Here is a 57,433-nt window from a genome sequence, read left to right on the forward strand (position 1 = left end):
ACAACCGGATTTATTTTTTTTCTGTGAATGCTAGGTGAACAGGCAAGATGCCTGTTCCACAACCGGATTGAGTTTTTGTGGGGAGTAGGGGTTGGACAGGCGAACCCCTAAAAGAATCAATCCTTGGGAACGAAATTAAGAGCAGCAGAATTCATGCAGTAACGCTGACCGGTAGGTTTGGGCCCGTCGTTAAATACGTGACCGAGATGAGCGTCGCAAACAGCGCACAGTACCTCTGTTCGGCGCATGAACAAGGTGTTATCGGACTCACACTTGACATTTTCTTCGCTAACGGGAGCGTAGAAACTCGGCCAACCGGTACCGGAATCGTACTTTGTTTCTGATTTAAATAGCTCAGTGCCGCAGCAAATACACTTATAAAGTCCGGTTTTTTTGTTGTCGTGATATTCGCCGCTAAAAGCTCTTTCCGTTCCTTTTTTGCGGGTGACTTTAAACTGTTCGGGCGTGAGTTGTTGTTGCCATTCGGCGTCGGTTTTTTGAACTTTTTCAGTCATGATTTGATGTTTGGTTGAGATGTATTTAGCTGTTGAGTTTTGAGTGTTGACGGTGGGAGCATCTCAGTTTGGCATTTACAGTGCGAGCGTCCCCGCTCGCGTATTGTACAATACGCGAGCGGGGACGCTCGCACTACAATAAAAAAAATGCTTTTTACAAAACTGAGATGCTCCCATTGACGGTTAACGGTATATTGCTAGTTAACTCAGGCTTCCATTAATATTAACCTAATTGGCTCGATATGAACATACCAGGGAAAAGGATTGTCCTTAATAGCCCTCCACTTTTCCTTGAAAACTTCGGCTTGCAAGTGATAATCTTGGGAATCATGGGGAGGCGAGTGCAATTTGAGATATAATGTCACCCGGTGCGGAGTTTCCACAGTCGAGGCGATCCAACAAGGAAAAGTATTTTCACGATCGCACCCGCTAACAAAACTCAGTTGATGAGCCCGAATTCCCACAGAAACTAGAGAGTTGGGAATTGGTTCGACTACAGTCAGAGTACATCCCCAGTCGATCGCCTCCACGAGAGTTACGGAGATCGGTTTAGCTGTTGAGAAATTCTTACAGCCCGTCAACTGGGCGACGGTGAAATTCCCAGGGCGATCGAAAATGTTCTCTTTGGTATCAAAGGCGATCGGCTTTCCCTCGGCCAAAACCAACAGATTTTTGCACACCCGGTAAACTTCCTCTAAATTGTGGCTGACAAACAAAGTAATTCCCCGATAATTAGCCAGAGTCTGCATTAACTCGCGTTCCAGTTGACTGCGTAAGTGAGTATCCAAAGCAGAAAACGGTTCGTCTAACAGCAGCAATTCTGGAGAAGGGGCGATCGCCCTCGCCAAAGCCACCCGCTGCTGTTGGCCCCCCGAAAGTTCGTGCGGGTAGCGGTTTTCCAGTCCCGACATTTGCACCGAAATTAGCTGTTCTTTTACCCGAAGTTTTTGCTCGCTTTCAGATAAATGCTGCAAGCCAAACGCAATATTTTGAGCAACACTCAGGTGAGGAAATAAAGCATAGTTTTGAAACAAAAAACCGATGCGGCGGTCTTTAGAAGGTATATTAATGCCCTGTGCTGAGTCAAATAAAACCTTGCCGTTGACTGCAATTTTACCGCTGCTGGGAGTTTCCAAACCAGCGATGCAGCGCAGAGTCATGCTTTTGCCGGAACCCGACGCCCCCAAAATTCCCAGCACTTCCGGGCCGATATCGAAGCCGACATCCAAGGCAAAGCCGGAGAGAGGTTTAAAAATGTTTAAACAAAGTCCGCTTTTGGGTTGTTGTTGGGGTTTTGTGGTAAAAGTAGACGCGAATTTAGGAAGATTTGATTGCAGTCTTTGGCTCGAATTCGGTTTGAGCGAGCTCCTTTGTAAATTTGTCCAAAAATTAACAGCAGTTAGCACGCTCAAAGAAATACTCAGAATAATCAAAACCCAAATACCAGCTTGCCTCATATCCCCTGCTTCCACAGCAAAATAAATTGCCATCGGGATAGTTTGAGTTTGTCCGGGAATATTCCCCGCTAACATCAACGTCGCGCCGAATTCACCCAAAGCGCGGGCAAATGCGAGAATAGTTCCTGCTAAAATTCCCGGCCATGCTAGCGGCAACATAATTCGCCAAAAGACTTGCCACTCCGAGGCTCCCAAAGTGCGGGCTGCGTTGAGAAGATTGGCATCAATTTGCTCAAAAGCTCCCAAAGCAGTTTTGTACATGAGGGGAAATGAGACAACGGTGGCAGTAATGGCGGCCGCTTGCCAAGTGAAAATTATAGTTAAGTCGAATTGTAGCAATAATTGACCGATCGCCCCATTTCTCCCAAACAGCAGCAGCAGCAAAAATCCCACTACTGTCGGCGGCAAAACTAAGGGAGAAATGAAAATGCCTTCAATCAAAGCTTTACCTCTGATGCGAGTTGAAAGCATCCACCGCGCGGCGGCTATTCCCATGAAAAAGGTAAAGAAAGTGGCGATGGCTGATGATTTCAGAGATATCCAGAGCGGAGAAATATCAAATTCCATAAATCGTAGGGACGGGTTTCACCAACAATAATTGCCTCAAACACATAATTTCCTAAACCCCCCCACCCAAAGATAAATCAAAATGTATAATTTTGGGATTCGCTCGTAGGGGCGGGTTTTACCAACAATCTTCGGCTAATACCAATAATCTCGTAAACCCGCCCCCACCCAAGGGCAAATCGAAATGTACCTCTTTGAATACACAAGGTTATCTGTTGTGTGAGGGCGGGTTTATATAGATTGTTGGCGGGAATTAGATATTGTTGGTGAACCCGCCCCTACAAAATTTGGTTGTATGAGACTAATTGGCGAACTATGCCAAATCCGTATTTCTGAAATACTATTTTAGCCCGATCGCCCGCCAAAAAGTCAACAAACGCTGGTAGGGGCGGGTTTTACCAACAATCTTCGGCTAATACCAATAATCTCGTAAACCCGCCCCCACCCAAGGGCAAATCGAAATGTACCTCTTTGAATACACAAGGTTATCTGTTGTGTGGGGGCGGGTTTATATAGATTGTTGGCGGGAATTAGATATTGTTTGTAAAACCCGCCCCTACAAAATTTGGTTGTATCTCACATCTTGCACCATTCTCAAGAACAGGCTTTTCGGCCTGTTCCACAAAGAGTGAATTTTCTTGTGGAACAGGCCGAAAAGCCTGTTGCTAAACAAGTAATTGAGAATGGTGCAACATCTCAGTTGTATGAGACTAATTGGTGAGCCATCCCAAATCCGTATTTCTGAAATACTATTTTAGCCCGATCGCCCGCCAAAAAGTCAACAAACGCTTTCGCAGCAGCCGGATTGCGGCTGTTTCTGATAACTGCCAGCGGATAAACAATGGGCGAATGCAAATTTTCGGCAGCCGTTAGCCGCACAGTTACTTTGTCTGAGGCTGTGGCGTCAGTTGCATAAACTATACCAGCATCAACGTTACCGCTTTCGACGAATGTCAGCACTTGGCGGACGTTATTTCCTAGCACTAATTTTGGCTGTATTTGCCCCCACAATCCAAGTTTATTTAGCATTTCCTGAGCGTATTGGCCCACAGGTACGCTTTTCGGTTCGCCGATCGCAATTTTCTTGATTCGGGCATCTGCCAACTGTTTGAAATCGCTCAAAACTACGCCATTTTTAGGAGTAATCAAAACCAGGCGATTTGTCAGCAAATTGCGGCGCGTGTCGTTAATTAGTAGGTTAGATTGCTGCAAAGCATCCATTGGGTTGGTGGCGGCGCTGAAAAATACATCTACCGGTGCTCCCTGCTGAATTTGCTGTGCGAGGGCGCCGGAAGCACCAAAATTATAAGTAATAGTAAAATTCGGATTACTGCTTTGATAAACAGTTTTGATTTCCCCTAAAGCTTTCGAGAGGCTGATAGCAGCGGATAGGGTTAAGGACGTTTGCTTCTGTGTTGTTGTTGGGGAAACGCTTTTAAACAAGTTCCAAGCAATCAGCAGTGTCAGCGCTACAGCGGCTGCGACGATCGAGTTGAAAATGCGTTTTCTTTCCACAAGGCTGTATTATAATTTGCCCTAGGGCGATCTACACTATCTGTAGTAGTAAGGTGCGCCGTGCACACCTTACAAGTAGATTCTGTTTGTCCAGGATTATCATCTTCTAATGACTGATGACTGCTGACTAATGACTACGATCGCCATTTGACGGAACAGCCTATCGCCTCTGTAGTTGAAGGCTCAACGGGTTGACTGTTGAGCAATTGGTCGATCGCACTTCGCAGATAAGAAACCTGCACCGCCGCCGGATCGTCACCGTTGTCGTCAATTAAACCTTTATAGCGCAGTTTGCCGTCTTGGTCTAACAAAAAAACCTCCGGCGTTTTAGAAGCCCCAAAACTTTCAGCCACATCTTGAGCAACATCCCGGATGTACGGGAAGTTGAGTTGATTGTTGGCGGCAAAAATTTTCATATTCTCAAAACTGTCGTCGGGATACTGGTTTGCATCATTAGCATTAATCCCGATTAAAGTAACATCTCGAGCTTGAAAATCTGCTTGAAGTTCTTTCATACGATTGAGATACAACTGCACGTAAGGGCAATGATTGCACATAAATATCACCGCGATCGCCCGAAATTTTTCTAAATATCGAGCTAAATGGTGAACTTCGTCGTCAACTCCCGGCAGTTCAAAATCGGGAGCGTAGCCGTTAATGGGAGTACCCGTTGTATCCATTAGTAAACTCATGTTTTCAGGAGGTGAAGAGCAGTATTTGCCAGCATGAAAGATGAAACAATCAGCACGAATAAAATTGGCTGTTGTTTAGCTTTAGCTTAATTCTAGCCTTGCCAACAGCCTATTGTGATTCGTGCTTCGCGATTTATCCCTCGTCTGGCTTTAGCCAACCTTGAGCCAGAGCTTGGTATCCAATAAGTTTGTATGCTAATTTGGCGGCGGTAAATTCTGAGACTACAGAATCTACAATAGGTGCTAATTCCATAATGTCACACCCGATTACTTCGTAGGACTCGAAGATGCGGCGCAAAAATGCGGTGAGGGAATACCAATTTAACCCGCCCGGTTCGGGTGTTCCCACCCCTGGAATTAAAGTCGGATCGATGCCGTCTAAGTCGATCGTCAAAAATACTCGCTTAGTTGTTATGCTGGCAATTGCCCGATCTGCCCAATCCGGTTGAGTAGCGATTTCTCTGGCTCGAATCACGTTTAGCTGTTTTGCTTTAATCAAGTCTGCTTCTTCCTTGCAGATAGCGCGAATCCCGATTTGCAGTGTCGGTAAGCCCATATCTACAACACGTCGCATCACGCAGGCGTGGTTGTGAATCGATCCTTCGTACTCGTGCCGCAAGTCGCCGTGGGCATCGATTTGCACGACTGTGAAAGGTTCATCCGGGTATGCTTGGCGATAACCTTCGACAACGCCGGCAGTGATGCTGTGTTCGCCTCCGAGGGAGATCACAAATTTATTTTCGGTAACTAGCTGGTAGACTGCTGCTTGGGTGACTTGCAGCATTTCTGAGGATGAAACCCGTTGACTGTTGCGAGTATCGGCGATCGGCTCTTGTGTATAAATTCCGACATCGTAGCAAACTTCGGAATCCAATTCTTCGTCGTAGCACTCGAGTTGATGAGAAGCTTCTAGAAGTTTAGCGGGCCCGTTTTCGCACCCCCGGCGGTAAGTGGTGGTAGCTTCGTAAGGAATTGGTAAGATAACTACTTTAGCAGTGTCGTAGTCGGGTACAATTTCGGAACCGAGAAACGGCACGACGGAAGTTGGGGCGATCGTTGGCATAGGGGAAATTTCAATAAGGCAAAAAATTCAGCACTTTTAATGGTGGCATAATAGCGGCTCTAACTGCAAAGAAGAAGGAAGAGGATTTAACCGCAGAGGGCGCAGAGGGCGCAGAGGGAGGAGGGAATGAAGGTTTGCGATTTATGTCTCCGTGGTTGCCTCGAATTGCGATACGGTTTGTAGTAATGACGGAAGTCCTTCCAACTCTTAAATTTTCACTTTTTTACCTATATGACTTCTTCTACGTTAACTGCTGCCCGGCCTCAAACTTGGCTGTGGAAAGGCTTTCCGATTTGCTACCAGGCTGCAGGTTCCCAGGGGCCTGCGGTGGTGTTTGTTCACGGTTTCGGTGCGTCTTGGGGCCACTGGCGCAAGAATTTGCCGGCGCTGGCTGCTGATTGTCGGTGTTATGCGATCGACCTCATCGGTTTTGGCGCTTCTGCTAAACCCGCGCCCAAGCTTGAAATTGACTATACTTTTGAAACTTGGGGACAGCTAATTGCTGATTTTTGTCGGGAAGTTGCGGGCGGGCCGGCTTTTTTGGTGGGAAATTCGATCGGCTGTGTGGCAATTATGCAAGCAGCAGTGGATTTTCCCGATATTGCTGAGGGCGTAATTTTACTCAATTGTTCCCTGCGCTTGCTGCACGATCGCAAACGCGCCGAATTGCCTTGGTATCGCAGTTTCGGAGCGCCAATTGCACAAAAAGTTTTAAATGTCAAGTGGATAAGTCAATTATTTTTTAAACAATTAGCAACGCCAAAAACAGTAAAAAAAGTGCTTTTGCAAGCATATCGCCGTCCTGAATCTGTCACCGACGAACTGGTAAATATGCTGCTGGAACCTGCTAAAGACAGCGGCGCAGTGGAAGTATTTGTAGCATTTATCAGTTATTCTCAAGGCCCGCTACCGGAGGATTTGTTGCCGCGTTTAAGCTGTCCTGCTTTGATTTTGTGGGGGACAGATGACCCTTGGGAGCCGATCGCATTGGGGCGAGAATTGGCAAAGTTTCCGGCTGTTGAAAAGTTTATTCCTTTGGAAGGCGTAGGTCATTGTCCCCAGGATGAAGCGCCGGAATTGGTCAATCCTATTTTACTCGATTGGATTAAAGAGCGATCGAGATTTGCCGAAAATCGGCCCCTTTAATCAACAAAAAAATAGGCACTTTAGCTAAGCGATCGGGTTAACTTAGAATTGAGAGTTTTTAGGAGTTGAAGTGGGAGCTATATTTCCGCGATCGCGCCATAGCAACAACGGAATGCTTAACGTTCCTAAAATCATTACAACTCCAGTTAGAATCCAAACTAGCACACGATTTGGGCGATAATCACCTCGCTCAATTTGCCAGAAAACTCGATTATAACGCCATGCTGCTAAGGCAATCACCGCAATGCCAAAAACTACCAGACTCAGCCCTAAAGTTTCTGAGTTGAAGAAGGGAGGGGAGGAAACTTCTTGCTGAGTCACTGTAGCTTGAAATTGACGGAGAAATAAACTGAACCGACTGATTGCAAACCCAAAACCAATTAAAGCCAGTGAAGTTCGCAACCATGCAAGAAACGTGCGTTCATTTGCTTGATGTTCCCGCTGTCGGTCTATTTTAGGACCGTTGTTCATCAACCCTACCTTTATAAAATATTTTAAGCTTTCCCTCGTTGATTATTGTTTCAGTTCAGGTTGCGGAGGGAAGTATCGGTATTGCGATCGTGATTCATCATCACTCAAAAATATAGTATCAGTAAATCGACAAAAAAGCGATCGCCTCCATCTCTACCAACAGAAAAGAAGAGGACACAGCATTGCTGTGTCCCTACAAATACCCTAGTTAAAATCCAGTTTAAAAAGACTTAGCCGCACTGCCGGACTGAGCCTTTTGCTCCAACCAATCCTTACCCAATCTAATTGTCACGTCGGACTGCAAAGAACCGGTACTCTCAACCAGCACATCTCCAAAACCCAAAAACTGGCGAATCGCTTGAGCACCTTTAAGATCGCCTTGTTGAGCTACTAGAGTAGTTACCTCCAGCGGTTCGGGCCAAGCTTTATAAACCTGAACATTCCGATAACCCGCTTGAGTCAAATTATTGACAAAAGCTTCAACAGCCGATGGATCGCCGGTACTATCTTGAATCGCCACTTTCAGAAAAGTCGAATCAGCATTCTCAATTGTCCAAGTATTTTGGCCGAAGTCAAAATGTTCCGCCACCATAGTTTCGATGGCATATTGGTCTGGCAACCAAAAACTTGCCTTGTAGTCCTTAGAATCGCTAAATTTGCCGGGAACCATCAACATCTGCACGCCAGCGCGATCGGTTTGAGTAGCAAAACCAGCCAAAGCCACCAATTCTTCTATACTCAAATTCGTGTCAAGGTGAGACTGAATCACCGATAAAATCTTCGGTAGTCGAGACAGCAAACCTACATTTACTTCCTGTTCCACAAAAGCCCGCATCAACAATTGTTGGCGCTGCACCCGCCCGATGTCACCCAAATCGTCGTGCCGGTAAAGCAAATATTGCACGATTTGTTCGCCGTTTAGTTTCTGCTTGCCAGCCTTTAAATCTATATATAAATGCTGACTGTGATCGGTATACTTCATGTCTTTAGGGACATTAATAGTAATGCCACCCAGGGCATCGACCAAACTTTTTATGCCATGAATATTAACTGTGACATAGCGGTCAATTCCCACACCGCCCAGGAGTCCGCTGACTGACTTCGCTGCCGAAGCCGGGCCCCCGTGGTAATTAGCTTCGTTTATTTTCACCTCCCCTCTACCTTCAACATAGGTGCGGGTGTCTCGCGGAATGGAAAGCACGCTTAACTTTTTATTTTGAGGGTCAAACCTAACCAACAGCATGGTATCGGTTAAGCCCTTAAATGAGTTTTCCCAAACCTCGTGTCCGACATCTTTGTTGACACTTCCTTCGATGTCAGAGGTCAGAACTTTAAGTCCTAAAACTAAAATATTAACTGGGCGAGTCAGCTCTGGCATCTTCATGTTGAGCTTTGCCATGTCGCCTTGAGAAAATACTGCCGCTTCTTCAGGGCTCAACTTTTGTTGCTGAAGCGGCGTTGTGGAAAGGGAGACGGCTAGCAATGCTCCGGCTGTGGCTGAGAGCATGGCTACTCCAGCCAAACCAAAACCAAAACCCAGCCAGCGGCCTCGATGGGGCTGGGAAGCTTTTTTGGTTGCAGGTTGAGCAGTTGATTGTTGGATAGGGTCTTGATTAGGAATTTTTTGAGCTGGCACTGGCTTCCTCACACACAACAAAAATAAAAAAGATAATGGCAATATGTAGTATCAAGCTGAAGACGCACTCAATCAATAGGGTAGGGGCTTAAAAGAACCCTAAATTATGATAAATGTTTGCCTACTACTTGCTCGGCTACGCGGCTAATTCCGGGCAACCATAGCGGTTGACGCTTCCAGAGGCGAACCATCAGTCCCAGAGCAACGATGAAATAGCTGGTTGTTAGCAGGCTACTCATTAATAACATGGGAAGTGTCCGAGATTCCGCAGAAATCGCTCCAGCTTCTAAAAGAATATGTCCTAAGAGCCAACTAAAAGCAAGGGCAATTGCCAAGCGGCTGATGGCTTTGCGTTCGGGACTACCCTGGCGGCGGTAAAGAGTCCACAGGGCGGGGAAAAAGCCGATGACTGGGATCATTAATACAAACAGACTGGCACGATCGAGTTCAGGATTTTCTAAGGGATCTGTTTTTTTCATAATTTCGGTACTCAAAATTTGCAGAAGGTCGGATTTTGCACACAAGTTATTTGTTAGAGGGAAAATTTATATCCTAAACCAAAATTCCGATAGCAGGGCTGGTGCGATCGCAAAACTTGTCTATCACAGGCAAAATTTTTCGGTGCTAGGGATCTGGCGATCGATCGTTGGCAACTTTTCGACCCGGAGACCCGTATTTTGATAAACTGGATACAGCACAGCAGTCAGGAGAACAGACTTAGCCATGACCCAATCCCAAAAACCCATCGTTATTGCTCCATCCATATTATCAGCCGATTTTAGCCGTCTTGGAGAAGAGATTCAGGCTGTCGATCGAGCTGGGGCTGACTGGATTCACGTAGATGTGATGGACGGTCGCTTTGTTCCTAATATTACTATCGGGCCGCTGATTGTTGAGGCAATTCGCCCTGTTACTACCAAGGTGATCGATGTCCACTTGATGATTGTGGAGCCGGAGAAGTACGTGGAGGACTTCGCTAAGGCTGGTGCTGACATTATTTCGGTTCACGCCGAGCATAATGCTTCGCCTCACTTGCACCGCACCCTCGGCCAAATTCGGGAATTGGGCAAGCAAGCTGGTGTGGTTCTGAATCCTTCGACGCCGCTGGAGTTGATCGAGTACGTGCTGGAACTTTGCGATTTGGTGCTGATTATGAGCGTCAATCCGGGCTTTGGCGGTCAAAGTTTTATCCCGGCTGTTTTGCCGAAAATTCGCCAGTTGCGTAAAATGTGCGACGACAAGGGCCTCGATCCTTGGATTGAGGTAGATGGCGGTTTGAAGGGGAACAATACTTGGCAGGTTTTGGAAGCCGGCGCAAATGCGATCGTCGCTGGTTCTGCTGTGTTTAAGGCGAATGATTACGCAGGCGCGATCGAGGGTATCCGCCACAGCAAGCGCCCGACTCCTGAGTTGGCTGCTGTTTAATCAAAGATTTTTCGAGTTTTTCGGGTTTTTCTCGTTCCCAGCCAAAGCAGGCTGGGAACGCATTTTTAGACTCGGTTTCCAAGACTCAGGAATTACTTATTTCGAGACAGAGGCGAGAATGCTTTCCATCTCAGAAAGCTCGACCGCCCCGGAGAAAGTTTGACCGTTCATAATAAAGAAGGGAGTGCCTTGAATGCCCAGTTGTTGAGCGAGTTGCACGTCTTTCTCAATGGCGGCTTCGGCGGCGGGGCTGTTGCGATCGGTGTTGAATTTATCTAATTTTAGATTGAGCTTTTGGGCGATCGATCCGTACAATGGTTCGCCTAACTGTTTCTGCCCCTCAAACAAAGCGCTGTAATATTCCCAGAATTTGCCCTGCTGTTGGGCCGCCCAAGCTGCTTTAGCTGCTGGCAGCGCTTGAGGGTGAATAGAAGTCAAGGGTAAATGCTTGTAAGCTAAAGTAACTTTGGCCTGGTGTTTTGCCATAAACTGCTTGACAGTATCGTGAGCGCGCGCGCAAAAGGGACATTCAAAGTCAGAGAATTCTAAAAGTACAATCTGCTGCGAAGCTGAACCCGTGCTGGGAGAATCCCCGATCGAAGATTTGGGATTAGTTTTCATCTCCTGCAAAAATGATTGCTGCGCTGCTTTGAGAGACTGCTGCTGCTGTTGCTGGTACGCTTGTACCGAATCTAAAATTGCTTGCGGGTTTTCGCGGATAATCTGCAAAACTTGCTCTTTTAACTTGGGATCGACTGAATTGCCAGCCGCTGACTGGGCGGGGGAACAACCGATAAATAGGAGGCAACCTGCCAGGAGTGCAGCCAAGCAGAAGGCTTGCTGGCTGCGGATTCTTCGCCAAATAGTAGATATGTTCATCTTTTTCGATCATTCACCAAATAACGAGACGGAAGCCCCGGGCTTTAGACCTGGGGAGGAAGTCGCCAGCGGTTTCAACCGCCTTCAATATTTTACATAACTAATTGAAAGGTTGTGTTAGAATTAAATTGTAAGTAAGAACAATCATCTACGTGTTGAAACACTCTAGTATCGGAGAAATCCCGGCACAGTGAGCCACCACTACGATCGTAGTAAGCCTGTATAACTGACAAGTAACGGCAGAGTGTGAAGCGTACCTATCTGGCGAAAGTGATGGACTCCGAAAGCAAGCAAATACAATTTAAAAGTAAGCGCAATTGCAATACCTTTTGTACTGGTAGTTGTTTTGAGCGTCTAGAGGTGATTTGATGACGCCTTTGAGAGTCCCTTTGTGGAATACGTCAAGAATCCTCGTGGCTTCAGCCCTGGGGAGTATCAAGGCAACACTTAATCCTACATTTAATTTTGCCGAGTGTCAGGTGTGCCGCTGTTGACTGCTGTGCAGCTATTTTTATATGTGACGAATAATTAGTAATATCAATTCCGGTGGCATCGGAATTAATCTTACCCGAAATCAGGACACGGCAGTGCCGTCTCCCTACAATTAATCGCGGTAGGGAAACGGCACTGCCGTGTCTTCTATATCATTCCGACACCACCGGAATTGATCTAATTGCAATCAAAAAGATTGGCAGTCAAGAGTGAAAGTGTTTGCTCGATTATTTGCGGTTGTTGAGCCATTTAGCGGCAACTATTCCCAAAATACCAGCAACAACTGGATTTCCCAAAAACTTCATCAAACTCGGCTGTTCTGCCAGCACTTCTTGGAAAATATCCGGGTGATTGTGATAGGTGAAGGAGGCCAGCTTGGTAACATCGTCAGCATTCATGCGGCTGGCGTGGTGGGTAGAAAGTCCTAGCTGCTTTTCCAATTGGCGATCGTCCAATCCTCTCTTGCCCAAATGCTTGAAGAATTCCCGCGCTACATCGTCGCGTTCGTTTGGCTTAATTTGGGCGATCGCCTTTTGCAATTCTGGTTCCAACTGAGCCGGCGGGAGCGAGTCGTGATTCAGCGAACGCCCAAATAATTGTTTGCGCTGAGCCGGCGAAGTTCTCTGAGCAAAATCGTCAAAATTTTCGTAATCTTCACCAGTTGTCTCCGGCATCATTTCTCGATCGCCCTGGGCCAAATCTTTCATGATTTGACTCTTGTAATTATCGCTGCTACTCATGGTAACTCTCTTCCAATCTACACAACATTTCAGTCTTAAATTGAGATTGTTTCGCCTTCAAAAAACTGCGGAATATTAAACCGCCACGCGGCTATCATTTAAGCTTGCTAACCGGTCAAGATTTGTATTCAATCTGATTTGATTGCTGGTCGTACTTAGCAGTCAAAATCAGTTTTTTGTCAGGAGCGTAAACCAAAACACTTACATCCTGATTTGGGAAATTCCGGTGAAAACCTTGTGCTAAAGATTTCGCCAAATCTTTCACTTCAGTCGGGCGGACTTGCGGGGTAATTACAACTCCCAATTTGTTATTGTCGCGGACGTAAGCATCCTGAACCAAGCCCTGAGCCGTCTTTGTTACCCATTGACCAAAATCTTGACCTGCGGCGGTATTGCCACGTTCTAGCTGGGCGTAATAACCCTGACTGCCACCAATTGCTACAGGTACATCAGTCGGTTTTTGGGCTGAAACGCTGGGCGCGCACGCAGTAGTAACTGCCAGCATTAAAACCAAGAGTAAGCCCGCAATCATTTTGCGACTCTGCTGCAATAAACTCACCTTTTTTCCTCCCTTCTGAAAACAACTTGAATACTTGAAAGGGTCAGGTTGCTCGACCCTCTCAATTAGTATTAGGCTTAGTCTAGTTTCTTTTTGAGCTCATCTTTTACATCTTCGATCGCGTGACCCGCTTCAGCTTTTGCCTGCTTGGCTTTGCCTTCTGCTTTATCCTTCGGGTCGCCAGTAACATTACCTAGGGCTTCTTGAGCTTTGCCTGCGATGTTGTCGCCAGTTGCATTTGCTCTATCTTTAGTGCTCATGGGTTTCTCCCTATCTGTATCTCAGACATTTTTTACTTAATAAACTCATCATAGGTAACTAGGGGCTGCGTTGCACTCTACCTCTAGGAAGAAAGAATAAATAACAAATGGAATATGGAATATGGAATATGGCATAGGGAACAGTTATTTGCAGTCTTGAACTAACTGCGACTTTCATACTTAATTATTGTTTTTTTACCGTTTCTGCTGGCTGCAATCAAGTATTTTTGTAAAAAACTGCTGGATGGTCGCCCGTGCGTCCAAGACTATTTTTTTAAACCCAAAAGAATTTATACTTTTAAAATTTTATTTAATTCGGTCTTAAAAAGGCGGGTGTGGGCAAGACCCCATCTTACCCACACCAGAAAAAAAACCTATTAGTTTTAATTTACCTTGTGATGACATTCTTCATCTATTTTGTGCTGAAGTTCTTCTTTCAACTGTTCGACAGCGCGCATAGTTTGAGCATTTTCTTGTTTTTGCTGACCGAGGGCTTTTTCTGTTTCCTCGCCGAGCAATGTTTCCTTTGATTTTGGTAGCGTTACTTGATTTTCGCTGCCAGTGTGGGTCGCATTTTCTTCAATATTCATTTGTCTTGACCCTATTGTTTGCAAAATTTATTTTTAACCAGGCTAGTTACAAGTTAACCTTATATTTATAATAAGGGAAATCATGAAGGCTTCCCTCTGTCTGAAGGGAGATAGGGGCTGGTGAAGAGTTTTGAGTTTTGAGTTTTATAGTTAAGATAAATTACGGAAAGTTCCATGAGCCCGAAAGGAGATAGGGGAAGGGGAATAGTGCGTGAGATTGCTTGGTGAGTCGCAAGGCGCGGGCCGTGAATGAGTAGGGGAGAGGTATGAGGGCAGGGCTGTTTCATTGTTAGGAAAACCAGCCTTTTGACTCTTGTCGTGCGCTGAATGCCGACCCGATCCATCCACGATTTGTTAGGGATTTGGTGGGATTGGGGCTCTTCACGAGGGGATTGGGGCAGCCACGGGGGGATTGCCCCTACAAGAGAATGAAACAGCCTTGGGGAGGAGGGGGGGACAATTTTTCTGCGGCGCGCGCGATGGCATTAAGTGTCGAATGTTGTTGGATGAGGCTCTTTGGACATCGGTAAAAGATGAAGAGAGAAATAGGCGACAGATTTAATGCAGACTTAAGTCAGATGTAGAGCAGTTTGACGGTTAAAATCAACAGGGGGCCGCAATTGGCAAGTTTGGTGCCGATCGGGTTAAATAATCTGCTAAACAAGAGTGAGCGTCAAGGCTAACCTCCAGCAGGATCGAACTAAAATTTCTGTTATTAGTAAAAAAAAATATCTAAAACCCTATGGGAGCAAGGAGCAGTAACCCCCTCGAAGCAGCCGGCCCGACTCGTGAGCCGATCAAAATAGGCGTGTTGCATTCGCTGACGGGCACGATGTCCATCAGCGAAATTTCAGTTAAAGATGCGACGCTGTTGGCTGTTGAGGAAATTAATGCGGCGGGAGGGGTGCTCGGACGCCCCTTGGAAGCGGTTATAGAAGATGGAGCCAGCGATTTGCAGACTTTTGCTCAAAAAGCTAAGCAATTGCTCCTAGAAGCGCAGGTGGCGGTGGTATTTGGCTGTTGGACTTCGGCGAGCCGCAAAGCTGTACAGCCGGCTTTCGAGCACGGCAGCGGGTTGCTGTTCTATCCGGTTCAGTATGAAGGGCTAGAACAGTGTCAGAATATTTTCTACACTGGTGCTGCCCCGAACCAACAGATTGTGCCTGGGGTGAATTACTTGCTGGCACAGGGGAAGCGGAAAATTTTCCTGTTGGGTTCGGATTATATCTTTCCCCGCACGGCAAATCTGATTGTGAAAGCTCAACTGGCGGCACTGGGGGGAGAGTTGGCGGGGGAAGTTTATCTGCCGCTGGGTTCGAGGGAAGTGGGCGAGGCGATCGCACATATCTTAGCAGTGAAACCCGATGCTATTCTCAACACTCTCAACGGCGATAGCAATGTGGCTTTTTTCCAAAAGTTGCGGGAAGTTGGCGTGAAACCCGATGATTTGCCGGTGATGTCGGTCAGCGTAGCAGAAGAGGAAGTGCGGGCGATCGGGCCGTCCAATATTGCGGGACACTTGGTGGTTTGGAACTATTTTCAAACGGTGGATACATCAGAAAATCGTAAATTTGTCAAGGCTTATAAAGCCCGATACGGGGAAAATCGAGTCACGGATGACCCGATCGAAGCGGCTTATTTGGGCGTTTACCTGTGGAAGCAAGCAGTAGAAAAAGCTGGTTCCACAAATGTGGTTAAAGTCAGGGCGGCTGCTAAAAATATTGAGTTTGCAGCGCCTTCGGGCAAGGTAAAAATAGATGCCCAAACTCAGCATACCTGGAAAACAGTGCGGATTGGTAAGGTGAGGTTGGACGGTCAAATTGAGGAGATTTGGAATTCCGGCGCACCGGTTGCGCCAGATCCTTTTCTCAAAGCCTATCCTTGGGCGGCGGCATTTGCTCCGAGGCAGATTTCTTTGGGAACTCGGGCTTCTTTGAGCGGGCTGTTTGTCATCTTGGTACTGATAACTTGGATGGCGGTGGGAGTCGGGTGGATGGGTTCTGTGGATATGAAGAACTATTTGCTGGCAATAAAAGCTGCCTCAGCTCCGGGGGCGGGGGTTTCTGAGACAGCAATGGGGGTGCTGGTGCAGCAAACTCTCTTTGTGGCGAGCCGCACTCAGCACTGGCTGCTGGGGGCTTTGGTTTTGAGTTCGATCGCGGGGATAGTGGCTTTTGTGTCTGTGTCGGCAATTATTCGGAATCTCGGCTTGCTGCGGCAAACTGCCGAACAGATGGCAAGCGGTGATTTGACGGCTCGATCGCCTGTGGTTTCTAATGACGCGATCGGGGTGCTATCTTCTACTCTCAATACAATGGCTCAGCAAATTAGCAGTTTGCTCAACGGTTTGGAAGTGCGGCAGCGGCAGCTAGAGGAACGATCGGAGGAATTGGAAGTCGCGAAGAATGCTGCCGAAGCTGCCAACCGGGCGAAAAGCACTTTTTTGGCAAATATGACTCACGAGTTGCGGACGCCCTTGAATGCGATTATCGGCTACAGCGAGCTGCTACAAGAAGAGGCTCTGGAACTTGGCGAAGAAGAGTTTGTGATGGATTTGGCAAGCATTAATATGGCAGGCAAGCAGTTGCTCAACATTATTAGTGACATCCTGGATATTTCTAAAATTGAAGCAGGAAAGATGACTCTTTTCTTGGAGACTTTTGAGGTGTTGGATTTGATCGAGCAGGTTGTCACTACTGTTCAACCGACGCTAGGGAAAAATGGCAATACTTTGATCGTCAATTGCGATCGCAATATTGGCACGATCTACTCCGATTCGTCGAAGCTGCGGCAAGCGCTGTTAAATTTGGTGAGCAATGCTGCTAAGTTTACCGATCGAGGCAAAATTACGATTAATGTTTGTAAGGAAGAAGGGGAGGTTTTGCCGCGCGGCAATTCCAAAGAACTCTCGGCAGATCCTTCTCGCTGTCAACAGCCTTCGATCGTGTTTCAAGTAACCGATACCGGCATCGGCATGACTGAGGATCAGGTGTCGAGGCTGTTCGGAGCTTTCGCTCAAGCGGACGATTCTACTACCCGCAAATACGGCGGCACGGGTTTGGGGCTGACAATTAGCCGGAAGTTTTGCCAGATGATGGGCGGAGACATTACGGTTGAGAGCGAGTTTGATTGCGGTTCTAGTTTTACGATCCGGTTGCCGATTGCGGTTGCAAGCCCGAAAGAAGTGCAGGAAGATCGAGAAATCCCAGAAATTCAGACAGAGTATTCCGAGGAGTTAGAAGCGAAGCCACCAGAAGTGCGATCGCAACCGCTGGATCTGCCCGATGCTGCTACTGTCCTAGTGATTGATGACGATCCAGATGCGCGGGATTTGATGACTCGCTGCTTGTCGAAACAGGGATTTCGGGTGCGATCGTCGGCTAGCGGTCAAGGGGGGCTGCTGTTGGCTAAGGAGCTGCTGCCGGACGCGATTCTTCTGGACGTGATGATGCCAAGTATGGACGGCTGGGCGGTGCTGTCGGCATTGAAAGCCGATCCAGATTTGGTTGATATTCCAGTGATTATGATAACTTTTTTGGACGACAAAAATCAGGGTTTGGAATTGGGAGCGGCGGAGTATTTGAGGAAGCCTGTGGATTACAAGCGCTTTGCTGCTTTATTGAGTAAATATCAGAGTCTGGGGAAGTAGTTAGTTGACTGTTTGCTGTTGACTGTTGACTGTAATTATTACAGTTCTGGACGCCACAAATTGTTATATCTGCTATTGATAAGGGTAAGGTGCGTCGCCCGGAAAAATCTGCAAGTTTCATTTCTCATCTGAGGGCGACGCACCCTACAGATTAGCATTTCACTTCAAGAGAAAACCGCTATACATCCTTCTCAATTACCAATTACCAGACGTACCTCATTAAACCCAGAAGTGCTATGGTTATTGCTTATTAGTAGCAGGTAACAAATAAGAAATAACAACAGTCAACAGTCAACTGACAACGGTCAACTGACAACAGTCAACTAACAACTAACAACTGACTAATTAATCTAAGAAGCCCATTAATGTCGAGCTATCGTCAATTTCGTTTGAGGCAATAGGGCGGTTTCCTCCCATTGTGGAGTAAACTTCATCAATGTGAAGAGTGCTGATGGCAATAGGGCGAGCACCGGACATACTGAACATTTCGCTGACTTGCATGGCGCTAGAGCCGATCGGGCGATTGCCGAGTGTAGCAACCACTTCAAAATCGCTGGATTCCACCGGGCGATTGCCTACAATGCCGTAGGTTTCGCTGAGGTGCAGGGTGCTAATGCCGATCGGGCGGTTCCCCGACATCGAGACGGTCTCGCTGATGGTAAAATCGTCTGGGCCGACGGGGCGGTTGTCATGCATGAGTTGCGGCCGATAAAGTTGGATTCCTGTTGCTTTGGCATCCGTGGGTTCTGTCGGTTGGCTTTTGGAACTGCCTTTGCCGCGGCGGGCGAGTGCTTTGCCTTTGCCTGTACCTGTGCTCCTCGTATCCATAATTCTTTTCCTCGCTTATTACTGTTGATTGCTGGGTTCGGACAACTGCTTTTGTGGGCTTTCTGCTTTCTATTTGGGCCGATGATTAAAATAATATTACCAAAAACTTGGGTTTAAAGCCCCGTCCTTATAGGACGGCTTTGTGTTAGACTTTTAACGTAGCGAGTTCTCACGTAAGATGTTCGTTTTAGAATTCAAGGCTAAAGGCAAACCAAATCAGTACGCAGCAATAGACGAGGCAATCAAAACTGCTCAATTCGTTCGGAACAAGTGCATCCGATTTTGGATAGACAACCGAGGAGTAGGGCAAAAAGACTTGTATCGGCACAGCACTGCGCTCAGAGAAGAGTTTGCCTTTGTCAAAGATTTGAATTCTAGTGCTTGCCAAGCTTCTGTGGAAAGGGCTTATTCTGCGATTGCTCGGTTCTACGACAACTGCAAGAAAGCCGTTCCCGGAAAGAAATGCTATCCGACTTTCAAGAAAAACAGTCGGTCTGTTGAGTACAAAGTCAGCGGTTGGAAACTTTCAGAAACTCGGAAGCAAATCACATTCACTGACAAAAAGGGAATTGGCAAGCTCAAACTAAAAGGGACGTGGGATCTTAACTTCTACCAAATCGATCAGATCAAGCGAGTTCGCTTAATATGTCGTGCTGACGGCTACTACGTTCAGTTGGCAATCAGTGCTGATCACAATGTAGATACAACGCCAGCAGGTAAAACAGTTGGATTGGACGTGGGCTTGAAAGAGTTTTATACAGACTCCGACGGTCATACTGAACCAAATCCCAAGTTTTACCGAACAAGCGAGAAACGGTTGAAGTTTCGACAGCGACGTGTTTCTCGCACAAAGAAAGGCTCTGCCAACCGAAAGAAAGCAATTAATCGATTAGGGCGAGTACACCTCAAAATAAGCAGGCAACGTGAAGAACACGCTAAGAGACTAGCGCGTTGCGTAATCCAATCTAACGATTTGGTCGCCTACGAAGATTTGAGGGTTAAGAATCTTGCAAAGAATCACTGTCTGGCTAAATCGATTAACGATGCTGGTTGGTATCAATTCAGGAAGTGGTTGGAATATTTTGGCGTAAAGTTTGGCAGGGTAACGGTTGCTGTCAATCCTGCTTATACTTCGCAAAAATGTTCTAACTGCGGTGCAATCGTCAAAAAATCCCTATCCGTAAGAACCCACGTTTGTGAATGTGGATTTGTTATGGATAGGGATTGGAACGCCGCGATTAACATTCTGAAATTAGCCTTGAGTACGGTAGGGCATACCGGAACTTGGGTCAAAGACCCGAACGCTTTGGGAGATTCGACCTCTACTTTGGCTGGAGAAATCCAGTCGCAAGCAAGTTGAGTCTGTGAACAAAGAATCCCCTCGCCTTGATAGCTGGGGAGTGTCAAAAAGTCTAACTATTTTCTTAGAGAAATTGCAGAATATCTGCATTTTTGTTAAGATTTATGGGTAATAGCTACATTTTCCTATGGTAACTGCGGCAGCATCTTTTCAATTGCAAGCGCCCTTCCAGCCCACAGGCGACCAACCGCTAGCGATCGAGCAACTTGTCAAAGGCATCGAAGCTGGCGATCGATTTCAAACCTTACTCGGCGCCACAGGTACGGGTAAAACCTTCTCCATTGCCTCGGTGATTGAAAAAATCGGCAGACCCACCTTAGTTCTAGCACACAACAAAACCCTGGCAGCTCAACTGTGCAACGAACTGCGAAATTTTTTTCCGAACAATGCAGTCGAATACTTTGTCAGTTATTACGACTACTACCAACCTGAAGCATACATTGCCGTCACCGATACTTTCATTGAGAAAACGGCAGCAATTAACGACGAGATAGATATGTTGCGGCACTCAGCCACGCGATCGCTCTTTGAACGCCGCGACGTAATTGTAGTTGCTTCAATTAGCTGCATCTACGGTTTGGGAATGCCTGCAGAATACCTGAAAGCGGCTATTCCTTTGCAAGTAGGAATGGAAGTCAACCAGCGGCAAGTTTTGCGAGATTTAGTTAACGTCCAATACAGCCGCAACGATATAGATTTAGGCAGAGGCAAATTTCGCGTCAAAGGCGATGTTTTGGAAATCGGCCCCGCTTACGAAGATAGAATTATTCGCGTTGAATTCTTCGGTGACGAAATCGATGCCATTCGCTACGTTGACCCCGTAACAGGTAAAATCCTGCAAAGTACAACGGCTTTAAATATCTATCCAGCGCGCCACTTTGTCACGGCAGAAGATAAATTAGAGGCAGCTTGTCAAGGAATAGAACTCGAATTAGAAGACCGACTGGCAGAGTTTGAAAAACAGGGTAAACTATTAGAAGCTCAGCGGTTGGAACAGCGCACGCGCTACGATTTGGAAATGCTGCGCGAGGTAGGATACTGCAACGGAGTCGAGAATTATTCGCGGCATTTAGCAGGGAGAAATGCGGGGGAACCGCCAGAATGTTTGATTGATTATTTCCCGAAAGATTGGATGTTGGTGATAGATGAATCTCACGTCACAGTGCCGCAAATTCGGGGGATGTACAACGGCGACCAAGCGCGGAAAAAAGTATTAATTGAACACGGTTTCCGCTTGCCCAGCGCGGCAGATAACCGCCCTTTAAAAGCAGAGGAATTCTGGGCAAAAGAGAATCAGTGCATCTTTGTTTCTGCTACGCCTGGGGATTGGGAAATGGAAATATCTGAAGGCCGAGTTGCAGAGCAAGTAATTCGCCCTACCGGAGTAATAGATCCGACAATTTTCGTGCGCCCGACGGAAGGACAAATTGATGATTTGTTGGGGGAAATCAAGGAGAGAGTAAGTCGGGATGAGCGAGTTTTGGTGACGACTTTAACCAAGCGGATGGCGGAAGATTTAACTGAATATTTGCAGGAAAGGGGAATTAGAGTGCGGTATTTGCACTCGGAAATTCAGTCGATTCAACGCATCGAAATTATCCAAGATTTGCAGGATGGTAAGTTTGATGTATTGATTGGTGTTAACTTGCTGCGTGAAGGTTTGGATTTGCCGGAAGTTTCGCTGGTGGTAATTTTGGATGCGGATAAAGAGGGGTTTTTGCGATCGGGACGTTCGTTGATTCAAACGATTGGAAGGGCGGCGCGGCACGTTCAGGGACAGGCTATTCTGTACGCGGATAATTTGACGGATAGTATGGTTAAGGCGATCGACGAAACGGATCGACGCCGGGGGATTCAGCTAGCGTACAATAAGATGCACGGGATTACGCCGCAGCCGATCGCCAAAAAGCGATCGAGTAATGCGATTTTGGCGTTTTTGGACGTGTCGCGCAAGCTGAATTCTCAGCAGTTGGAGGAGGTTTACGAACAGGTAAACGAGTTATCTTTGGATGAGATTCCTCAGTTAATCGGGCGGTTGGAAGCGCAGATGAAGGCGGCGGCTAAGAAGTTGGAGTTTGAGGAGGCGGGTAAATTGCGCGATCGGATTAAGCATTTGCGGGATAAGCTATTGGGACATTAAGGAAGAGTGGGAGGATATGATGTTCGATCGCATTACCTTCGATCCAAAAATTATGGGAGGAAGAGCTTGCATTCGAGGAATGCGAATTACTGTTTCTTTGGTAGTGAGTTTAGTGGCAAATGGGATGAGTGTAGAGGAAATTTTGGCAGCTTATCCCTATTTGGAAGCAGAGGATATTAAAGCTAGTCTCCAGTATCAACTCTCAACGTCAATGCTATGAATGCACCCACTCGTTTAGAGTTTCCCATTGCTAAGGCGCAATATCTCTTCAGCAGTGCCACGGAAGCAGGAGTAGGCGGAGATAAGCAGAAATTCTGGCGGGAGGTGATGGGGTTTGAGTCACCGGAGGCGATTCGAGACGCAATTATAGCCCAAATCTCGCTAGAATTGTTACAGCCAGTCGGACAGAATGACTATGGAGAACGCTACCAAGCTATTATTTTACTTACAGGGCGATCGGGAGTATCTTGGCAAATCCGTACAGGTTGGATTGTTTTATTTGGTGAAGATATTGCTAGATTTGTTACCGCATTTCCTCAACGCTTTGGGAGACAGCAATGAGCAAATTTCAGTTATTGGATGCAGTGACTTTAACCGAAGCAGTCGCCCTCGCTGATGGCGAGATTGCACCGCCACAAACAGCCGGGACAATTGTTGAGGTTTTCAAGAACGGTGAAGCTTATTTAGTAGAATTATTTGGGGGATGGGTGAAAGCAGAAGTTGGCGGGGATTTTGTGCCTGCAACTCAGGATGAACCGGGCGCATTTATGGAAACGATTGGTGTTGAAACAGTTTATCCGCATCAGTTGCAATTAGTAAAATCTGCCGATGAAATGATGGGGATTCGAGAGCATTTACTGTCGGTTTTAAATAATTTACCTGACGAGTTAGTGGCTGAAGTCTGCGACTTTGCGGAGTTTTTGCAGGAAAAACAGCAAAAAGTGCGATCGTATTAAGCATTTAGGTGAAGTGCGATCGCCTTTTTCCATTCTCCTATTTTTAGGGATGAAAAGGGCGATCGGACTTTTGATGAATTTACCTACATCCCTGTTTAATATTCCTCGTCCGAAGAGTCTTCAATCGAAAGACAATCTGGCGAATAGGGATCTACTCGTTGTCGCAGTTCAAGGTTCTCCTCCTCCAATGAATCTACCTTGTGTTGTAGTTCCTGGTTTTCATCTTGTAAGTAATCTACCTTGTGTTGTAGTTCTAGATTTTCCTTGCATTTTTGTTGATTCTCAATTTGAAGCAATTCGATAGTTTTGTCCTTTGTTTCGATTTTTGTAAGCAGAGTGCGGAACAAGTTTGCTATAGCAGAGAGTGCTATTTCAAATAGCTCACTGAGTTGTCTGTTTTCAGCAATTTGGATGTTAGCCATTAGCTTCTTTGACTAAGTGTTGGGTGGATTGATACTCGCAATTGCAACAAGTAGATTAGATACAGCTAAGCCAGCCAGTAAGCTGACTGGCTGCTGTCTAGGCTATTTTGTTCTCAGTTAATTTCCTGGTTGGGAGAGTGCTGATCAATCCACCCGAGAATGTCCTTATTAGCCATACCTTTGAAGTACGGTTTGTGTTTTATACCTTGACGCTCGGCTAGCTTCAAGGCCCTCGCAACAAGCCGACGCTCTGGCGGTGTCTTCCTTTGACTATCTTGATGAAGCTGATTAACCAGATGGGCTAACTCTTTAGCTTGAGGATGAGGAAGCAGTGCTATTACTAGCACTAGCGAATCTTTGTGTGCTATCATTTTCTTAGTTATTAAACAACAACGTGACGCATTTGTAATAAGGCGTCATCTTTTTTAGATTATAGCTACTAAAAATTAACATGACAAGTGTTTCTACTCCTAATTTTCAAATTAAATTTGATGTCAAAGTCGTTGACATTGTTTTAGGAGTAGGGTATAATATGTAATTTTTTTATCTAACCGTTTTCAACAAAATCTAACCGTAATTAATGATTAAGCCGAATAAATCCTATAATATGAAAAATTGCCGCACAGTGTCAAGTGCTTTTATCCGAAAAATCCCAGCGCTGGGATTTTTGACTTGAAAAATTGTTGAGTTCGGGATTCTATGGCCACGATCGCTCCTCTCTCCCATTTCCTCTGCGTCAATAGCGATCGCCCAAAACATCCTCTTTCATTGTGGTACGGGCGAGACGCCCGTACATGATTTGTGGTACGGGCGTCTCGCCCGTACATCATCTGCGGTTAAAATATTCATTGACAACAAAAAGTGCGATCGCCTATTCCCAGCGCTGGGAATAGTGCGATCGCCAATCCCAGCGCTGGGATTAGATTTTAAACAAGGCTAAAATATTCATTAACCACAAAAAGACCGATCGCCCAAAACACCACCCAAACCAACTACTTGCCTAATACCGCAGCATCCGTACTGCTAGCAAAAGCCGGACTAATAAACTCCTCCTTCTCTTCCAACGTGATGTAACCCTTATCTACAGCTAGCTGCATCACTTCCTCAAGAAAACCTCTCAGCACATCTAATACGTGAGTGCGATCGAATTCAAAATGCTTTTCCCAGCAGGAAGTTCCAAACTTGCTCAAAGTACAGCTAATGCGATCGTCCGTGGGAAGCAACCTAATCATGAACCAACTCTCAGGAAAATCTATTGATATTTTTTGACCTTGCGATAGCTTAGCAATTTCCTGTGGAAAGTTATTCTCTATCATCATGGAAATGTCTAAATCTAAAAATGCCTCTATTTTCTCATCACCTATTTCTATTAAAACTTTATGGTCGCATTCAAAGCAGAAAAGTCGCCATCCCATTTCAAAATGAGAAAGCTCTCCCAATGGATCTTCAGGAGGCTCTGCGTAGTTTTCTAAGAAACGCTCGGCTAATTTAAAATTAAATTTTGGACTGCTATTCATCGCTGCTACTCCTATTTAATTGCCGCAGACTGACACCATCAGCTATAGATAACCACTATTGAGAGTTCCATCAAAATTCCTTTGGATAAAAGCGCCAGTGACATTTTGAGTTATCCCTAGAGCGGGAGGGTAAACTCTACCTATAGCACGATGAAAATCAATTAAGTTGGGTTTCGTTACCTCAACCCAACCTACTAATAACAAATCCGGGTGAAACACTTTTCCGATTTCTTAGTCCCCTCTGCTAGGAATTTGTTTGTATAAAAGCGGTTTTAACCGCCTCCTTCATAAAGGGGATAATTAACTACACAGAATTAGACGATATCCTTACGCTTCTGAACCACTAAAGTGAGACCCAACAAAGCCAAATTTTGCAAGCAAAGGATAGCCCAATACTGCCTAACATTAACCTTGAACATTGAGCCGTATTTATTATAAAAGTTCTCTAAGAGAGCTTCTCCGCCTTTAATCGTTCCCTCGTATTTCCCTTTCCACTCGCTGTAGTCTGTTTGCCAAGAGTCAATCTCCGCTTTGTAGCTATCAACTTTTTCCTGATAAGTACCGAACTCAGCGGGATTGTCCGGCGCTTTCCCAGGATCTTGTGGCTTCGCGGGTTCGGTTTGGTCGATTACAGGATCATATTTACCCTTGATTCCGGGAAACTTGCAAGTCTTGAATAGTTTTTCTCCCAGACACTCGCAGCGGTTTTTCTTGTCAGTTTGCGACAATTTATTGCGATCGTCCTTGCTTAACTGCCAGCATGGATCGTCAACAATGTTACTCCCCAGATTACTCTGGGTCAACAGCGACTCAAAAGACCATTTGGTAATGGTGATTTGGTTGACGAGGCGGCCAGGAGCCCCAAGAGCGTCGATGGATAGCATCCCGCCACCAAAGGTAATTTGCGGGACGAGAAAGATGATAGTCAGCAGCGGTGCGATATTTTGGTTCGGTGAAAGAGCTGATACAAATAGGCCCATCATCATGCCTGCGATCGAGGCGAGGAATAGGGTGACGTACATCCCTGTTAACGCTTCCGTCCCCCCTGGCAAGTCGATCGCCAAGTTTTTAAACAGCAAAAAGACAGCAGCTTGATACAAAGCCAAGAGAATGCCTACCCAAACTTTCGACAAAATGTAAGGGATGATTTGCAGCCCGATCATCCGTTCCCGGCGGTAGATGTCGTTTTCTTTGACAATTTCCCGCATGGTGGCGAGGCTGCCTACCATCACAGCAATGAGAGCTGTGACAAAGAGCATAGTAATTGCCTGACCTGCATCTCCTGTTTCGAGGCTAAATAAGTCGCGCTTCCAAGTAACAAAATCTAGCAGCCCTAGAGTAGGAGCAACGGCCAGCATTAAAAATAAACCGGCTTTGTCCTGTATTAATATTGCTAGATTTCTTTGGGACAAAATGGCAAACTCTCTGATCGCCGAAACCCGCTTAGCTCGATGAGCTAACGGTTGTTTAGCAGGGGGGGGGTGCAATTCGCCAGCGACTGCTGGTGGTCGCGATAGCTGCCGCTCTACTACATATTTTTGATAATGGGAAGACTGCAGGTAGCGCTGTTGCCAGTAGTCCGGTGACTCTTCCCGCTCTACTTTTCGGTAAATTTCATTGAATTTCTGCACGCCAAAGTAGGTAGTGGCGTCTTGTGGTGGGCCGCAGTAAGCTACTCTGCCACCTGCTGCCATGAAGATTACCAAGTCGCAGAGGGTGACATTTTCCGTGGCGTGGGTGATCAGCAAGACGGTGCGGCCTTGGTCTGCCAGTTGTCGCAAGAGCTGCATGATTTCGAACTCAGTGCCGGGGTCTAGTCCAGAGGTGGCTTCATCAAGGAAGAACAAGCTGGGTTTGGTGAGCAGTTCCACGCCGATCGATACTCGCTTGACCTGACCTCCGCTGAGGGCCTTGACTTGCACGTCTTTGCGATGAGTCAGCCCCAAATCTTCCAACACTTCTTTGACGCGCTGCTTCCGTTCCGCCGGCCGGGTGTCCGCAGGCATCCGCAGTTGGGCGGCGTAGTCGAGGGCTTGCTCAACTGTCAATTCCAGGTGGATGATGTCTTTCTGGGGAACGTAGCCGAGTTCGTTGCGGTAGGCGTTGAAGTTCTTGTACAGGTCAACCCCGTTGACAAGGACGGAGCCGCTGGTAGCGGGCCGGAAGCCGTTGAGGGCATCGAGGAGGGTGGACTTGCCACCGCCGCTGACGCCGGCTATCACCACAAATTCCCGCGCCTTAATGCTCAAGGAAATATCATTCAGCAGTTTCGTGCCTTTCCCCACAACTTTAGTCAGGTGGACAGCATCAAGCCGCAGGTTGCCTTCTTCGTTATAAGTGGCGAAAGTTTCATCGAAATTGAAGACAAAACGGCACGGGCCGATGCGGATGCTGTCATTGACTTTCAGTACCCTTTCTTCTTTAACGGCTCGGCCGTTGACATAGGTGCCGTTCGTCGAGTTCAAATCTTTGATGATGACCGAGCCGCTTTGCCGTTGCAAGCGAGCGTGGAAACGAGAAACGGATGGGTGTCCTATCGCCGTGTCGTTTTGCGAATCCCGCCCTATTGTCAGGCTTTGGCGGCCGCGCATATCGATCTGGCTGACGAAGACTGTTTCATTGCCAAGCAGGTGTTTGGCGGCAACTGTGACCTGTTCATCTAAAGGTTTTTGAACTGCAACAGCCGTGGGTTCTGGAGCGTTTGCCTGAACGATCAAGCGCAATTCGCTATTGCCAATGCTGATGGTGTCGCCGTTTGCTAGGAAGTGAGGAATGTTCGGTTGGAGCAGGATGTTGTTGACGCGAGTGCCGTCAGTGCTGCCGAGGTCTGTAATTTGATAGCGATCGCCTTTTCTACTGATTTGAGCGTGTTGGCGTGACACCAGGGGGTCATTAATGACTAAATCGCTGTTGGTAGCACGCCCGATAGTTACGACTTCAGTATTAACTGAGTATTCCCAGACAGGCTCGCTACCCTTGTGAATTTTTAAAATTGCTGGCGATACAAGCATAGAGAGCTATTTCCATGAATCTTATATCTTTTATCTCACACTGCCACTGACTTTTGTCAAAGATGTTTCTCTTCTTAACTATCCGGCGCTGTTTAAGAAAAATTAATATTTTTAATCTAAAAAGTGGTAAAAAATGTAACATACAGCTTAGCTACGGTAGCTAGAACTTGTGAGTGTGAGGAGCGAGCATGAAAGCAAAATATTTATTATTGTACAGCATCTGGGGAATCCTGTTGGCATCGCCTGCGGCAATTGCCGAAACTTCTGAGGATCTACCTTCGTTAGAGTCGCAAGGAAACGTTGCCGAAGAAGCAGCGCCACAGGTTCTTGCTGCAAGCCAAGAGCAGCTTGCGGGGGCTGCTCCAAGCAGTTTAGAACCGCTTAGGGGAGATCGGGAAGTCAGGAAGCAAAAATCGAGCAGTCCTCCTAAATTTGCCGATCGCGCCTCGGCGACACCGCGATCAGCAAACCTGATGAGCGGAGAACATATTGGCAGCGACGATCGCCCTGTCGAGTCACCGCAAATCCTTGAAGCAGGAGGGAATAGCAACCGGGCCCGATCGCCTGCCGATCGGGCTTTAGAACCAACCGACGAGATCAAGCCAGCCCTAGAATCATTAATATCGGAGCCTAAAGTCGCTGTTACTGGCAATAACCAATTACAATTGTCTCCAACAATACCAAACACTTCATCCAATACGACCGCTATTACGGTTAATAACCAAGCGGATCAGGATTTAGAAACAACCGAGAGAAATCCAGACATAGAATCAGTAATATCAGAGCCTAAAATTGCTATTACGGGCAATAACCAATTACAATTGTCTCCAACAATACCAAACACTTCATCCAATACGATCGCTATTACGGGCAATAACCAATTACAATTGTCTCCAACAATACCAAACACTTCATCCAATACGTCCGCTGCAAAACCTTCGGACTCCCGGAAAAATCAACAACCCAAATTTCAAACAAGTGCAGCAGCAACAGCTATTGCTCAATCCTTAAATGATGCCCCGCTCGGTACGCCGAGACCTGTCAATGAGGTAGTTCAAGAAACAGAAAACAATTCAGCCTCCAACTTAATGAGGCAAGTAACATCTGTTTCCCAACTCTCAGACGTAAAGCCAACAGACTGGGCTTTTGGCGCCCTGCAATCGCTGGTTGAGCGTTACGGCTGCATTGCGGGCTACCCCGACGGTACTTTCCGAGGCAATCGAGCACTAACTCGCTACGAATTTGCTGCTGGCTTGAATGCTTGCTTAGACCAAATTAGAAGCAAAATTGGAGGCAACACAGCGGATTACCTCACCAAAGAAGACTTAAGCATCGTCCAACGGCTGCAAGAAGAATTTGCAGCGGAACTAGCAACCCTGCGCGGCCGAGTTGACTTGCTAGAAGCGCGGACGACAGAATTAGAAGCAAATCGTTTTACCCGCACCACGACAATTTTTGGCGGGGAAGCGATCTTCGGGCTGTCTCAAGCGTGGGGTGGGAACCCTCCGGGCGAAGGCAAATCCAACCTCGCCTTCACAAACTTGGTGCGGCTGCAAACTGTCACTACCTTTACAGGAAAAGACAGGCTGCGAATCGAACTGCAATCAGGGAATTTCCGAGGCCGAGGCTTTGCCGAACCTAGCGCCCTCAACACCTTTACTTCCCTGCTATCCTTTCAGTCTGATACCGCCAACCAAATCCAGCTCTCAATGGTAGAGTACCGCTTTCCAGTCTTGAACGATCGCATTGTTCTCACCCTCCGCCCCGCAGGTTTTAACCTCAGCAGCGTCCTCACCGCCAACTCGCCCTTCTATGACAGCGGCCGAGGAGCCATTTCCCGCTTCGGAGAAGCCAACCCCATCTTAAAAATCGGCGACTTAGATACAGGCGTAGGGATGGACTGGCTGATCGGACGGCGCTTCCGCTTGCAGTTAGCTTACGGCGCGAGAAATGGTAGCAGTCCCAGCCAGGGAGCGGTATTTGGCAAAGACAACTGGGTGGCCGGAGCGCAATTTTTATTCCTGTTAGGCAATAGCGCCCAAACTGGTTTGACCGCCATCTACGGTTCATCCCCCAACGGCCGCTTGGGAACCTTTACAGGCAGTGGCGCGGCTGACGCTTCTGGATTCATCAACCAGCGCTCAAATATCGGTGCTGTCGGCGGCAGTTTTCAATGGCGCGTTACCCCTCGCTTCACCTTCGCCACTTGGGGCGGTGTTATGGGCGCCTATGCCTCCAAAACTGAATCGGCCGCTGCCAGCACGACCTTTGCCGTTGCTTTAGGATTTCCTGACCTGGTTCAGCAGGGAGACTTGCTGGGGATCGTAGTCGGCCAGCCGCCCAGTTTGGTGCAGTACGAGGATTTTTCCGTATCCACTGGGTTGCCGGGAGGCAAAGATTTTTCACTGCACGTTGAAGCTTTCTACCGCTTCAACCTCAGTGATTCTGTTTCGGTCACGCCCGGTTTCTTCTTAGTGACAAACCCTGGCAATTTTGCCAGCAACAACACGATCTATATCGGCACAATCCGCACGACTTTCAGATTCTAACTGTTACTGTAGTAGTTAGCTGCTAACTCGCAAAAGAGGAAAATTTAATGGCAACTCAACAAAAAATTACGCGCATTTTAGCTGGTGGCCGCCTCTGGGTGTTGCCTGCTGCTTTTAGCTTCCTCAGTTTAAGTTGGGTAGCACCAGCAAATGCGGTCGAAACTGCACCGCCAAAGGCAACCAGCTTTTTAATTTCACAAGCAACCCAAACTAAACCTGCTGCATCTCGCCCTCGGCCGAAGCCTGCATTTTTTGAAGAAGAGAGGAGGCCGAGGTTTGGGTTTGGGGACTTCCTGAACTCTGCCTTGGATGGGGTAGACAATTCCTTCTCTGGCGATGCCGTGCAAAAGTCTTCGATTACTCTGGATCCTGTGTCTGGAGTTTTCACGACAGGCATTAATGGCACCCTCACAGTGGGTATTAATGATAATCGCCGGACAACTAGCGACCCGATAAATAATCCTGCTTTCTTGAACGGATCTTTTATCAGCACTGACGGCACTAACCTGCAATTTTCTAATGTCATTTCGGGTTCTGGTCCCCAAAGAGGAACTTTGAACGTAAATGGTACGATATTGATCAATGGCATACCAAGTCCTGTCATCGGCGTTCGGGAATACAGCGCCAGCGGTAACGAAAATAATGGTTTTGTCAGCGCAACGGTGCAGTTAGTCGATCCGAATAACCCGTCGCAAGCGATTTTTATCCAAGTGCCAGCGAGTCGAAATTCAGGCGATAGAAATACGGCAAGGGGCCCTGCTAACCTGTCAATCGGCCGCCCAATTGACCGCTAAGCGGATCGAGAAAATAGAGCCGGGAAAATGCCTTTGCAGTAGCATCGGCATGATTCCAGGCTAGTAATCTAAAAAACATTTAGTTTGTAGTTTGTAGGGTGCGTCAGACGAAGTTATACAACGACTATCGAGGATGGATGGTTCTGATGCACCCTGCTTTATATGCCAGTTGCGTAAGTTTTAAATGAGCTAACTTAATGAGGAAATGTGAATATGTTGTCGATCAAACTGATGGTGGGACAACTTTTGGCTGGCCTCGTCATAGGATTGCAAGCAATGCCTGCTGTGGCGGAACTCTCCCCACAGGAAATCAATTCCATCGCCCGACAGACAACGGTGCTGATCGCGCCCGGACTCACCCCGGAGTTGCGCCGGGACTTGGAGGAGAACCGCAATAACCCGTTAGAAAATAGACAAGTCTGGAACCCCGGTTCAGGGGCAATAGTAGCTCGTGAAGGCAATAAATATTACGTTTTAACAGTCGCTCACAACTTCTTGCAGAGGTACTTAGATAATCCAGAGTTCTGGCAAAACTCTGGTGGGACTCCCTTCTACGGCATCCGCACTTGGGATGGGGAAGTTCACAAAATCGAAGGTGTCAATGACGGCAGGGGTTGCCCGCTTAGAGGCATCGCCGAGGCGCGAGCGCTGATCCGATTCGGCTGTCGCGATCGCTTCCTCCCCGGTACAGAAACCGTAGATCGCAATGAGGGCCAAGATAACGTCAAAGGCATCGACTTAGCCATCATCAGTTTTACCAGCCCCAAAGACTACGCCGTTGCTTCTCTAGGAGATGCCAGGACAGTCAAAATCGGCGATCGGGTTTACATTTCCGGCTGGCCAGATCCCGAACTCGAGCAAGCTCAAGCTGGCCAAAGCGTCCGCCCGGTTTCCCGCAGGCAGAGGCGTTTAGCATGGGGATCTGTGGGGGCGAAACTCTCGCCTGATGCCAGCAACCAAGGCTACAGCATCTTTTACACTGACTGCACTCGCGCTGGAATGAGTGGCGGGCCTGTTTTTGACAAAGATGGCCGTCTTGTCGGCAATCACGGCCTGGGCAGCAGCAACAAGCAATCCTGTGGCAGCGAGGGCAGCGCTAACAGCTTCCTGGAATCGAGGGAGCGCCCGGATGCGCCCGGACAGATGCCTGACGCCAACAGCTTGAGGCAGAGGTTTAGCGGTTCGCAGCAAGTCAATCAGGCGATCGACTTGACACAGCAGAGCAGACTGCGTTTACCCTTCAACTTGCAGATGCCTACTGCTGAGTTGATTAATAGAGGGTTGGCTGGTCAAGCCGTTCAAGTCCCTTTTGGCAGCAGCGGCCGCCTCGAGTTTGACATTGCCGCCGATCGCACTTCAGGCGCATTTGACGATCCCAGCGATGTCATCCCCGACATTTACAAGGAATATTCCTCCTTTTCTGGACTGGGTAGCCGGGTGAGAGATGACCCCTCCGGCGGGTGCGGCACTATTTTGCTAGGAGAACCGTGCCCGTGAGGAAGGTAGCAGGAGGAAACTTAAAACTTCTGCTCTCTCCCTTACCGCCAATCCCTTGCCTGCTACCAAACCAAACCGCCAGCCGGCGAGGCGTTGGGGGCAGGAGCGTCGGGACTGGCTGCTGCACCAACACCTTCAACCACCGTGCTATTCAGGAATTGCTTGAAGTCAATGTAAACAGCGCTGGGTTCGTCTTGGCTTTCATAGAGAGGGCCGCTCGCGCCAGCGCGGATGTTGAACAAGCGCTGTACCGTTTCCCCAGCATTCGACCCCGGTTTGAGGGTAAATAGTACATTAGCGCCACTACATGGACGCCCGCTAGCCTGTACCGCGCACACCACCGCTTGCCCGTTGACGTAACCGCTGGTGATGAAGTTGAGTTGCCCGGAGTTGTAAAAATTCTGGAAGCGTGCAGAAACCTCCTGGCAACGCTTTTCCGGGGTGAACCCTCCTGAGCTGAAATAGTCAGAGAACCAGCGGATCACAGGAACTTTGCCTCGTGTCGTGACAGCATAAGTTGTGGGCAAACCGTTAGCGCCAGAAGCGCAAATAAAGCTTGTCCGTTGTACTGGGGCGGGCAGCGTCACAACAGTTTCTTCTGGGTCGATCGGCGGGCTGCTGGAAGTAGCGCCCAGGGGAATCAGGCCCGGCGGCAGGAGTACCCTGTCAATCCTGACAATCACCCCATTTTTGGCTAACAGTGGCAATTCTCTAGCAGTAGCGTCGTTGAGAATTAGTTGAGTGGCGCTAGAGCTAGGACTAACTTTGACTGTGGTGCCGTCTAGGGTTTTCAGTTCTCCACTTAGGAGGTCGCTCTCACTGATTTCGCCAGGAATCACGTGATACCTGACAATTTTTTGTAGCAGTTCTCGGTTTTCTGGCCGCAATAATTTTTCCAACATCCCTGGCGGCAAGGCAGCAAACGCTTCCTCTGTCGGTGCGAGAATGGTAAGCTGATTATTTCCTGACAGCAGGGGGATTAAGTTCGCTTTCTGCAAGACGGCAGTAAAAGTTTTTAGATTGCGGTTTTTGCTTAGCCCCTCAACTAAAGTGGGATTATCCTGTGATTCGTAGGAAGCGCCCCGGTTGAAAAAGCGATAATAAGGGTAAAACCGCTGGGCAAATGCGGCTGAGAAACTATCGAGTGCGATCGCCCCGGAGAGTCCGACAATGACTGCTAACCTTTTAAGCTGGCCTGTACGCTTTAGCCTATTCATAAACATATTCTCCCTTTAATAATTAAAATTTGATAAAGCCTTGCCTGACTGTATTGCTTTAATTTCTCTCATTCACGTGTCGTTATTCACGTGCCGTTAGTGGCAAGTGGAGTTTTTTTTTTGACAGGTTCTATCTCATATAATATCTTTAGTAGGTAATAGATCGCAAGGGGCACCAAAAGTTATCCTTGCTGCCAAAGTACACCTCTTGGCGCTCTGGACTAAATGCTCAAGCTCAAATAGAAACTCGCTTAGGTCAAACACCATGCAGGGCACAATACTAGGTGGACGCTACAAAATTATCAGGCGGTTGGGAGGCGGGGGCTTCGGTGAGGCTTATCTGGCTGTTGACACGCAGTTACCGGGAACCCCCCAATGCGTCGTCAAACAGCTCAAGCCTCAAACTGCCGACTTAGCCACAGCGCGGCGTCTATTTGACCGAGAAGCGACAACTCTGCACAAGTTAGGGCAAGGCCACGACCAGATACCGCGCCTGTTTGCCCACTTTGAAGAAAATGAAGAATTTTATTTGGTTGAGGACTATTATGAAGGCGAGACGCTAGGCGAAGAAATCCAGCGTTTGCAGCGTTTCAGGGAACCGCAGGCGATCGCTCTGTTGCAAGATATCCTGTCAGTCCTTCAGTACGTCCACAGCCACAACGTTATCCACCGAGACATTAAACCCTCGAACATCATCCGGCGCAAAAGAGACGGAAAGCTAGCCCTGATTGACTTTGGCGTTGTCAAACTAATTAACAGTTCCAACCGGCCAGCGCTCGATACCAACGCTCAAACTGTTGCCGTCAGCACTTATGGCTATACGCCTCCGGAACAACAAAACGGCCATCCCCGCCTGAACAGCGATATCTACGCCTTGGGCGTCACAGCAATTAAAGCTTTGACGGGAAAAGACATAAGGGATTTGCAGATTAATTTGCACAACTGGCGGGAGCAGGTGCAGGTGAGCGACGAGTTGGCAGCGATTTTGGATAAAATGGTGCGCTTGGACTTTCAGCACCGCTACCAGAGCGTTGAGGATGTGCTCGACGACTTAGAGGCGATGGTAGCGGAATTCAACCAGCCCACGCAAGTGCGGGAAACCCAGGCGCGGGAAACCCAGGCGCGGCCAACTCAGGCGCGGCCAACAGCGATCCGCCCCGCTCCGACTCCAGCACCTGCGCCGATCGCCCCAACTAAGGGGTTTGCTTTTAAAACCTGGCACTTAGTGGCGATCGCAGGTGTCGTTACTGCTGCGTTATTGGGCGGGTGGAAGCTCTACGAACCCAATTTCTACTTGCAACAAGCTAAGCAACAGCTAGATAAGTACCAACCAGAAAAAGCCTTAGACACTTTTCAGAAACTCATTGACAGCAAACCGAATGACCCCCAAGCTTGGAAGGGCAGGGGAGATGCGCTCCTAGCTCTAGCTCGGTATGAAAGATCCCTCAGTGCCTATGACAAAGCGCTGCAACTCCAGCCGAACGATGCCAAAACATTAAACAAAAAAGGCGAAACGCTTTATGAATTGCAGCGCTACCAAGAAGCGCTAGATACTCACGAGCAAGCGCTCAAAGCTGCTGACAACGACCCCGAAGCGTGGTATGGCAAAGGCAGGGCTTTCATTGGCTTGAAGCGCTACGAAGATGCTCTTACTGCCTTTGACAAAGCGCGGGAAATTAAGCCTCAGTCCCCCTCAGTTTGGTACAGCAAAGGTATCGCCTTAGAGTATTTGAATCGGCGGCCAGAAGCGCTCAAAATTTATGAGGAGGCAGTGGGAACTTACGACGAACAGCTTAAAGCGAACCCTAATAATTTGAAAGGCTGGGTCGAACGGGGTGCTGTGCTCAGCAAGTTGGGGCGATTCAACAATGTACTCGAATCTGCAGAAAAAGCGCTGAAAGTTAACCCGGACTTCTATCCGGCACAGGTACTCAAAGGCAATGCGCTGCGGGTTACAGGCAAGGCAGATGAAGCGCTACAAGCTTATAACAAAGCCCTGGACATCCGCCCGGCAGATTATTTGACGCTGCACAACCGAGGAACGTTACTAGCAGAAAAAGGAGATTTTGTACAAGCTATTAAATCCTTTGATAAAGCCCTAGAAATTCGGTCAAGCTTCTCTCCGGCTTGGGTCGATCGCGGCATAGCTTTCAGCCAAAATAACCAACAAAAAGAAGCAATTGAATCTTTTGACAAAGCGCTCAGCTATGCACCAAAAGATGCTCAAGCGCTAGTTGGCAAGGGAATTTCGCTGAGTGCGCTGAACCGAAATGAGGAAGCGCTAGCTGCTTTTGAACAAGCCAAAGAAATCGATCCCAATGACCCCTTTGTTTGGGCGAACCGAGCTGCTGTTCTAGAGAATTTAAAACGGAATGACGAAGCACTAAAATCCTATGACGAAGCAATTCGGCTGAAGCCTGACTTTCAAGCGGCGATCGAGGAGCGGCAAAAGTTGCGGCAGAAAATCAACTGATATTATGTCGATTACAACTCAGTGAACGATAGCTTAAAAATATCTATCTGACCTCTGAGTTGAATGTGCGAACCCAGTCATTCAAACCAGAGGTCATTCGATTTTAGATTTTAGATTTTAGATTTTAGATTGACACCAGGGATAAATCCGGGGGCTTGAGGATGCAAGGATTTGGATTTTGGATTGATTCCACGGATAAATCACGTGGCGGGTACCATCAAGAAATTATTGGTCAAACTACCAAATCCAAGTCCCAGCCGAGAGAGACTGCCAATTTTATAGCCAATTTAAGATACAAGAAGATACAAGAGATGAATAGCTAATTGAGCAATAATTAGCTTTCACCACAACAGTCCATTTTCTGAGGCGCTATCTCCGTACTCACCTTGCGGTTGAGGATAAGAAAGTACTGGAGGTGAGAGAGAATAAGGGGCTCTTCTGGGTGTGTCGCCTGCCGATTTATGGCCTAGTTGTACAAATGTCTCAATCGGAATTGCCCAACTAGATTCGATCATTAAATCCCTTGGCAAATTCGGCTTAGAACCATCTTTAAATACATAAGGATCGCCCCACAAAGGATAGGCGTGCATTCCATTGATTCCCACAACTTCCCCCCTGCTATTGAGCAGCGGCCCGCCACTCATTCCCTTTTCAACAGGATTGCTATAGCCAATCTGATACCCTCCAACTAATGCTTTTGGAGACAGAAAGGAAACAGTCCCTAACAAAAATTCAAACCCTCTTTTTTCAGAACCCTCTTGACCGGGAAACCCGCTAGCAAAGACTTCATCTCCTACTTCGACAGGTGATGAAGCTAACCGCGCTACTGAATATTCCCTCGTACTTCTGAACTGCAATAGAACTAGATCGTTGCCGTCAAAAGAGCGATTTTTGAGCAATTCACCGTGATATATTTTCCCATCTGGAGTTTGAATGCGGTGGCTTTCGCCAACAGCTAAAACATGATTGTTGGTAAGAATTGTGTAGGTCTGGCCTTGCTTTTTAATCAATATTCCTGAACCTGCACCGTATCCAGATAGCACTTTAACTGCGATCGCCCGTGCCTCATTTTTGATTTGGGCGACTGTCAGTTCTTGAGCGTTTTCTCGCCGGCCATTTACCTCGATCAAGCGCGATTCGCTGACAGGTAAGGACTGTACTGGCTGTTGAGTATACCAACAGCCAATACAGGCGATCAAGAAATAGCTGAAACGGAGTTTATACCGCAAGCTATGCCAATTCATGCTGCATTCCTCGGTGATTTTCAATTAAACATGCCGCCACCACCGTTACTCGGCTCAACGTTGGGCCGAGGGCGAGTGGGAACAACGGCGGGTTGAGAATTGAGATCGGGATTAGGAGCTGAACCAGCGGTTTGAACGACGGGCGCTTGTTCGAGAAATTGTTTCAAATTGACGGTAGATGAATCGCGACTTTCAAGCAGGGGAGCGTTAGACGCACCAGTACCAATATAAAATATCTGTTGGATGCGAGCGGCTGCATCTGACCCTGGTTTGAGGGTGAAAAGCAATTTTTCCGAAGTGCATGGAGGGCTGCTATTTCCTGCACAAATAGCTGGCTGCCCGTTAAGATATCCAGCGGTGAGGAAGTTCAGTTGGCTGCGGAGCCTTTGGAAGCGACTAGATACTTCTTGGCAGCGGCGCTCTGGGCTGTATCCTGAATCGCTAAAAAAATCAGAAGTCCACTTCACCACTTGAACTGTTCCTCGGCTGGTATTGGCAAAGGTTGTTGGTATACCGTCGCTACTTACGCCACAAAAGAAGGTGGCGCCTTGAGCGTAGCTGGGTTGATTGAAGGCGGTGACAGTGCCGATCGCGATCGCGCCCCATGTCACTGCAGCAGTTAGTGATTGCCATTTAGTCATTTTGAGTTAACCTATTGGATTATTGGATAAAATTAATTGAACTCAAACTTTCTTTGAGTTATCTTGAGTAATAACAGCGATTATACAACTTGCCACAGCAATATAGCTAACTTTTATCGGAAAATTAGCATGATTCCCAACTGCAGGCTATGCTAATACAGCCACTTAACTTTTCAAGTCCTCAAAGCAGCGATGCACTTAATGAATCTGGTCTAAAGTGTTGAGTGATATCTCTTTCATCTTTTCTAACATAACGCTCTGAGGAAAGTCAAGATCATTCCAGGGGAATTTGAACTAATCTTGACTTTCCCCCTTAACTGTAGACTAAAGCCCGTGGCAGATGGTCACTCCGGCTCACGCCCTCATATCGTTTGCGGTTGCTTAAATCCTCCCTCTATCTCTTAGTCTGCGAAGGCGGACTTGGTGTGACAAGAAGCGGTTTAAACCGCCGAGATTTCTTACGGTGTCGGATTCGGATACTTAGCGTGTACCGCATTGATTTCCGCTACGATCTCCTTATCCAAATTCACCTCCAAACTACCGATATTTTCCTCCAACTGTTCGAGACTGGTTGCACCGATAATTGTGCTAGTTACAAACCAGCGCGATCGCACATACGCCAAAGCCATCTGCGCCGGACTTATCCCATGTTTCCCCGCAATCTCAACATACGCTTTCACCGCATCATTCAGATTAGTTTTATCGTAACGCTGACCGAATCCAGCGAATAAAGCCAACCTAGAATTTTCGGGAATTCCATTCAAGTATTTACCCGTTAACAGCCCAAATCCCAAAGGACTATAAGCCATCAATCCCACATTCTTAAAACGGCAAGTTTCTGCTAAATTTAGGTGAAATGTCCGATTGCTCAAACTGAAAGCATTCTGAATCGAAACAACTTTCGGCAAGCCGTGTTTGTCCGCCAACGTGCAAAACTCGCAAACTCCCCAAGGCGTCTCGTTACTCAAACCCAAATAGCGGATTTTTCCAGCTTTAATTAAGTCAGCAAATACCTCTAACTGTTCCAAAATTGGTACAGTTTCGTGTTCTTGGGCGATGTCGTAATCCGGCGCACCAAATAAGGGCACGTAGCGATCGGGCCAGTGGATCTGATAGAGGTCGATGTAGTCAGTTTGCAAGCGCTTCAGGCTGTCATTCAGGGCTTTTTCGACATTTGGGCGATCGATCTGATTTTTCCCTTCCCGAATCCACTTTAAGCGAGTGCTTCTGCCCGCCACTTTAGTCGCTATAATGACTTTATCCCGCTGCTGTTTCGCCAACCATTCCCCGATATATTCCTCGGTTTTTCCCTGAGTTTCCGCCTTTCCAGGGACAGGATACATTTCTGCCGTATCGATAAAGTTGATGCCTTTGGCGATCGCAAAATCGAGCTGTTCGGCCGCTTCTGCAACGGTGTTCTGCTGGCCATAAGTCATCGTACCCAAACAGATTTCAGATACTGATAAGTCACTGTCGCCTAGTTTTTTGTATTCCATGAGTTTGATTGCTGGAAAATTATCTGATTCTATATTACAGAAAAACTTTGATTTAATTGACAGCTCCAGAAAAGTGCGCGAGGCTTTCTCCTCTCTTCCTCTTTTCCTCTGCGCTCTCTGCGCCCTCTGCGGTAAAAAAAATAAAAGATATCCGCACTTAAATGTTAATATAAATAATTAGTATTCCTCTGATGTATGAGTAGTCGCCCGCCAAAAGTTCCATTTGTCAACCTCTCCCTCCAACACCAACCAATCCAATCTCAAATAACAGAAACCCTTGGAAAAATTATCGAGCAAGGAGATTTTATTTTAGGTCAAGCCCTCGCCGAATTTGAAACAGCATTTGCAGCAGCTTCAGGAGTAAAATACGGCGTAGGAGTGGCTTGCGGAACAGATGCGATCGCTCTGGGACTCCAAGCTTGCGGCATTAATCCGGGCGACGAAATTATCATACCCGCTAACACTTTTATCGCCACCGCGATCGCCGTCCTCCAAGCCAAAGCTATACCTATTCTTGTAGATTGCGACCCGGAAACCGCCCTGATTGACCTCACAGCAGCCGAAACAGCAGTTACCTCGAAAACTAAAGCAATTATCCCCGTACACCTCTACGGTCAAATGGTATCGCCCCGGCAGCTTTTAGATTTTGCGAATCGCCACGATTTAATCATATTTGAAGATGCCGCCCAAGCGCACTTAGCCGAGAGAGAAGGATACCGCGCGGGTTCCATTGGTAAAGCAGCAGCATTCAGCTTTTATCCCAGCAAAAACCTCGGTTCTTTTGGCGATGGCGGGATGTTAATTACTAACGATGCAGAACTCGCAGACAAAATGCGAACTCTCCGCAATTACGGAGCACCCAGCAAATATTTGCACACAGAAATCGGTACAAACAGCCGCCTCGACAATTTGCAAGCCGCCGTGCTCAACGTTAAATTGCCTTACTTAGAAAAATGGAATCGCGATCGCGCCGAGGCCGCCCAGCACTACAATACTCTACTAGCACCATTGAAACACAAAGGCATTGTACCGATCGCCAACCACAGCAGCAGCGGTCACATTTATCACCTCTATGTTATCAAAATTACTGAGAAAAGCTCGTTAGCGAAGCCCTCGAAGAGGATCGACCGCAACACCCTCCAGGAAAAACTCGCCCAACACGGCATTGAAACAGGTATACACTATCCCGTACCTTGTCACCTGCAACCCGCCTACCAAAACTTAGGCAATCCGGGCGACTTCCCCCACGCAGAAACCCTGTGCCAACAAATTTTATCATTGCCAATGTATCCCGGATTGAGCAATACTCAGATCGAGCAAGTTGTTCGGGCGATCGTACTATCATTGAATTACTAAGAGGGCTATTTCATTCTCTTGTAGGGGCTGCCCCCCGTGGCTGCCCCAATCCCACCAAATGCCTAACAAATCGTGGATGGGTCGGGTCGCCATTCAGGGCACGACAAGAGTCAAAAGGCTGGTTTTCCTGAGAATGAAACAGCCCTGGAATTACTAATTGTTCATAAAACTTATGCTACAGGTGTTTCAAGCAGTAGGGTGCGGTTTTCAAAGCGTTTCTGTGGCGAATTAACAAATCTTTAACTCACAGTTTAAAACCCCAAAGCGTTGCGACTCCTGCGCGGCAATCTTAAAACTTCTCAAACCATGCACATCCAGCGCAAAATTCGCATTGTTTTCAAGCGATACCTCCTGGGGGAAGGTATCACGGTGCTCCTAGTGCTGCTGTACGCCCCCCTGCTAGTACATTGGTACGACGGCTGGTTGAACAAAAGCATCAGCATCGAACACGAATATTTCAGCCACGGACTAATTGGTTTGCCCTACGCAGCTTATATTGCTTGGATGAACCGAAAGTCCTGGCGCAGCTTGCCCAACTCACCGCATCCTTTGGGAGGCTTTTTGCTGGTACTAGCAACGCTTTTTTATCTGAGTCGCTTGAGCGATTTAGTAAATTTATCCCTGCCCGTAATGCTGGCCAGCATTTGCTTATCTTTAAAAGGAATTCCCGGCTTGCAATTGCAGGCGATGCCGCTTTTATTCGTATTTCTGGCCTCGCCAAACCACATTCCTTACCTTATAGAACCCTACGCCTTGCCATTACAGCAATTCATTGCTGAAGCATCAGGCTGGATATTAATTAAGGTTGGTATCAACGTGAGAGTGGAAGAAATTTATCTGTACGTAAACGAGCGCATTGTAGAAGTTGCTCCGCACTGTGCAGGCTTAAAAATGCTGTTTACCAGTCTTTACGTCAGCTTAATTCTGCTGGATTGGACGGGAGTTTGGAACTCTCGCAAAAAAAGCCTTTTGTTTTTAGTGAGTACATCCATTATTAGCATCACTTCCAACATTTTTCGCAATACTTTGCTAACCTACTTTCACGGAACCGAGAGAGAGGCGCTTTTTACTTGGCTGCACGCCGGATGGGGCGGAGATTTGTATTCTGCTTGTATACTAGGGTTATTGGTACTTGTCCTCAACGGGATGGAAAAGTATTTCCCAAGTCAGTCTGGCAATTAATGAAACAGATGATTTCAGCACAGAAACTACTGCGGCGGTATCAATTATCTAAAATTATGGTACTGGTGTTTTTGCTGGTATTAGTTGGGGCAGTAGCAATTCCCGGCTACGCGACGGGAAGATGGCCTTGGACAAACCCGCCAACCCTTGCCAACCTCAAGCAATTAAGAAGTGTCCGCCAAAACGGGATAAAAATTCCTGGGTGGCAGGTTATAGCCGTTCAGAATAACGTCCAAATTGGCGCTCACAGATGGTTAGTTCAAGAAATTAAAAATGATCGAACAATTGCCCTTTTATTGCTGTTGCCTCAAAATTACGCCAAAAACCAGCCCCAAGTGGAATGGCTAGATATCGATGGATTTCACCGGTGGCAAACCGATTCTCATCGCACTTTGAGGTTTACAGTTAAATTAGCACCAATACCCGGCCAGCCACCGCCTAATGTCGAGGCGAGGTTTTTCCGAAGCAGGACTCCCCAACAAACTTTTGCTGTCGTGCAGTGGTACGCTTGGCCTAACGGGGGTTCTCCAACAACCAGCCGCTGGTTTTGGGAAGACAGCATTGCTAGACTGTCGAACCGCCGCGCCTCTTGGGTTGCTGTCAGTATCATCCTTCCCATTCAACCGCAGGGCGACATTAAGATAGCTCAACCATTGCTGGAATCTCTTGCCGAAAGTGTCCAGGCTAAATTAATTACAGAAACTTTTCGGTTTCAGTAAGCACGTAGGTGCAAATAAATCGGCCTAGGGGGTGGGCGAGTTTTGCCACAATCAACTGCTTCCTAGTAAATATCCGGGTTCAACCCGCCCGAAAATATCTTATTGTTTTTTCTCCTCGCTATATTTAGATGAAACTTAAAAGTCAGACCCTTATTCAAAATATTACTTTGTTAAATCCTCGGAAAATGCGGGAAAAATCCACTATTAAAAATCGCCTCGCTTTTGGCTTGGCAGGTCTGCATTCAACTGCTTGGACTCTATCTTTTGCTGCTGTATTCTGGGGTTTTAATAGCAAAAATTTTTCGGAAACGGCTTTAGCTCAACCTGTTGTTCCAAGAGACGAGCGACTCGTGGCGCCACCGCCATTGCGTGTACCGCCACCGCCGCCTGCCAATTTCAACCGGGATATTAACCCAGCTTTTCGGAATCGGCCCTACCGCCTGGGCCCGGGAGACCAGATTTCTGTTCAAGTTCAGCGCTTCCCAGAGCTAGGTTTTACAGGTGCAATCAGCCCTGAAGGGGTAATTGTACTGCCGCTAATCGGAACAGTAAATGTGCGTGGTCTTACTGTCGAAGAATCACAGCAGCGCCTCCGCGAGCGCTTTGGCCAATTTATCAAAAATCCTCAAGTCTCGGCTGCTTTGCTGGTTCAGCGCCCCGTAGTGGTGACGGTGACGGGGGAAGTGGCCAGACCGGGTTTTTATCCGCTGCAAACCCCCCAGCTTCCTGCGGCTTTGGCTGCTGCTGCTGGGACTAATCCTACGGCCCAACTGCGAGGGGTGCGGGTGCGGCGGACTCTGCCGTCCGGTGATGTCGCGGAGCAAGTTGTTGATATTTTGACACCGTTGCAAACTGGTATTGCTCCACCGGATTTGCGTTTGGAAGATGGAGATGCGATCGTCGTACCGTATAAACAGGTTACGCCCGATCGCAAATCGGATCAAGATTTAGCATCCAGGTACAGCCTCGCTGCTGCTGCTGTCCCCGTCCAAGTCACTGTCACCGGAGAAGTCAGCAAACCGGGTTTTTACACGCTTCCGGCGGGTTCTGGTCGAATTTCGGCTGCTTTGGTGACTGCGGGGGGAGTCACGGGAAAAGCCGATTTGCGGGAGGTGCGAGTGCGGCGGACGCTGATGGACGGCTCGTCTGTGGAGGAACCAATCGACCTCTACACTCCCCTCGCAAACGGTAACGATTTGTTCGATTTTCCTTTGGCATCGGGAGATGTGATTGTCATCCCGGAATTGGACGCTAGTACCAAAAACCTAGACTACGACAAAGCTCTGGTTTCGCGGTCTACTCTGATTAAGCCCAGGATCTACGTTCGAGTTTTGAGTTACGCTAGTGGTGGTTTGACCTCGTTCTACGTTGAAAATGGCAGCAGGTTTTTGGATGCTCTCAACAACTTGCCTGTTAATCTTGCTGACTTGCGGAAAATAGCCCTGATTCGGTTCGACGAAAAGCAAGGTAGAACAATCAACCGTTCGATAGATGCTAAAGCTGCTTTGGAGGGCAATGTTTCTCAGAACCCGATGCTCGAAGATAATGATGTGATTGTTATTGGTAGGAATTTGGTAGAGCGCATTGGTTATGTACTAAACACTTTTACTCGACCATTCCGCGATACTTTGGGATTTATTCTGTTCTTTGAGCAGTTGAGAAATGGAGTAACAGATTTGTTCGGCCCGTCACGTAATGATAGGTAGTCATACTATTTTTGATTTTCGATTTTCGATTTTCGATTTGAGATGGGGAATGACTTATGCAATATGGGTTTAGCTCGCAGACCGAAAGTTCTAAGGTTTTTGGGGGATTTGTAGAATTAGTCAGCAATCATTAGTTATCGTTAACAATTAGCAATCTAAAATCTAAAATCTAAAATCTAAAATCGTCATGACTTTATCCGTTGTTAAACGTTATTTAATTGCTTTCGACCAATACAAGTGGGTGGGACTGGCTACTCTCGCGGTGACTGTGGGGGTGTCGGGAGTAGTTGCTTTGCAGCCAACTCCGCGGCCCGTTTACGTTGCTGTAGGTACGCTGGGCTACGACAGGCCGAAGGTGATTTTTTCATCGACTACTACTAAAATTCAACAGGAAGGACAAGAAATAACTAAAGATATGCTGCTGGATAGAAGGGTGGTTGAAGCAGCAGCAGAAAAACTCATCAAACCCGAAGAAAAATTAAACAAAAAAGAAGCGAAAGAAAAAATACAAGCTTTGGCTGAAAAGCTGGGGAAAGACGTGCAGATAAAGATGCCAAGTAAGAATAATGACCCCAGCGCTTTGATTCAAGTATTGTACAAAAATGCCGATCGCAAAAAAGCAGAAGTGGTACTAGAGGCGCTGATGATCGAAATGGTGGCTCGCAGCAAAACTATTAATACTTCTAGACTGCGTGAGACGATCGCCCAAATTAACGAGCGTTTGCCGAAAGTAACTCAGGAACTTAGAGAGACGGAAGCAAAACTTGAAGCCTACGAAAAACGAGAAGGAACTTCAATTTTAGCAGCTCAGAGCGGTGCTTTGCCGCTAGCGATTACCAACAGCCAACAGCAGCAGCGGCAACTCCGCGTGCAGTTGGGAGGAATAGAAGCTCAAATTAACAGTTTGCAGGATCGCTTGGGATTGAATGTGGAGCAAGCTTACGTCGCTCAAGCACTCTCTGCCGATCCAATTATTGCCCAACTGCGAGTGCAATTGTTTTCGATCGAATCTCAGCTCAAAATTCTCCGCAGCGACTTGCAGGAGGAACACCCGAAAATAGTAGAATTGCTCAAACAAAAACAAGCTTTTGAGCAGCAGTTGCAGCAGCGGCAATCTGAGGTACTCGGCGGTAACGGGGTGGCGGCTCCGCTCAGAAGTGCCGCTCGAATTCGGGTAGACTCTTCTTTAGATCCGGCCAGACAGCAGTTAGCTCAAAGTTTGATTGCTTTGCAAACGCAGCGGGATACTGTGCAACAGCAACTCCAAGGAATCGAGAAAACTGAACAAGAATTGCGTCGGGAACACGCGACAATCCCCAACAAGCAGTTAGAACAAGCGCGGTTAGCCCAGCAAGTGGCGTTCAAAAAAGCTCTCTACGATAAGATGCAGTCGGCTTTGGTAGATGCTGAGGCGGCGGTAGCTGAGACAACGGGGAGTTTGACAATCGCCCACCCTCCCAAAACTGATGACGTTGAGTCAAACAAGAGAGGTTTGCCCGTGATGCTGGCGGTGGGCGGATTTGTGGGATTGCTGCTGGGCGGGGGGTTGATATTTTTGTTGGGGATGCTCAACGGCAAGTTTTACAGTTGGGAAGAAGTGCGGGCGGCTTTGGTGGAAAAAGAGGTGCCGATACTGGGAGTTTTGCCTGAAGTGACGGTGTTTGATTCCTACGCCGATGAAATGCCTTTGGCCCTGGAGGCCAATTCTCCCTATTTGGAATTTTACGAGCGGTTGCGTACTAATTTGCGCCGGATTGGGGACAAACCGGTGAAGGTGGTGTTGTTGACTTCGGCGGCGCCTTTGGAGGGGAAAAGTTTTAGTGCTTACAATTTGGCAATTGCATCGGCTCGATCGGGTAAACGGACTTTGCTAATTGAAGCAGATTTGCGATCGCCTTCTAACGTTGAATCTTTGAAAATTTCTGCTGATCCTTTGGCGGCGGTGGAACCTTTGCACTATTACGGCAATATTAGCGAGTGCGTCCTTTTGGTTCCAGAGGTAGAGAACCTATACGTCGTGCCGAGTCCCGGCTTTTTGCGACAAGCCTCCGCCGTACTAGAATCAAGCGAAATGCGGAGATTGTTTGAGGATGTTCGCAACCGCTTTGATTTTGTGGTTGTGGATTCTCCGGCTTTGAGCGAGTGCAACGACGCGCTGACGCTGGAACCGTACACGGACGGTATGATTTTGGTGGCGAGGCCTGGTTACACTTTGTCTAGTATGTTGTCTGAGGCTGCGGATCAGTTGCTGGAATCTGAGGAGGACGAGTCGCATAAATCTGGGCCGCGGCTGTTGGGAGCGATTATTAACGGTGCTGATATTGCGGTGAAGTTCCGCAATGATATTGATATTGATGAATGGGAGTTGCCTTTGAGTGCGATCGGCGATCGCGCGATCGAAGTGCGATCGAGGCAATTACCGCAGCACTCAAAGCCTAAAAATAAGGCTATTAATAGTAAATTGAGATAATTTATCTGGCTTGATTCTTGTAAAGCAATCCTCAAGAAAATGTGAATGTTTTTTAGGTGCAACCTAAGCAGGTTAAGCCGAAAGCACCGTTAACAGCCCGTCGATTTTAGATTGGGAATTGATATAAATTCTGGTTGCTTTGGAATGATTAAACCGCAGAGGACACAGAGAACACAGAGTCAGAGAACAGAGAGATGAATCATTTCTATGCTATTAGATTTTAGATTTTAGATTTTAGATTGATATCAATTCTGGTTGCTTTGGCCTGATTAAACCGCAGAGAACACAGAGAACACAGAGTCAGAGAACAGAGAGATGAATAATTCCTAGGCTACCGAATTTGACATTAAAAATTGACTCCACAGATTCATCTGGGAGCGTAAACATTAATCTAAAATTTTACACTTGTCAACAGTCAACAGTCAACAGTCAACACTCATTACTTGAAAATGTGTCATCGCACTATTGATTGGATTCCGGGCGTTTGGAGTGTTTACTCTGGATAAACTGTTCCAAATCGGCGATCGCATCTTCAAAATCCGACAAATTAATTTTCGCAGGTCTAGTCTTCTTCGGCAAACTCGAAGACTGACTCGAAGACTTAGCCGGAGGCGGTGGAGATTTAGGTTGTGCAGCTTGAGTGCTGTTCGATTCTATAGAATCGAACAATTCATCCAGGGACTCAAAAAATGATTGAGCCGAGGCCCGGCGTAAATCTTTCTGGTCGTCGTCATCCGTCATAAGCCACTCCATAGGGTCTAAAATTTGCCAACAAAGTCTGTCCGCCCCGGCGCGTGCAGATATTAGACATGAAAACCGACTAAAACAAGCAGGAGGACAGAATTTAACCGGGCGATGGGAATGCCTGTGGCTGAACTTGCTGCCCCATATAAAACCTGCTGCGGGCATTGTCAGCCTTCAAACTATATTTAACTCTACACCCGCCTACTGAGTGATTTGAGACTTTGTGTAGACCCAGCTCAAAATCATCGACCCTGAAAAAATCTCAGTTAGGGCTCTTTCGTTGTCTAATTAACCCTAGTCTAGTCGAGAATAAGGAAACAGGACTTATGCAACTATTACCGCTGTTCAAGGGTTGCGATGGGAACGCGCCAGCTCGAAAGGACGGAAATACGGTGTTTTTTGCTTGAGTCCTAAGATTTCAAAGGCATTAGGAGATTTTAAGGTGACTCAGGGATTTGATTACGATTTAGCAATTATCGGCGCGGGCGTGGGCGGACACGGCGCGGCCATACACGCGGTTAGCTGCGGGCTGAAAGTGGCAATTATCGAAGCAGGGGACATGGGGGGGACTTGCGTCAACCGCGGCTGCATTCCCTCGAAGGCGCTGTTGGCGGCTTCCGGGCGGGTGCGAGATTTGCGGAATGCCCACCACCTGAAGACTTTGGGCATTCAGTTGGGGAGTGTGGATTTCGATCGCGGGGCGATCGCCAATCACGCTAATACTATTGTTAGCAAACTTCGTGGCGACTTGACCAACAGCCTCAAACGTTTGAACGTGGATGTCATCCAAGGTTGGGGCAAAATTGCCAGTGCTCAAAAAATTACCGTGGAAACCGATAAAGGCGAGAAAACTATTACCGCCAAGGATATTATTCTCGCTCCCGGTTCGATTCCCTTCGTCCCCCCTGGGATAGAAATTGATGGCAAAACTGTTTTTACCAGCGATGATGCTGTCAGGTTGGAATCGCTGCCGAAGTGGATTGCAATTATTGGCAGCGGTTATATCGGTTTGGAGTTTTCGGATATTTACACAGCCCTGGGCTGCGAAATTACGATGATTGAAGCTTTAGACCAATTGATGCCGACTTTTGACCCGGATATTGCTAAGTTAGCAGAACGAGTCTTAATTGCACCCCGCGATATTGAAACAAAAGTAGGTGTTTTGGCGAAGAAGATTACTCCGGGTTCGCCGGTCATTATTGAATTAGCTGATTTCAAAACTAAGGAAGTTGTCGAAGTTTTGGAAGTAGATGCTTGTTTGGTAGCAACTGGCCGAGTTCCGGTGAGCAAGAATTTGGGGTTAGAAACTGTTGGCGTGGAAACGATGCGCGGTTATATCCCAGTTAACGATAAGATGCAGGTTTTGGCGGCGGGAGAACCGGTGCAAAATTTGTGGGCGATCGGCGATGTTAATGGCAAGATGATGTTAGCGCATTCTGCGTCTGCTCAGGGAATTGCCGCAGTGGAAAATATTTGTGGCCGTGCCCGCGAAGTTGACTATTTGAGTATCCCGGCGGCGGCGTTTACTCACCCGGAAATTAGCTATGTGGGGATGACTGAACCTGCGGCCAAAGAGTTAGGAAAAACTGAAGGGTTTGAGGTCGGTTCTGTCAAGAGTTATTTTAAGGGAAATTCTAAGGCTATTGCGGAGGGTGAAACCGACGGTATGGCTAAGGTGATTTACCGGAAGGATACTGGGGAGTTGTTGGGAGTTCACATTTTCGGTTTGCACGCTGCGGATTTAATTCAGGAGGCGGCAAATGCGATCGCCCAGCGCGATTCTGTGAACACTTTAGCATTCCGCGTTCACACTCACCCGACGCTTTCGGAAGTGTTGGATGAGGCTTTCAAACGGGCTGCTGGAGCGGGTAGTCATTAATCTGTAGGGGCAGTGTCTCGATTAGTGTCAACTTAAGTCTAAACCCTTGAGAAAACTCGTTTGCATTCCAGTCTAGATCCCCCTAAATTCCCCTTAAGAAGGGGAGTAGGGGTTGACTTTGAAATCCATTTCACCCCTTTTTAAAAGGGGCTTGAATGCTCTTATCCCCCCCTTGTTAAGGGGGGCTAGGGGGGATCGAAAGCCTATCGGAGCAACAAAAGACTGGTACTATGTTTGACGTGTTTGTTGACACCAATGTGCGATCGTGGCCGCCCGTTTTTGAGAATTGTGTTTAAATGGAACTGAATCAACGCAAAGAATTATTTAGCAAGGCTTATGTCCGTGCTGTGGCGGCAGTGGCCGGCTGTTCTGTAGATCAACCTGAGAATGATTATGATAGCGTGGATCTCTGTATCAAGGCGATCGGCAGCGATCCAATGCAACCGCACCGCCTCGAATTGCAGTTAAAATGTACTTCAAGAGATGTACTCGATGCTGAATCTGTGCGATATCCGCTCAATGTCAAAAATTACAACGACTTGAGAGTCACTGCCTTTATTCCCCGCCTGCTGGTTGTCGTTTTAGTACCGGAAAATATAGGGGAATGGATACAACAGTCAGAACAGGAAATGTTGCTTAGACATTGTGCCTATTGGGTATCGCTGCGGGGAATGCCTGAAACTAGAAATATAAATCGCATTACTGTTGAATTGCCCCGCCGGAATCACTTTACTCCACAGGCTCTTGAGTCAATTATGCAGCGTATTAGCAAAGGAGGTTTCCCATGAAAGTAACTGTACGGGATTTGGAAGTTTTCAAAAGTTTAGATGTGAATGTAATTATAGCATATTTACAAAAAAAAGGCTGGCACGAACAAAGCCGAATTTACGACAATAAAGGAGCGATTTGGGTCAAAAAAAATGATGCAGGAGATGTGTTTGATATCGGGCTACCTTTGACGCGGGAGTTTGCGGATTATCCCGCTAGGATGGGAGATGCTATCAAGACGCTGGAAGTGTCAGAAAATAGTTCTCAGTTAGAGATTTTAAGCGATTTAATTACTTCGTTAGACAATACTGAGATTCAGGGATTTGTTGTGAAAGTCGATCGGGAAGAAGGGGAGAAATTTGGTAAGGTTGCGATGATGGGATTTGTTGTGGGTAAGTTGCAGAAAATCTATCTCGAATTGAAAGAAAATGATTTCAATTTGGCACGGGAAGCTTATCAGGAAAGAATTCCCGTCACTTGCGGCGGCGATTTTGTCAAAGAGGGCGGATACTTTGCTGTGAAAAATCTGCGGGAGTTTGCTTTGATGGTGGAGGAAGCTAAAGGAGATGAAATTGCGAGCGCAGTTATTTAGACTGGCGGTAGAGTGCCGATCGCATTTTGGGCTAATTCTAGAAATTGCTCGCCGCAGTTAATTTGCTCCGCAGCTTGCTCGACAGTGACAGTATCAAGTCCCCCGTAATCCCCACTATTTCGCAAGTCTTGAGCATCGATTAAGAATCGGTGAAACTCAGCAGGAACTCTTCCTGTCCGGGCAAATTCTCGGCCAAAAGCTCCAATTACTGCGGCATGACTGGAAAATGACATTCCTTCGCCATCTAAAAATGCTTCAGCAATGTAAAACATGGCATAATAAGCGCGAGATGCTGCATAGTCTGGGAAACCATTATTTAGTAATAGCTTTGCCGCCGATAGACTTTGACGAGCTTTCAGGAGCAAGTCTAATTGTTCTGGTTTCATAAAGCTATTCCCTCTTTACGAATATTCCTCAACAAAGGCCCATTGTAGTGTAGAAATCGCTGTTCGTCCATAAACAGACAGCTAATAACTTCATCATTTTGGAGTGACAAATCGGCTCGAATGTGGCTAGTTCTTTTGATTTCTTCGCCGGGATTGACTTGTCCTTTGAGGACGACTAAAACATCAATGTCAGAGTCTGGGCGTGCGTCGCCTCGCGCTTGGGAACCGTAGAGCACCATTTGGGTGAGGCGATCGCCGTAAAGTTGCTCGAAGTGCGATCGTAACTGAGTTAGGATGGTCTTGAGTTTATCGTTAATACTCATATTTGTGATAAATTATTTAAGGTCGATATATCCTCTGTGCTAAAATTGCTGTCTAGGAACAGGATTAAGCATAAACCAGGTGCGAGGTGATTTCAAGTCAAGATTGGACATTTCCAGAAGCAGCTAGCCAGAAAATACCCGAATCCTGGGGCGATGCACAGCCAAACAAAAAGAAACCAGGTTGGCGGTGGCGAGATCCAACAAATCAGGGAAATGGTGTAAGGATTGACAAAGGGGATGCAGATAGCAGTTTTCCTTCTCAGCAGGTAGACCACGTTATTCTTAGAAAAGACGGTCAAGTTATCGGTAAAAATGGTCAACCCATTGCAGGTAGCATCAAAAACAATCCCACAGAAGCTCACATCCCTTTAGATGAATGGTTGCAGTGGCAAACATGGTACGCACCTTAGTAAAGGAGAAAATTGTATGGTAAAGTATCCGAAAATGAGAGAGGAGTTATTAGAAACTCTCCGAAGTTTGGCATATAGAGAATATCAACATAAAGTTTGGCTAGAAAACGATTATCCGCCCGGTATTGAGTGCGACAGTTTTGATGAGGCGGTTCATTTTCTTTACGACGATACTGTGTTGGCCGAAAACCCTGATGCGGCGATCGGAGTAATTATTGAAGATGAAAAAGAAGCCCGTTTGATCTCAGCAGTTTGTCAGGCTATAGACTTAGTTTTTGAGGCGTTGGGGACAGAAGCTTCTGATGAGGAGTATATTAAATGTTATGAGTGGACAAGCGTAGTTGAGGCGGCATCGAGAGCGTTGCAGGCGATGGAAATTAAATCGCCGACAGCGGTTAAGATTTAAGTGAAAGTGCGATTCCCGACGGGATAGCTACCCTTCACGCACTTTAGGCAGAATGGCTGCAAATCTGGCTGAATTTTGGCAACCACAAAAGGGGATTCGATATCGAGCGACCAGTTTTCATCAATAATTTTGAGATTGGCATCTAAAATCAGAGTCAGTTCGCCAATTTCATCATCGCCATCATCGCTAACCAGGTTGTTTTCAACCGCAGATAAATCGGCTTTGAGTAAAAATTTAAGTTTAATCCAGTGAGAAGTGGAATGCTTGTTGATGATATTCGTGCCGATCGATCGACCGATTAACTCAGCATAGATTGGATGAATGAAAGCTATTTCTTCATAAAACTTATTATTGCTATCCCAGTAACCTCTTATTTTGTAATTACAGGATTCTAAATGTTGGGTGGCGAGGCGATTTATATCAATAGGTGCTAAGATTTTAGCGATTTCATCCCAATTATGGGGTAGAGATTCCATTGGGTTGTGTGCGATCGGGATTCTTTGATTATACCAAAGAGCAATCGCACTTCAATCCCTTTTAGCTCTTTTCAGCATTTCGTTTTCCAGCATTTCTCTGATTGAGAGGCATCTTCATTCATTTAGTGTTCCGACCCTATAATTTAATCTCTCTTGCCTTTCGGCTTTATTGATGGAATCAGAGTTTGTCCACAATGGTTCTGGCTGTAAGTCGGGAATCTTATCAAACCGCCTAAAAACTGATTCGTCACCTGTAATTTCATAAATTATTTTAGCTATCCCTTTGCAGCAACTTTCAGGATAAAGAAATACCTGTCTTTCGCTAAAACGAATTACATACCAGTCACGCTTTTGAAAAAAGTAGTTACGGTTATCGTCTTGACCTATACAATGAGTTGGTATCAACGGATAATTCCTAGGATATTGGCGTGGGGTGTATGGTTCATCTATTTCAATATCTATTGAAAACCAGTTGTTTTCAGGATCAACATAGGCAAAATCTGGTGTGTAAGACACTACCATTTTTAAGATGAATATTTTATCATCACCAAAATAGTTTCTGAGCAGGTTAGGAAATCGACAATTATCAGGGTATTCTGTGAATCCTCTTCTGTCTTCTGCTGGTTCTATGTCAAACTTTTGGGGTTTAAGTGATAAAAATGCTTGTTGACAAGCCTCCATCCTCCAATCACTGACTTTTTGGGGATTTCGTAAGTTTTCAACTTCCTGTTGGTAGATTCTTTCTAAGTCTTGCTTTTGACGTTCCCCTTCAGCAAGCAACTTCTTATGTTTAATTTTCTCTTGATGTATGGATTGTTCCCAGTCTTTAATAATTTTAGGATAACTCTTTCGTTTTTCCTGGTAAGCTGCTAGTTCTTCCCGATATTGGCTAAGTCTGATAGGATAGCTTTCAACCTGGGTATAACCAAACCAAAACACTCCTAATGTTAACATTATAAAAAAAGTCCATCCGGCTCCAAGGCTATTACTAGCACTACCAACTAAGGCACTGATTATAGATACTCCTAGTTCAGAAAGAAATAATGGAATTAATTTTATCCTGACAGGAGGTGATTCAATAAAAACTTCTGGTTCTTCTGGCTTAGGTAGTAGTTGAAGTATTGGCGGAGGAAAAACTTTTGGTGGTTCTGGTACTGGAGGTAAGCTTACCAAAGCTTTCTCAATAGAAAGTGGATACAAAATCACTGGGTAAGTATTCATAAATGTTAGAAATTTAACTAAACTAAAGCGATAGCCATCATCTGAAGCAAGATTATTTATGTTGAAATAAACTTAATGAATGCCTGATGTAAATATTATTTTTTCGTAATTCTTCCGTTTTGTACAGTCGGTAAAAGTCGGAACAAGTAGGGGATTTGAATATTTCTTTTAGCTTATTAAGTCGGATAAAGCCGGATAAAGTAGGTCAGACCAGAAAAAGTCGGATAAAGTAGGATATAGTAGGTAAAACTCCTACACCACCGACCTATGGACGTTCAAGAAGTCTTAAAACTTGCCGACGACCTAGTTTTTATCAATACGGGAAAACACTTAGACAATCTGCAAGAGGTGATACTGCGGGGAACTTTACAAGGTCAGAAATACTCAAAAATAGCCGATCAATTTCACTGTAGTGAAGGTCACATTAAAGATATTGCCTCTGAATTATGGAAGCTACTATCAGAAGTATTAGGCGAAGAAGTCAATAAGGCAAATTTTAGAGTCAGATTGGAGCAAGTAAAATTCTCAAATCTCTGGAACTTTAATAAAGATATTGTACAAATTGGTGAAGTCAACTTCTGTGAAAATAGTTCACATTCTCCAAAAGCCTCATCACCAATTGATGAAGAAGTTCTCAATAAAGACAACACTGAACCCAAAGTGCGTCAATTCTTAGCTGAAATGCCTAAGTCTGGCATTTTCTACGATCGCACATCCGAACTCACCACCCTCAAAGAGTGGATTCTACAAGAAAACACCCGCCTACTCGCCATACTAGGCATAGTCGGCATTGGCAAAACCGCACTCGCCGTACACCTAGTAGAACAAATCAAACATGAATTTGATTTCATCATCTGGCGAAGTCTCGCCACATCTCCACCCCTGTCAATACTTCAAAAAAATATAATTCAATTCTTCTGTAGGGGCGGCGCCCCCGTGCCCGCCCCAAACGCCGACGGCGTGCCCGCCTTCGGTAGGGGCGGCGCCCCCGTGCCCGCCCCCTCCCCAGAAGAAGGGGCAACCACGGGGGGTTTGCCCCTACTGAACTACTTGCAAAAATACCGCTGTCTGCTGATACTCGATGACGTACAAATTGTAAATAGCAGCGGACAACTCGCTGGCAATTACCAACCTGGATATGAAGATTACGGCACACTCTTCAGACAGGTAGGAGAATTATCTCACAACAGTTGCTTAATCCTGATAGGTTCGGAAAAACCCAGAGAAATCGCCGCATTAGAAGGCAAAAACCAGCCCATTCGCTCATTACAACTCAATGGTTTAGGTGCTGAAGCGGGGGAAATCCTTAGAGAAAAAGGTTTAACTGAAGATGCAAAATTTTCCGAACTAATTGAACAATACAGAGGCAATCCCTTGTGGTTAAAAATAGTTGCTACAATGATTCAAGATTTGTTTAACGGCAGCCTATCGGAATTTTTGTCGGAGGATACACTATTTTTAGGTGATTTAGAATCTTTACTGCATCAGCCATTTAATCGCTTATCCGAGTCAGAAAAACAGGTAATGTCATGGCTAGCGAGTGAAACCGCGCCAGTTTCCCTCTCAAAAGTGCCAGAGAATCTGCAATTATCTCGATCGCACTTTTTGCAAGTGATGCAATCCTTGGGACGGCGTTCATTAATTGAGAAAATCCCGGAGGGCGATCGCACATTTTTTACCCTTTGCCCGATACTAAAAGAGTATGTCAAAACTAACTATTCCCGCCCAAACATAGAAAAAGAAGCCCGATCGCCCTTATAATATCCTTAGTATTGGGAAGCCAAAAACCATGTCACTCACACAAACCCAAGTAACCTATACTGAAGCTCTGGCGAATCTTGATGAACTGTGCGAACAAGTCATCAGCGATCGCGATGCCATCATCATCACCCGCAAAGACGGCGAAAACGTAGCCTTAATTGCCGCTGACGAGTTGGCAAGCTTATTGGAGACATTACACCTGCTGCGATCGCCCAAAAACGCCGATCGCTTGTTAAGTGCCCTGAAACAGGCAAAAGCCAGAACAGCCCAACCTCAGACTGTCAGCGAATTATCTTGAACTTAGAAATGTGCGATCGACCTTTTGGTAAAATTTGGGAATGCGCGATCGACCTTTGTTTATTGAATTGGCTTTTCAGTCCTCTTTTAGAGGACTTTTGCTATGAGACGGGGGTTTTCAACCCCCGGCGGACTTGCGGGTTAGCGAAGGGATTTTGGCGGCAAAATGTGCGATTCCCTACAGGATAGCTAAGCTTCACGCACTTTATCAACATTTTTTTATAATGGAATCCAATCCAATTTATCAATCCATTCTTCAGCTTCCGAAGTCTCCCAAACTATCACAATTTCTTCTGCCCATCTGCCTAAACTTGCACTTGGACGCACCCAAAACAGTCCCCAAATTTGTCCTCCCGTTGCCCAATATTCCTCCAAATGTCCAGGAATACTTTTGCGGTTATCCGTTACCAATAGCCTTTGCGATGATTCCAAATAGCTGATCATTTCTGGATCGAGGGTTCCTAATGGCGGTGCATTTGCGTCGCCCACCCGCAAAATATCTATCTCCGGCTGGAGTTTTAAGACAGCACTTTTAAGCTTAGGCGGCAAATTTTCATCGAGTAAAAAACGAATTTTCACTTGAGTAGAAGTAACTCCTGTTCTCGCTGTGCTTTGATTGCTCTTACACGCTTTACTACATCAGAAGGTTCCTTAGCCAACCATTCCTGATAGCGTTCTTCCCGCCACTTCGCCAGCCGCAACATATAAGCATCCATCTGCCTCCGATTTTGCAGATAATAAGTTAGCGTTGCGTAAATTTTCTCTAAATTCAAACTTGGTAATTCTTCCAGAATTTGGTCGGGCGAATATCCATCCAAGTAATATTTAATTACATCGTCAATGCCGATCCGATGTCCTTTGATGCGGATGTCATCGGGGTCGAGAAATTCAAAATATTCTTCTAGTTGCATCGGTTAATCTCCGAATACTTAGTTA

54 protein-coding genes are annotated in these 57,433 nt (G+C 46.7%); 24 read left to right on the plus strand and 30 right to left on the minus strand.

Annotated features, from left to right (window positions below; genetic code table 11):
* Positions 1-116 precede the first annotated feature (116 nt).
* The 5 genes from msrB to speB form a co-directional block, all read right to left on the minus strand.
* The gene (gene msrB / locus QT992_RS18710) at positions 117-515 is read right to left on the minus strand and encodes a peptide-methionine (R)-S-oxide reductase MsrB (RefSeq protein ID WP_333321349.1); all 399 of its coding nucleotides are present in this window, start codon (positions 513-515) and stop codon (positions 117-119) included.
* A 206-nt stretch (positions 516-721) separates the two neighbouring features.
* Complete coding sequence (modB, locus tag QT992_RS18715; protein WP_333343069.1) at positions 722-2,539, minus strand: molybdate ABC transporter permease subunit; 1,818 nt, start codon at positions 2,537-2,539, stop codon at positions 722-724.
* Between the two features lie 696 nt (positions 2,540-3,235).
* Positions 3,236-4,054: a molybdate ABC transporter substrate-binding protein gene (gene modA / locus QT992_RS18720; protein ID WP_333377458.1), complete on the minus strand. Its 819-nt coding sequence runs from the start codon at positions 4,052-4,054 to the stop codon at positions 3,236-3,238.
* 134 nt (positions 4,055-4,188) lie between these two features.
* Positions 4,189-4,746 (minus strand): thioredoxin family protein, encoded by a 558-nt coding sequence (locus QT992_RS18725; RefSeq protein ID WP_333318566.1) that lies wholly within the window; start codon positions 4,744-4,746, stop codon positions 4,189-4,191.
* Between the two features lie 133 nt (positions 4,747-4,879).
* Positions 4,880-5,809 (minus strand): agmatinase, encoded by a 930-nt coding sequence (gene speB / locus QT992_RS18730; RefSeq protein WP_333318567.1) that lies wholly within the window; start codon positions 5,807-5,809, stop codon positions 4,880-4,882.
* A 231-nt stretch (positions 5,810-6,040) separates the two neighbouring features.
* Here speB and QT992_RS18735 point away from each other — a divergent pair, with 231 nt between their 5' ends.
* Complete coding sequence (locus QT992_RS18735) at positions 6,041-6,955, plus strand: alpha/beta fold hydrolase (protein WP_333377462.1); 915 nt, start codon at positions 6,041-6,043, stop codon at positions 6,953-6,955.
* A gap of 42 nt (positions 6,956-6,997) precedes the next feature.
* On the opposite strand, the gene QT992_RS18740 is transcribed toward QT992_RS18735, so the two are convergent.
* The 4 genes from QT992_RS18740 to QT992_RS18755 all read right to left on the minus strand — a co-directional run bounded on the left by QT992_RS18740 (position 6,998) and on the right by QT992_RS18755 (position 9,787).
* A complete protein-coding gene (locus QT992_RS18740; protein WP_333318571.1) occupies positions 6,998-7,426 on the minus strand; it encodes a DUF202 domain-containing protein in 429 nt (142 codons plus the stop codon).
* 220 nt (positions 7,427-7,646) lie between these two features.
* Positions 7,647-9,062, minus strand: coding sequence for an LCP family protein (locus QT992_RS18745; protein ID WP_333318573.1), 1,416 nt, complete (start codon positions 9,060-9,062; stop codon positions 7,647-7,649).
* Positions 9,063-9,166: 104 nt separating this feature from the next.
* Positions 9,167-9,541 carry a hypothetical protein gene (locus tag QT992_RS18750; RefSeq protein WP_333336519.1) on the minus strand — a complete coding sequence of 125 codons (375 nt, stop codon included), beginning with the start codon at positions 9,539-9,541 and terminating at the stop codon, positions 9,167-9,169.
* A 123-nt stretch (positions 9,542-9,664) separates the two neighbouring features.
* Positions 9,665-9,787: a hypothetical protein gene (locus QT992_RS18755; protein ID WP_333336521.1), complete on the minus strand. Its 123-nt coding sequence runs from the start codon at positions 9,785-9,787 to the stop codon at positions 9,665-9,667.
* Here QT992_RS18755 and rpe point away from each other — a divergent pair.
* Positions 9,786-10,487 carry a ribulose-phosphate 3-epimerase gene (gene rpe / locus QT992_RS18760; RefSeq protein WP_333318576.1) on the plus strand — a complete coding sequence of 234 codons (702 nt, stop codon included), beginning with the start codon at positions 9,786-9,788 and terminating at the stop codon, positions 10,485-10,487. The two genes, QT992_RS18755 and rpe, sit on opposite strands and share 2 nt — an antisense overlap.
* Positions 10,488-10,583: 96 nt before the next feature.
* Here rpe and QT992_RS18765 read toward each other — a convergent pair whose 3' ends face one another.
* The 5 genes from QT992_RS18765 to QT992_RS18785 form a co-directional block, all read right to left on the minus strand.
* A complete protein-coding gene (locus QT992_RS18765; RefSeq protein ID WP_333377466.1) occupies positions 10,584-11,366 on the minus strand; it encodes a DsbA family protein in 783 nt (260 codons plus the stop codon).
* Positions 11,367-12,085: 719 nt separating this feature from the next.
* A complete protein-coding gene (locus QT992_RS18770; RefSeq protein ID WP_333219786.1) occupies positions 12,086-12,598 on the minus strand; it encodes a hypothetical protein in 513 nt (170 codons plus the stop codon).
* A gap of 115 nt (positions 12,599-12,713) precedes the next feature.
* Complete coding sequence (locus QT992_RS18775) at positions 12,714-13,157, minus strand: hypothetical protein (RefSeq protein ID WP_333318580.1); 444 nt, start codon at positions 13,155-13,157, stop codon at positions 12,714-12,716.
* Between the two features lie 77 nt (positions 13,158-13,234).
* The gene (locus QT992_RS18780; protein ID WP_333204751.1) at positions 13,235-13,417 is read right to left on the minus strand and encodes a CsbD family protein; all 183 of its coding nucleotides are present in this window, start codon (positions 13,415-13,417) and stop codon (positions 13,235-13,237) included.
* 383 nt (positions 13,418-13,800) lie between these two features.
* Positions 13,801-14,007, minus strand: coding sequence for a hypothetical protein (locus QT992_RS18785; RefSeq protein ID WP_333318582.1), 207 nt, complete (start codon positions 14,005-14,007; stop codon positions 13,801-13,803).
* A gap of 742 nt (positions 14,008-14,749) precedes the next feature.
* Between QT992_RS18785 and urtA the strand changes: the two genes are divergently transcribed.
* On the plus strand, positions 14,750-17,656 hold the full coding sequence (gene urtA, locus QT992_RS18790) for an urea ABC transporter substrate-binding protein (protein ID WP_333318584.1): 2,907 nt from the start codon (positions 14,750-14,752) through the stop codon (positions 17,654-17,656).
* A gap of 345 nt (positions 17,657-18,001) precedes the next feature.
* Here the strand turns inward: urtA and QT992_RS18795 are convergent, their stop codons facing one another.
* Positions 18,002-18,484, minus strand: a complete 483-nt coding sequence (locus QT992_RS18795) for a hypothetical protein (RefSeq protein WP_333318586.1) — start codon at positions 18,482-18,484, stop codon at positions 18,002-18,004.
* 178 nt (positions 18,485-18,662) lie between these two features.
* Here QT992_RS18795 and QT992_RS18800 point away from each other — a divergent pair, with 178 nt between their 5' ends.
* The 5 genes from QT992_RS18800 to QT992_RS18820 all read left to right on the plus strand — a co-directional run bounded on the left by QT992_RS18800 (position 18,663) and on the right by QT992_RS18820 (position 22,940).
* A complete protein-coding gene (locus QT992_RS18800) occupies positions 18,663-19,844 on the plus strand; it encodes an RNA-guided endonuclease InsQ/TnpB family protein (RefSeq protein WP_445251141.1) in 1,182 nt (393 codons plus the stop codon).
* A gap of 127 nt (positions 19,845-19,971) precedes the next feature.
* Entirely contained in the window at positions 19,972-21,984 is a 2,013-nt protein-coding gene (gene uvrB, locus QT992_RS18805; RefSeq protein WP_333336526.1) for an excinuclease ABC subunit UvrB, read from the plus strand.
* A 16-nt stretch (positions 21,985-22,000) separates the two neighbouring features.
* Positions 22,001-22,204: a DUF433 domain-containing protein gene (locus tag QT992_RS18810; protein WP_333102431.1), complete on the plus strand. Its 204-nt coding sequence runs from the start codon at positions 22,001-22,003 to the stop codon at positions 22,202-22,204.
* Positions 22,201-22,545, plus strand: coding sequence for a DUF6883 domain-containing protein (locus tag QT992_RS18815; RefSeq protein WP_333318590.1), 345 nt, complete (start codon positions 22,201-22,203; stop codon positions 22,543-22,545). The genes QT992_RS18810 and QT992_RS18815 overlap by 4 nt, the downstream gene beginning before the upstream one ends.
* The gene (locus QT992_RS18820; RefSeq protein ID WP_333318592.1) at positions 22,542-22,940 is read left to right on the plus strand and encodes a DUF2281 domain-containing protein; all 399 of its coding nucleotides are present in this window, start codon (positions 22,542-22,544) and stop codon (positions 22,938-22,940) included. The genes QT992_RS18815 and QT992_RS18820 overlap by 4 nt, the downstream gene beginning before the upstream one ends.
* 95 nt (positions 22,941-23,035) lie before the next feature.
* Here the strand turns inward: QT992_RS18820 and QT992_RS18825 are convergent, their stop codons facing one another.
* The 4 genes from QT992_RS18825 to QT992_RS18840 form a co-directional block, all read right to left on the minus strand.
* Positions 23,036-23,362, minus strand: a complete 327-nt coding sequence (locus tag QT992_RS18825; RefSeq protein WP_333318594.1) for a hypothetical protein — start codon at positions 23,360-23,362, stop codon at positions 23,036-23,038.
* A gap of 113 nt (positions 23,363-23,475) precedes the next feature.
* Positions 23,476-23,733 (minus strand): hypothetical protein, encoded by a 258-nt coding sequence (locus QT992_RS18830; RefSeq protein ID WP_333336528.1) that lies wholly within the window; start codon positions 23,731-23,733, stop codon positions 23,476-23,478.
* Positions 23,734-24,354: 621 nt separating this feature from the next.
* The gene (locus QT992_RS18835) at positions 24,355-24,879 is read right to left on the minus strand and encodes a hypothetical protein (RefSeq protein ID WP_333336530.1); all 525 of its coding nucleotides are present in this window, start codon (positions 24,877-24,879) and stop codon (positions 24,355-24,357) included.
* Between the two features lie 314 nt (positions 24,880-25,193).
* On the minus strand, positions 25,194-27,890 hold the full coding sequence (locus QT992_RS18840; protein ID WP_333336534.1) for an FHA domain-containing protein: 2,697 nt from the start codon (positions 27,888-27,890) through the stop codon (positions 25,194-25,196).
* Positions 27,891-28,078: 188 nt separating this feature from the next.
* Here QT992_RS18840 and QT992_RS18845 point away from each other — a divergent pair, with 188 nt between their 5' ends.
* From QT992_RS18845 to QT992_RS18855, 3 genes are all read left to right on the plus strand, one after another.
* The gene (locus QT992_RS18845) at positions 28,079-30,439 is read left to right on the plus strand and encodes an iron uptake porin (protein WP_333336536.1); all 2,361 of its coding nucleotides are present in this window, start codon (positions 28,079-28,081) and stop codon (positions 30,437-30,439) included.
* 47 nt (positions 30,440-30,486) lie between these two features.
* The gene (locus tag QT992_RS18850) at positions 30,487-31,233 is read left to right on the plus strand and encodes a hypothetical protein (protein ID WP_333056508.1); all 747 of its coding nucleotides are present in this window, start codon (positions 30,487-30,489) and stop codon (positions 31,231-31,233) included.
* Positions 31,234-31,446: 213 nt separating this feature from the next.
* Positions 31,447-32,730, plus strand: coding sequence for a serine protease (locus QT992_RS18855; RefSeq protein ID WP_333056507.1), 1,284 nt, complete (start codon positions 31,447-31,449; stop codon positions 32,728-32,730).
* Between the two features lie 62 nt (positions 32,731-32,792).
* On the opposite strand, the gene QT992_RS18860 is transcribed toward QT992_RS18855, so the two are convergent.
* Positions 32,793-33,947, minus strand: coding sequence for a COP23 domain-containing protein (locus tag QT992_RS18860; RefSeq protein ID WP_333056506.1), 1,155 nt, complete (start codon positions 33,945-33,947; stop codon positions 32,793-32,795).
* Positions 33,948-34,212: 265 nt separating this feature from the next.
* Here QT992_RS18860 and QT992_RS18865 point away from each other — a divergent pair, with 265 nt between their 5' ends.
* Complete coding sequence (locus tag QT992_RS18865) at positions 34,213-36,420, plus strand: tetratricopeptide repeat protein (protein WP_333336538.1); 2,208 nt, start codon at positions 34,213-34,215, stop codon at positions 36,418-36,420.
* 341 nt (positions 36,421-36,761) lie between these two features.
* Here the strand turns inward: QT992_RS18865 and QT992_RS18870 are convergent, their stop codons facing one another.
* From QT992_RS18870 to QT992_RS18880, 3 genes are all read right to left on the minus strand, one after another.
* A complete protein-coding gene (locus QT992_RS18870) occupies positions 36,762-37,664 on the minus strand; it encodes a serine protease (protein ID WP_333377469.1) in 903 nt (300 codons plus the stop codon).
* Between the two features lie 20 nt (positions 37,665-37,684).
* Positions 37,685-38,305, minus strand: a complete 621-nt coding sequence (locus QT992_RS18875; RefSeq protein ID WP_333377472.1) for a COP23 domain-containing protein — start codon at positions 38,303-38,305, stop codon at positions 37,685-37,687.
* 458 nt (positions 38,306-38,763) lie between these two features.
* Positions 38,764-39,801: an NADP(H)-dependent aldo-keto reductase gene (locus QT992_RS18880; protein WP_333377474.1), complete on the minus strand. Its 1,038-nt coding sequence runs from the start codon at positions 39,799-39,801 to the stop codon at positions 38,764-38,766.
* Between the two features lie 195 nt (positions 39,802-39,996).
* On the opposite strand from QT992_RS18880, the gene QT992_RS18885 reads away from it, so the two are divergent.
* From QT992_RS18885 to QT992_RS18905, 5 genes are all read left to right on the plus strand, one after another.
* Positions 39,997-41,157: a DegT/DnrJ/EryC1/StrS family aminotransferase gene (locus QT992_RS18885; protein ID WP_333377477.1), complete on the plus strand. Its 1,161-nt coding sequence runs from the start codon at positions 39,997-39,999 to the stop codon at positions 41,155-41,157.
* A gap of 306 nt (positions 41,158-41,463) precedes the next feature.
* A complete protein-coding gene (gene crtB / locus QT992_RS18890) occupies positions 41,464-42,339 on the plus strand; it encodes a cyanoexosortase B (RefSeq protein WP_333377480.1) in 876 nt (291 codons plus the stop codon).
* A gap of 8 nt (positions 42,340-42,347) precedes the next feature.
* Positions 42,348-43,058, plus strand: a complete 711-nt coding sequence (locus QT992_RS18895) for a cyanoexosortase B system-associated protein (RefSeq protein WP_333377483.1) — start codon at positions 42,348-42,350, stop codon at positions 43,056-43,058.
* A gap of 185 nt (positions 43,059-43,243) precedes the next feature.
* Positions 43,244-44,764 (plus strand): polysaccharide biosynthesis/export family protein, encoded by a 1,521-nt coding sequence (locus tag QT992_RS18900; protein ID WP_333318604.1) that lies wholly within the window; start codon positions 43,244-43,246, stop codon positions 44,762-44,764.
* Positions 44,765-44,951: 187 nt separating this feature from the next.
* Entirely contained in the window at positions 44,952-47,234 is a 2,283-nt protein-coding gene (locus tag QT992_RS18905) for a lipopolysaccharide biosynthesis (protein WP_333377487.1), read from the plus strand.
* 462 nt (positions 47,235-47,696) lie between these two features.
* On the opposite strand, the gene QT992_RS18910 is transcribed toward QT992_RS18905, so the two are convergent.
* Positions 47,697-47,987 (minus strand): hypothetical protein, encoded by a 291-nt coding sequence (locus tag QT992_RS18910; protein WP_333318608.1) that lies wholly within the window; start codon positions 47,985-47,987, stop codon positions 47,697-47,699.
* A gap of 433 nt (positions 47,988-48,420) precedes the next feature.
* On the opposite strand from QT992_RS18910, the gene lpdA reads away from it, so the two are divergent.
* The 3 genes from lpdA to QT992_RS18925 all read left to right on the plus strand — a co-directional run bounded on the left by lpdA (position 48,421) and on the right by QT992_RS18925 (position 51,217).
* Positions 48,421-49,857 (plus strand): dihydrolipoyl dehydrogenase, encoded by a 1,437-nt coding sequence (gene lpdA, locus QT992_RS18915; protein WP_333141562.1) that lies wholly within the window; start codon positions 48,421-48,423, stop codon positions 49,855-49,857.
* Positions 49,858-50,153: 296 nt separating this feature from the next.
* Entirely contained in the window at positions 50,154-50,645 is a 492-nt protein-coding gene (locus tag QT992_RS18920; RefSeq protein ID WP_333336552.1) for a DUF4365 domain-containing protein, read from the plus strand.
* Positions 50,642-51,217, plus strand: a complete 576-nt coding sequence (locus QT992_RS18925) for a hypothetical protein (protein ID WP_333336554.1) — start codon at positions 50,642-50,644, stop codon at positions 51,215-51,217. The genes QT992_RS18920 and QT992_RS18925 overlap by 4 nt, the downstream gene beginning before the upstream one ends.
* Here QT992_RS18925 and QT992_RS18930 read toward each other — a convergent pair.
* Positions 51,214-51,603 carry a HEPN domain-containing protein gene (locus tag QT992_RS18930; protein ID WP_333336556.1) on the minus strand — a complete coding sequence of 130 codons (390 nt, stop codon included), beginning with the start codon at positions 51,601-51,603 and terminating at the stop codon, positions 51,214-51,216. The genes QT992_RS18925 and QT992_RS18930 overlap by 4 nt on opposite strands.
* Positions 51,600-51,926, minus strand: coding sequence for a nucleotidyltransferase domain-containing protein (locus tag QT992_RS18935; protein WP_333377492.1), 327 nt, complete (start codon positions 51,924-51,926; stop codon positions 51,600-51,602). The genes QT992_RS18930 and QT992_RS18935 overlap by 4 nt, the downstream gene beginning before the upstream one ends.
* An 86-nt stretch (positions 51,927-52,012) precedes the next feature.
* On the opposite strand from QT992_RS18935, the gene QT992_RS18940 reads away from it, so the two are divergent.
* The gene (locus QT992_RS18940) at positions 52,013-52,336 is read left to right on the plus strand and encodes a hypothetical protein (protein WP_333318619.1); all 324 of its coding nucleotides are present in this window, start codon (positions 52,013-52,015) and stop codon (positions 52,334-52,336) included.
* A gap of 16 nt (positions 52,337-52,352) precedes the next feature.
* Complete coding sequence (locus QT992_RS18945) at positions 52,353-52,742, plus strand: SCO4402 family protein (RefSeq protein ID WP_333377495.1); 390 nt, start codon at positions 52,353-52,355, stop codon at positions 52,740-52,742.
* Here the strand turns inward: QT992_RS18945 and QT992_RS18950 are convergent.
* Both QT992_RS18950 and QT992_RS18955 read right to left on the minus strand, forming a co-directional pair.
* The gene (locus QT992_RS18950; RefSeq protein ID WP_333377498.1) at positions 52,739-53,218 is read right to left on the minus strand and encodes a hypothetical protein; all 480 of its coding nucleotides are present in this window, start codon (positions 53,216-53,218) and stop codon (positions 52,739-52,741) included. The genes QT992_RS18945 and QT992_RS18950 overlap by 4 nt on opposite strands.
* Positions 53,219-53,332: 114 nt before the next feature.
* Positions 53,333-54,439 carry a hypothetical protein gene (locus QT992_RS18955; protein ID WP_333377501.1) on the minus strand — a complete coding sequence of 369 codons (1,107 nt, stop codon included), beginning with the start codon at positions 54,437-54,439 and terminating at the stop codon, positions 53,333-53,335.
* 267 nt (positions 54,440-54,706) lie between these two features.
* Between QT992_RS18955 and QT992_RS18960 the strand changes: the two genes are divergently transcribed.
* Entirely contained in the window at positions 54,707-56,200 is a 1,494-nt protein-coding gene (locus QT992_RS18960; protein ID WP_333377504.1) for an NB-ARC domain-containing protein, read from the plus strand.
* Between the two features lie 28 nt (positions 56,201-56,228).
* Positions 56,229-56,498, plus strand: coding sequence for a type II toxin-antitoxin system Phd/YefM family antitoxin (locus QT992_RS18965; protein WP_333318628.1), 270 nt, complete (start codon positions 56,229-56,231; stop codon positions 56,496-56,498).
* A 218-nt stretch (positions 56,499-56,716) separates the two neighbouring features.
* Here QT992_RS18965 and QT992_RS18970 read toward each other — a convergent pair whose 3' ends face one another.
* Entirely contained in the window at positions 56,717-57,076 is a 360-nt protein-coding gene (locus QT992_RS18970) for a DUF5615 family PIN-like protein (RefSeq protein ID WP_333336564.1), read from the minus strand.
* Positions 57,073-57,408: a DUF433 domain-containing protein gene (locus QT992_RS18975; RefSeq protein WP_333336566.1), complete on the minus strand. Its 336-nt coding sequence runs from the start codon at positions 57,406-57,408 to the stop codon at positions 57,073-57,075. Before QT992_RS18975 ends, QT992_RS18970 begins: the two co-directional genes overlap by 4 nt.
* Positions 57,409-57,433: the final 25 nt, after the last annotated feature.

The sequence above is a fragment of the Microcoleus sp. T3_D1 genome (assembly GCF_036700405.1).
Lineage (GTDB): Bacteria > Cyanobacteriota > Cyanobacteriia > Cyanobacteriales > Microcoleaceae > Microcoleus.

Bases quoted from the DNA above. Each gene is read 5' to 3' on its own strand.
- msrB (WP_333321349.1), bottom strand. From the start codon at position 515: ATGACTGAAAAAGTTCAAAAAACCGACGCCGAATGGCAACAACAACTC.
- modB (WP_333343069.1), bottom strand. From the start codon at position 2,539: ATGGAATTTGATATTTCTCCGCTCTGGATATCTCTGAAATCATCAGCC.
- QT992_RS18725 (WP_333318566.1), bottom strand. From the start codon at position 4,746: ATGAGTTTACTAATGGATACAACGGGTACTCCCATTAACGGCTACGCT.
- speB (WP_333318567.1), bottom strand. From the start codon at position 5,809: ATGCCAACGATCGCCCCAACTTCCGTCGTGCCGTTTCTCGGTTCCGAA.
- QT992_RS18735 (WP_333377462.1), top strand. From the start codon at position 6,041: ATGACTTCTTCTACGTTAACTGCTGCCCGGCCTCAAACTTGGCTGTGG.
- QT992_RS18740 (WP_333318571.1), bottom strand. From the start codon at position 7,426: ATGAACAACGGTCCTAAAATAGACCGACAGCGGGAACATCAAGCAAAT.
- QT992_RS18750 (WP_333336519.1), bottom strand. From the start codon at position 9,541: ATGAAAAAAACAGATCCCTTAGAAAATCCTGAACTCGATCGTGCCAGT.
- rpe (WP_333318576.1), top strand. From the start codon at position 9,786: ATGACCCAATCCCAAAAACCCATCGTTATTGCTCCATCCATATTATCA.
- QT992_RS18755 (WP_333336521.1), bottom strand. From the start codon at position 9,787: ATGGCTAAGTCTGTTCTCCTGACTGCTGTGCTGTATCCAGTTTATCAA.
- QT992_RS18765 (WP_333377466.1), bottom strand. From the start codon at position 11,366: ATGAACATATCTACTATTTGGCGAAGAATCCGCAGCCAGCAAGCCTTC.
- QT992_RS18770 (WP_333219786.1), bottom strand. From the start codon at position 12,598: ATGAGTAGCAGCGATAATTACAAGAGTCAAATCATGAAAGATTTGGCC.
- QT992_RS18780 (WP_333204751.1), bottom strand. From the start codon at position 13,417: ATGAGCACTAAAGATAGAGCAAATGCAACTGGCGACAACATCGCAGGC.
- QT992_RS18785 (WP_333318582.1), bottom strand. From the start codon at position 14,007: ATGAATATTGAAGAAAATGCGACCCACACTGGCAGCGAAAATCAAGTA.
- urtA (WP_333318584.1), top strand. From the start codon at position 14,750: ATGGGAGCAAGGAGCAGTAACCCCCTCGAAGCAGCCGGCCCGACTCGT.
- QT992_RS18795 (WP_333318586.1), bottom strand. From the start codon at position 18,484: ATGGATACGAGGAGCACAGGTACAGGCAAAGGCAAAGCACTCGCCCGC.
- QT992_RS18800 (WP_445251141.1), top strand. From the start codon at position 18,663: ATGTTCGTTTTAGAATTCAAGGCTAAAGGCAAACCAAATCAGTACGCA.
- uvrB (WP_333336526.1), top strand. From the start codon at position 19,972: ATGGTAACTGCGGCAGCATCTTTTCAATTGCAAGCGCCCTTCCAGCCC.
- QT992_RS18810 (WP_333102431.1), top strand. From the start codon at position 22,001: ATGATGTTCGATCGCATTACCTTCGATCCAAAAATTATGGGAGGAAGA.
- QT992_RS18815 (WP_333318590.1), top strand. From the start codon at position 22,201: ATGAATGCACCCACTCGTTTAGAGTTTCCCATTGCTAAGGCGCAATAT.
- QT992_RS18820 (WP_333318592.1), top strand. From the start codon at position 22,542: ATGAGCAAATTTCAGTTATTGGATGCAGTGACTTTAACCGAAGCAGTC.
- QT992_RS18825 (WP_333318594.1), bottom strand. From the start codon at position 23,362: ATGGCTAACATCCAAATTGCTGAAAACAGACAACTCAGTGAGCTATTT.
- QT992_RS18830 (WP_333336528.1), bottom strand. From the start codon at position 23,733: ATGATAGCACACAAAGATTCGCTAGTGCTAGTAATAGCACTGCTTCCT.
- QT992_RS18835 (WP_333336530.1), bottom strand. From the start codon at position 24,879: ATGAATAGCAGTCCAAAATTTAATTTTAAATTAGCCGAGCGTTTCTTA.
- QT992_RS18840 (WP_333336534.1), bottom strand. From the start codon at position 27,890: ATGCTTGTATCGCCAGCAATTTTAAAAATTCACAAGGGTAGCGAGCCT.
- QT992_RS18845 (WP_333336536.1), top strand. From the start codon at position 28,079: ATGAAAGCAAAATATTTATTATTGTACAGCATCTGGGGAATCCTGTTG.
- QT992_RS18850 (WP_333056508.1), top strand. From the start codon at position 30,487: ATGGCAACTCAACAAAAAATTACGCGCATTTTAGCTGGTGGCCGCCTC.
- QT992_RS18855 (WP_333056507.1), top strand. From the start codon at position 31,447: ATGTTGTCGATCAAACTGATGGTGGGACAACTTTTGGCTGGCCTCGTC.
- QT992_RS18860 (WP_333056506.1), bottom strand. From the start codon at position 33,947: ATGAATAGGCTAAAGCGTACAGGCCAGCTTAAAAGGTTAGCAGTCATT.
- QT992_RS18865 (WP_333336538.1), top strand. From the start codon at position 34,213: ATGCAGGGCACAATACTAGGTGGACGCTACAAAATTATCAGGCGGTTG.
- QT992_RS18870 (WP_333377469.1), bottom strand. From the start codon at position 37,664: ATGAATTGGCATAGCTTGCGGTATAAACTCCGTTTCAGCTATTTCTTG.
- QT992_RS18875 (WP_333377472.1), bottom strand. From the start codon at position 38,305: ATGACTAAATGGCAATCACTAACTGCTGCAGTGACATGGGGCGCGATC.
- QT992_RS18880 (WP_333377474.1), bottom strand. From the start codon at position 39,801: ATGGAATACAAAAAACTAGGCGACAGTGACTTATCAGTATCTGAAATC.
- QT992_RS18885 (WP_333377477.1), top strand. From the start codon at position 39,997: ATGAGTAGTCGCCCGCCAAAAGTTCCATTTGTCAACCTCTCCCTCCAA.
- crtB (WP_333377480.1), top strand. From the start codon at position 41,464: ATGCACATCCAGCGCAAAATTCGCATTGTTTTCAAGCGATACCTCCTG.
- QT992_RS18895 (WP_333377483.1), top strand. From the start codon at position 42,348: ATGATTTCAGCACAGAAACTACTGCGGCGGTATCAATTATCTAAAATT.
- QT992_RS18900 (WP_333318604.1), top strand. From the start codon at position 43,244: ATGCGGGAAAAATCCACTATTAAAAATCGCCTCGCTTTTGGCTTGGCA.
- QT992_RS18905 (WP_333377487.1), top strand. From the start codon at position 44,952: ATGACTTTATCCGTTGTTAAACGTTATTTAATTGCTTTCGACCAATAC.
- QT992_RS18910 (WP_333318608.1), bottom strand. From the start codon at position 47,987: ATGGAGTGGCTTATGACGGATGACGACGACCAGAAAGATTTACGCCGG.
- QT992_RS18920 (WP_333336552.1), top strand. From the start codon at position 50,154: ATGGAACTGAATCAACGCAAAGAATTATTTAGCAAGGCTTATGTCCGT.
- QT992_RS18925 (WP_333336554.1), top strand. From the start codon at position 50,642: ATGAAAGTAACTGTACGGGATTTGGAAGTTTTCAAAAGTTTAGATGTG.
- QT992_RS18930 (WP_333336556.1), bottom strand. From the start codon at position 51,603: ATGAAACCAGAACAATTAGACTTGCTCCTGAAAGCTCGTCAAAGTCTA.
- QT992_RS18935 (WP_333377492.1), bottom strand. From the start codon at position 51,926: ATGAGTATTAACGATAAACTCAAGACCATCCTAACTCAGTTACGATCG.
- QT992_RS18945 (WP_333377495.1), top strand. From the start codon at position 52,353: ATGGTAAAGTATCCGAAAATGAGAGAGGAGTTATTAGAAACTCTCCGA.
- QT992_RS18950 (WP_333377498.1), bottom strand. From the start codon at position 53,218: ATGGAATCTCTACCCCATAATTGGGATGAAATCGCTAAAATCTTAGCA.
- QT992_RS18955 (WP_333377501.1), bottom strand. From the start codon at position 54,439: ATGAATACTTACCCAGTGATTTTGTATCCACTTTCTATTGAGAAAGCT.
- QT992_RS18960 (WP_333377504.1), top strand. From the start codon at position 54,707: ATGGACGTTCAAGAAGTCTTAAAACTTGCCGACGACCTAGTTTTTATC.
- QT992_RS18965 (WP_333318628.1), top strand. From the start codon at position 56,229: ATGTCACTCACACAAACCCAAGTAACCTATACTGAAGCTCTGGCGAAT.
- QT992_RS18975 (WP_333336566.1), bottom strand. From the start codon at position 57,408: ATGCAACTAGAAGAATATTTTGAATTTCTCGACCCCGATGACATCCGC.